We start from the raw sequence: 49,359 nt of genomic DNA on the forward strand, positions 1-49,359 counted from the left end.
GGTCCGAACTCCGGGGCTTCCATCTCGTATGTCTTCATCCTACAAGGCCGTTTAACCGGGAGCAAACCGCGCCTTTCCAGGCACTTGACTTCCAGCCACCCGAACCCGCTAGGATTCAGACCACCCTGTCTCCAGGGCAACCCTACCAACTTACCCGATCGGGAGGGCCTCGTCAAACTTCGGCGTGGCACTTCAAACCAAGGTAGGTCTTCGGGAGTGCAGGAGAGCCTAACACCTCCGGAAGCCGAATGATTCCCAGAGTCTCCGCTCAGATCGAGTGGAGTGCGGCGTCGCCCTGCGAGTAGAACTCTAGCATCGGCGCGACCGTGTCATGAACAACTTAGGTCAGTCCGTCGTTATGCCCGGGGCGCGAACGTCCAAACCTCCAGTTCGGGTCCTGACGGACCGAAGCACAAGAGCCCGCGACCTTGGGGTCGCGGGCTCCTGAAAGGTCCTCTCAGCTCGCCGGCAACGCCGCCAGCTGTGCCTCAAGCCGGGCGATGTCGGCGTCGGCCTGAGCCGCCCTGGCGCGGACCTTGACGACGACGTCCTCCGGCGCCTTGGACATGAACTGCTCGTTGGCCAGCTTGGCGGCCGACTGGGCCGCCTCCTTGCGCGCCGCGGCGAGATCCTTGTCCATGCGCCGCCGTTCGGCGGCCACGTCGATGGCCCCCGCGGTGTCGATCTCGACGACGGCGGAGCCCACAGCGAGCCGTGCCGTGGCCGCGAACGACTCTGAGGGGTCGTCCAGCCGCAGCAGGGCGCGTATGGCGGTCTCGTGGGCGCCAAGCGCCGTGCTGTCGAGCGAGAGCCTGGCCGCGACCCGCTGGCCGGGCTTCAGCCCCTGGTCGGACCTGAAGCGGCGGACCTCGGTGATGAGCTCCTGCAGAGAAAGAATCTCCCCCTCTGCCGCCGGGTCGGCGTACCGGGCGTCGGGGACCGGCCAGGCGGCCACCGTGACGGAGGGCCCCCCGGTCAGCGCCCGCCAGAGCTCCTCGCTGACGAACGGCACAAGGGGGTGCAGCAACCGGAGCAGGGCGTCGAACACGTGCCCCAGCACCAGACGGGTGCGGTCGGCCATCTCGCCGCCCGACGCGATCTGGATCTTGGCGAGCTCGACGTACCAGTCGCAGACCTCGTCCCACGCGAAGTGGTAGAGCTGATCGGAGATCTTGGCGAACTCGAAGTCCTCGTACCCGATGTCCACCGCGCCGACGACCGCCTGAAGGCGGGACAGGATCCACCGGTCGGCGACGGTCAGGTCACCGGGATCGGGCAGCGCGCCCGAGACGGTAGCTCCGTTCATCAGCGCGAAGCGGGTGGCGTTCCAGATCTTGTTGCAGAAGTTGCGGGAGCCCGCGGCCCAGTCTTCGCTGATCGCCACGTCGGACCCCGGGCCGGCCCCCCGGAGGAGGGTGAAGCGGGTCGCGTCGGCGCCGTACCGGGAGATCCAGTCGAGCGGGTCGACGACGTTCCCGAAGGACTTCGACATCTTCTTGCCGAACTGGTCGCGGACCATGCCGTGGAGCGCCACAGTCTGGAACGGCGGCGTGCCGTCCATGGCGTACAGGCCGAACATCATCATGCGCGCGACCCAGAAGAACAGGATGTCGTACCCCGTCACCAGGACCGTCGTGGGGTAGAAGCGCTCCAGCTCGCGCGTGCGCTCGGGCCAGCCGAGGGTGGAGAACGGCCACAGGCCCGAGGAGAACCAGGTGTCGAGCACGTCGGGATCCTGCGCGTACCCGGCGGGAGGCTCCTCGTCGGGACCGACGCACAGCACCTCGCCCTCGGGGCCGTACCAGACCGGGATGCGGTGGCCCCACCACAGCTGGCGGGAGATGCACCAGTCGTGCATGTCGTCGACCCAGTCGAAGTAGCGCTTGGCCAGCTCCGGCGGGTGGATGCGGGTGCGGCCGTCGCGCACGGCGTCTCCCGCGGCCTTCGCCAGCGGCTGGACGTTCACGAACCACTGCAGCGACAGCCTCGGCTCGACCACGGTCTTGCAGCGGGAACAGTGGCCGACGGCGTGCAGGTAGGGACGCCGCTCGGCGACCACGCGACCCTCGGCGCGAAGCGCCGCGACCACGGCGGGCCTCGCCTCGAAGCGGTCGAGCCCCTGGAAGGGACCGTGGGCGGTGATGACGCCCCGCTCGTCCATGATCGGGAGGGACGGCAGCCCGTGGCGCCGGCCGATCTCGAAGTCGTTGGGGTCGTGCGCGGGGGTGACCTTGACCGCGCCGGTGCCGAACGCCGGGTCGACGTGCTCGTCGGCCACGATCGGGATCAGCCGGCCGGTGAGCGGCACCTCCACCAACGTGCCGACGAGGTGGGCGTAGCGTTCGTCGGAGGGGTGCACGGCGACGGCCGTGTCTCCGAGCATCGTCTCGGCCCGGGTGGTGGCGACGACGATGGACGACTCGCCCTCGCCGTAGCGGATCGAGACCAGCTCGCCTTCGTCGTCTGTGTGGTCGACCTCGATGTCGGAGAGCGCGGTGAGACAGCGGGGGCACCAGTTGATGATGCGCTCGGCGCGGTAGATCAGACCGTCGTCGAAGAGCCGCTTGAAGATCGTCTGGACGGCCCGGGAGAGGCCCTCGTCCATGGTGAACCGCTCGCGCGACCAGTCGACGCTGTCGCCGAGCTTCGCCATCTGGCCGAGGATCCGGCCGCCCGAATCCTCCTTCCACTGCCAGACCCGCTCGACGAACGCCTCGCGGCCGAGGTCGTGCCGGGACAGGCCCTCCTTGGCCAGCTCGCGCTCGACGACGTTCTGCGTGGCGATGCCCGCGTGGTCCATGCCGGGGAGCCACAGGGTCTCGAAACCGCGCATACGGGCCCGCCGGCTCAGGGCGTCCTGGATCGAATGGTCGAGGGCGTGGCCGATGTGGAGGACACCGGTGACGTTGGGCGGCGGCAGGACGATGCTGTACGGCTCGCGCTCGCTGCCTACATCCGCAGTGAAGTAGCCCTCCGCCACCCAGCGCTCGTAGCTCTGGGTCTCGACGTCAGCGGGTGCGTACTGGGTTGGCAGCTCAGGCGTTGTCACAGTCACCAATTGTAGGGAGGCCCGCACCTTGCCCGTGTCCTAACCACGGGCCGTCCCTTACCTGATATACGGACCCGAGGTGCCCAAAAGCCATATTGAGCATGACTATAAGTACGGCCTCACTACGCTGAGCGATCTGGGACGGCGTATCCGCAGGGCTCCGTGATAGGGGCCTGGGCACGAAAACGCCCTATATCCCGGCTGAATCCCCCCGGAAAGCCATGATCGCGGGCGGCCGGTCGGCCGCCCGCGATCATATGGCGTCAGTGTCGTCGGAGAGAGCGCCCGATCAGGCGGACTTCTCCCGAGGAGTTCGCTGCTGCTTGGCGTTCAGCTGATCGCGAGGGACCAGGGTGGGGTTGACGTGCTCAAGGACCGACTCCCTGGTGATGACCACGCGTGCCACATCCTGACGGGAGGGCACTTCGTACATCACCGAGAGGAGGACCTCCTCCATGATGGCGCGAAGTCCGCGGGCACCGGTGCCCCGCAGGATCGCCTGGTCGGCGATGGCCTCAAGGGCGTCGTCGGTGAACTCCAGCTCGACGTTGTCGAGCTCGAACAGCCGGCGATACTGCTTGACCAGGGCGTTCCTCGGCTCGGTGAGGATCTGGATGAGCGCCTCGCGGTCGAGGTTGTGAACGCTGGTGATGATCGGGAGCCGGCCGACGAACTCGGGGATCATGCCGAACTTCAGCAGGTCCTCCGGCATGACGTCGGCGAAGATGTCGGACGCGTCGATCTCATCCTTGGAGTGGATGATCGCGTTGAATCCGATGCCCTTCTTGCCGATGCGCGACTCGATGATCTTCTCTAGACCGGCGAAGGCGCCACCACAGATGAACAGCACGTTGGTGGTGTCGATCTGGATGAACTCCTGGTGCGGGTGCTTGCGACCGCCCTGCGGCGGGACCGAGGCGGTCGTGCCTTCGAGGATCTTCAGCAGAGCCTGCTGCACGCCCTCGCCCGACACGTCGCGGGTGATCGAGGGGTTCTCGCTCTTGCGGGCTATCTTGTCGACCTCGTCGATGTAGATGATGCCCGTCTCGGCCTTCTTGACGTCGTAGTCGGCCGCCTGGATCAGCTTGAGCAGGATGTTCTCGACGTCCTCGCCGACGTAGCCCGCCTCCGTGAGCGCCGTGGCGTCCGCGATGGCGAACGGCACGTTCAGCATCTTCGCGAGAGTCTGCGCGAGCAGGGTCTTACCCGAACCGGTCGGGCCGAGCAACAGAATGTTGGACTTTCCCAGCTCAAGGCCGTCGTCTCGGCCGCGCTCGCCGGACTGCACCCGCTTGTAGTGGTTGTACACCGCCACCGAGAGAGCCCGCTTCGCCTTGTCCTGACCGATGACGTAGGCGTCGAGGAACTCGTAGATCTCTCTTGGCTTGGGCAGACTGTCCCACTTGAGCTCGGAGGACTCGGAGAGTTCCTCCTCGATGATCTCGTTGCAGAGATCGATGCACTCATCGCAGATGTAGACGCCTGGTCCGGCGATGAGCTTCTTGACTTGCTTCTGGCTCTTCCCGCAGAACGAGCACTTCAGCAGGTCTCCGCCGTCGCCGATGCGTGCCACCCCAGATACTCCTTTGCGTGGGACCGCCTGCTCCGCGATCCGAATCTTGCGGACTCGGTCCGAAAAGTCATCCCGCTCAGGTTTCGACGTTACCGTCTTCTGGGCCCTCAGTGCGCCCCCTAGCGGTGAGTCGCACCGGAACGTGCCCAATTGGGCACCGTTCCGGTGCGATCCGCGTCCTCAGGAAGCCACGGCTTGGGCGCGTTTCTTCCGTGAGGGGATGATGTCGTCGATCAGGCCATAGTCCTTGGCCTCGTCGGCATTGAGGATCTTGTCGCGCTCGATGTCGCGACGGACCTCCTCCTGCGACTTGCCCGAATGACGGGCGACGATCTCCTCCAGCAGCGAGCGCATCCGCAGGATCTCGCGCGCCTGGATCTCGATGTCGCTTCCCTGGCCGCCGCCCTCGGTGGACGGCTGGTGGATCAGGACACGGGCGTTCGGCAGCGCGAAGCGCTTGCCCGGAGTGCCGCCGGCCAGCAGCACGGCCGCGGCGGAAGCCGCCTGGCCGAGGCAGACCGTCTGGATCTCCGGGCGGACGAACTGCATCGTGTCGTAGATCGCCGTCATGGCGGTGAACGAGCCGCCCGGCGAGTTGATGTAGATGCTGATGTCACGGTCGGGATCGAGTGACTCCAGGGTCAGCAACTGGGCCATCACATCGTTCGCCGACGCGTCGTCGATCTGCACCCCGAGGAAGATGATGCGGTCCTCGAAGAGCTTGTTGTAAGGGTTCATCTCCTTGACGCCGTACGTGGTGCGTTCGACGAACGAAGGGATGATGTAGCGGCCGTTGATGTCTCCCGGCCGGATCAGATCACTCACGAATTGCCCCTTCAGGAGACGGCGCCCTCAGAGGGCACCTGCCGCGCGCTGCGCACGACATTGTCGATGAAGCCGTAGTCCTTGGCCTCCTCGGCCGTGAACCAGCGGTCCCGATCGGAGTCTCTCTCGATCTGGTCGAGCGGCTGGCCCGTGTGGTAGGCGATGCGCTCCGCCAAGGTCTTCTTGACGTAGAGCATCTGCTCGGCCTGGATCGCGATGTCCGCGGCCGTGCCGCCGATGCCGCCGGAAGGCTGGTGCATCATGATGCGAGCGTGCGGCAGCGCGTAACGCTTGCCAGTGGCCCCCGCGCACAGCAGGAACTGCCCCATCGAGGCGGCGAGACCCATGGCGACCGTGCACACATCGTTCGGCACATACTCCATCATGTCGTAAATCGCCATGCCGGCAGTCACCGAACCGCCAGGAGAGTTGATGTAGAGCCAGATGTCACGGTCGGAGTCGTCGGCGGCCAGGAGCAGCAGCTCGGCGCAGATGCGGTTGGCGACCTCGTCGTCCACCTGGGTGCCGAGCACCACGATGCGCTCACGCAGCAGACGGTTGTATAGCTGGTCCTCTAGCCGGAACGAGCCGTTCTCACGGCCACGCGACTCCGGCCCGAAGCTGGTGGGCTGGAAAGAGGTCGGCGGGCTGGTCACAGCGTCACCTTCCGATGCGTCGTAATCGATGGGCTTTGCTTGTGACCTTAACGCGCGGCACCGACCGGTCAGACCTCGTCTTCACACTGTTCGCTGACGGCGCAGGTGCCTAGGGGCTCAGTGGGGCCCCGACGCGCGGCCGCGATCCTCTAGGTCAAGCTCGTGGATGAGATGGCGCTGCGTCCCGGCGCTGATGGTGCCCTTCGAGTAAAGCTCGTCCAGTTTCTCACGCTGGGCGTGGGCGAGTTGTTTGCGCAGCCACCGGGTCTCCGACTGGCCCGGCTCCCCGTCGTCGTCCCCGTCGTCGTCGAGGATCGCCCGTACGCGGTCGAGCCGCAGTTCGAACAGCTGGCGGAAGACGTCGGCCATGTGGTCGTCCACCCGGCCGTCCGAGCTGAGCCGGTCGAGGCGCGCCAGGGCGGCCTCCATCGTGGCCTCGCGGGCCGTGGCCTCCTCGATGACGGACTTCTTCGACTCGCCCAGGCCGAGGCGGCGCAGCAGCGGAGCCAGCGTGGTGGCCTGACCGAGAAGGGTGACGAGGACCACCACCGCGGCCAGGAAGATCATCAACGGCCGGTTCGGCACGGTCAGGGGGATCGACAGCGCGACCGCGAGCGTGATCGCGCCGCGCATTCCCGCCCAGCCCATGACGAGGCGTTCGGCCCTGGCGACGCGGTCGAAGGACAGGTGCCTGCCCGGCAGCCACTTGGCCAGCGGGAACACCACCATGGTCCACATCACGCGGAGCAGCACGATGACGGCGAGGACGATCAGGGCCGTCCCCGCCAGCGAGGCCGCCGAGTAGTCCGACACCCCGGCGATCACCTGGCGGATCTCCAGCCCGAGCAGGACGAACAGGCTGGACTCCAGCAGGAAGACCAGGACGTCCCAGAAGGCGTTGCCGGTGAGCCTGGAGGCGGGCTGGAGCAGGCCCTGGGCGCGCATGCCGAGGTAGAAGCCCGTGGTGATGGTGGCGAGCACCCCGGAGAGTCCGAAATGTTCCGCAGGGAGGTAGGCGAGGAACGGCGTGATCAGGGAGACCACGATCTGCGCGCCACCGTCCTTGATCCAGAGGCGGAGCCGGGCCACGAGCCATCCGACGACCAGGCCGTACAGCACGGCGCCCGCGACCACGCGGATCATCATCAAGGCCCCGCCGGCCAGCGTGACCGGCTCGGCGAGCGCCGTGAGGGCGAGGCCGAACAAGGTCAGGGCCACCGCGTCGTTGACGAGACTCTCCCCCTCAAGGATCGTCACCAGGCGGCGCGGTGCTCCGACGCGCTTCATGATCGAGGTCGCGGCGACCGGGTCCGTGGGCGACACCGCCGCGCCGAGCGCGAGGGCGACAGGCCAGCCCACCTGCGGCACGGCCAGATGCACCGCCACCATGACGGCGAGGGCGGTCACGCAGGTGAGGCCGAAGGCCATCACCGAGATCGGGACCGCGTCCTCCTTGGTCTCGCGAGGCGCGGTCAGGAACGCGGCACGGTAGACCAGCAGCGGCAAGTAGATGTTGAGGATGACGTCGGGCGCCACAGCGGCCTTGGACATCCCCGGCAGCAGGCTCGCGCCCACTCCGAGCAGGACGAGCGGGATCGCCTGCGGGATGCCGAAGTGCCGTGCCAGCCCGCGCCCGACCAGCATGATCACGGCGATGACCACGGCGACGATGAGGTAATCCTCGATCATCCGCTCCCCCGGTTGCCTGCGCCCACAGTCGGGAGTTGCCCGGCAATCGGCAATAATCACCCCAAACTTCGCCTAAGCGTGCATGCATCTATCTTCGGCGTGGAGTGAGAGACGACGACGCCCCCGCCGCGAGAGCGCGGCGGGGGCGTCGTGGAAGCCGGGTCGGCATCGCCTTCCAGGACGGCCCGATCGGAGGACCGAGCCGTCAAGAAGGACTCGTCAAAGCCTCAACCAGGCGTTGACGTCACGCGGGCCGGAGGGTCACTCGGCCTCGGCGGCCTCGGCGGCAGCGGCCTCGTCGGCCTCGTTGAGCTCGGTGTAGATGGCCTTGAGGTCGACCTCGTTGCCCGCCTCGTCGCTCACCTTGGCGGCATCGCCGATGACGGTCTTGGCCTTGTCACGGACGATCTCGACCATCGCCAGCGTGAGCTGGTCGTTGTCGGCGAGGTGCTGGGCGAGGGTGTTCGGGGCGACGCCCATCTGCATGGCGCGGCGCACCACGAAGTTGGTCAGCTCCTGCTCGTTGACCCCGAGTTCCTCCTGCTTGACGATCTTGTCGAGCAGGAAGCCGGTCTTGATCGCCTTGCGGGAGTTCTCGTCGAACTCGGCGAACCGCTCTTCCTCGGTGGTCTGGTAGAGCCGGAAGAACGCCTCGCGGCTGAGGCCGCTCTCGCCGATCTGGTGCTCAAGGTTGTGCTTGCGGGCGTCCAGCTCGGCCTTCAGCGCGCTCTCGGGCAGCGGGATGTCGAGCTGGTCGAGCAGGGTCGCCAGGGCGTTCTCACGAGCCTGCACGACCTGGTCGACGAGCTTGTTGCGGCGCGCCTGCTCGCGGATGCTGTCGCGCAGCTCCTGCAGGGTGTCGAACTCGCTGGCGAGGCCGGCGAACTCGTCGTCGAGCTCAGGAAGGACCTTCTCCTTGACGCTCTTGACGTTGATGGTGACGTCGGCTTCCTCGCCGGCGTTCTCACCGCCCACGAGGGTCGTGGTGAAGGTCTTCTCGTCGCCGGCGCCCATGCCCACCAGGGCGTCGTCGAGGCCTTCCAGCACCGAGCCGGCGCCCACCTCGTAGGAGACGTCCGAGGCCTGCTGCTCCTCGATGTTCTTGCCGTCGATCGTGGCGGAGAGGTCCATCACGACGTAGTCGCCGTTGCCGGCGGGGCGCTCGACCCCGGTCAGCGTGGCGAACCGCTGGCGCAGCGCGTCGATCTGGGCGTCGATGTCCTCATCGGAGACCTCGGCCGAGGGAACGGTCACCTCAAGGCCTTCGTAGGCCGGGATGTCGAAGGCCGGGCGGACGTCCACCTCGGCGGTGAACTCCACCTCCTTGCCATCGTCGATCTTGGTGACCTCGATCTCGGGCTGGCTCACAGGGAAGACGTCGCTCTCGTCCACGGCCTGGCCGTACAGCTTCGGCAGGGCGTCGTTGAGGGTCTCCTCCAGAACCACCGCGCGGCCGAAGCGCTGCTCGATGATGCGGGCGGGAACCTTGCCGGGGCGGAAGCCGGGCACGCGCACCTGCTGCGCGACCTTCTTGTACGCCGCCTGCATGCTCGTCTCGAGCTCCTCGAACGGCACCTCGACGGTGAGCTTGACCCGGGTCGGGCTGAGCTCCTCGACAGCGGTCTTCACGGGGTGGTCTCCTTGATCAAGCTTCTGGTGATCGCGGGCGCGTCATGCCGTACGGCTACCGCGACATGATCGCGCGCCGCGCCCACATGGGCGGCTCAGTGCACAGGCCAACGGGCACAACTATCTGGGCGTGCTCAACTGTGGCGGGTGTCCAGCGCCGCATGCCAGTCTAGGGCAGGCGGGCACCTTCGGCGTCATCGACAGGCGTCAGAATCTATCAGAAATGATCTTCTGAAGGATGTCGACCGTCCCGTCAGGAGTGGTGCTCACGGCGCACAGCCGCTCCATCACCTCGCTGTAACGGTCCACTTCCTCGCGTTTGTCCAGGTAGAGAGCGCTAGCCAATTGCTCGACGTATACCACGTCGGGAAGCTCGCTGTCCTCGAAACGCAGAATGCTGAACGCGCCACCCTCGGCACTGTGCCCGCCGAAACTGAACGGCATCACCTGAATCGTGATGTTGGGCAGGCGCATGAGCTCAAGGAGGTGCTGCAACTGGCCGCGCATCACGTCGGCGCCGCCTATCGGCCTGCGCAGCGCGGCCTCGTCGATCACGGCCCAGAAGACCGGCCCGTCGGCGCGGTCGAGGATGCGCTGGCGCTCCACCCGCAGGTCGACGCGGCGCGCGATCTCGGCGGGGCCGACTCCGGCCGCACCCGCGGTGATGACGGCGCGGGCGTACTCCTTGGTCTGCAGCAGGCCGGGGATGAACTGCACCTCGTAGGTGCGGATGCGCGATGTGGCCTCTTCGAGACCGACGTACGCCTGGAACCAGGAGGGCAGGAGGTCGTTGAAACGGTGCCACCAGCCTGGTTCGTTCGCTCTCTCCAGGAGCTCCATGACGGCCGACCGCGCCTCTCCGTCCGCGACTCCGTAAAAGGTGAGCAGGTCCGCCACATCGCGTTCCTTGAATCCGACCCGGCCCAGCTCCATCCTACTGATCTTGGATTCGGAGCCGCGGATCAGATGACCGGCCTCCTCGCGAGAAATGTTCTTTTGCTCGCGGAGGCGACGCAGCTGGGAGCCCAGGAGGATGCGGAGGGCCGTCGGACCGGATCCAGGCTGGAACAGCGTCATTCGGCCTCCTTCTCTACTCAGGCCAGCCAACACAGTGTCACCACTTCCGGCCCCCATGACAAGGTCTCGCCCCCGCGTCGCTTTCACCGGTCGCATCGGAAGGTCTCAGAGGTCCCACCCGTACGAGTTCATGCGTCTGCACGGAGCAACTGCACGTGCATTTGGGTCTTGCACCAAGCCGCAATACTGACCCATGATGGCCTAGTGCATATTGGGCTAAAGGTGCACTAACTCGTAAAGAGACGACTGGCTGCGGAGACTGACAATGACAGCGGGAGGTATCAGCAGGATGCTGGAGCCCGTATCCGCGGCCCACTGCCTGGACGTAACCCGTGAAGTGGGATTTCAAAGGCTGTTGCGGTCGGGTGATCGCGAGGACGCCACCACCTGCCCGTTACGCCCCCAGGCCGATTCCGTGAAAACGGCCCGAGACGTGACCCGGACCACCCTCAGGGGATGGGGACTTCCGGAACTCGGCGACGACGCGGCACTCGTGGTCTCCGAACTGGTCACCAACGCCGTGCGCTACGCGAGCTACTCCGCGCGGCACTTCGACGAGCACCCGATCACGCTGATGCTCCTGCGCCTTTCGCCCCACGTGCTGCTCGCGGTGTCGGACCCCAGCGACGAGGTCCCCACGCCCAAGGAGCCTGACTTCATCTCCGAGCACGGGCGCGGCCTCTACATCGTCGAGACCTACAGCAAGTGCTGGGGCTGGGACGCGCTGGACGAGGGCGGCAAGGCCGTCTGGGCCCTCTTCCGCGCCGACCGCTGACTGCCCCGACCGCTGACAACTCCCGCGCCCTTCGCCCCCGGCACCGGACAGTGAGTGCCGGACGCCGACTGTGCCGGACGCCGGTGAACGATCTGCGGACAACGAGCGCCGAGGACCGGACACGAACCCGCTGAAACCATGAAACTCCGCCGCCGGCTCCCCCGCGTCGGCGGAGCCGGAAATCGGCGCGTCGGGGTGACCGGATTTGAACCGATGATCTCCTGCACCCAAAATTGGCTCAGCACTCGAAGCATGCACTACATTGACTCTTAAAACCGCAGGTCAAAGGCATGATCGTGTTGGTTGGTGCAGTCTGATGGAGGCTCGTGGAGGTGCCGCCATCTAACCCATTTTCTAACGCGCGCACCACAGGAGGTCCCCCCTTGGCGTACAAGATGGAGCGCCGCCAGAAGAACGGCGCCATCCGCTACACCGGCATGTACAAGGCCGTGAACGGCAAGTACAAGTCGGCCGGAACGTTCGATGATCAGGACAGGGCCCTTGAGGTAGCTCTCGCGGCCGAGACGCACGCCGCCAGCCGTCTGACTGTCACCAGCCCCGCCGAGAAGGCCAAGATCACCATCAGGCAATTTTTCTGGAAGTTCCTCGACGAGCACGGCATCGAGCCCAACTCCAAGATGAACTACGCGGGACTGTTCCGCTGCCACGTAGACCCCTACATCGGCGACCATCGTCTGATCGAGGTGGACAACGAAGTGCTCACCCAACTACTGACGGTGATCCTTGCGGAGGAAGGGGCAGGGCACTCGTCCATCGCTCACACCAAGACGATGCTCTCTTCGATGTTCGGGCTAGCCAAGCGCCAGCGGTACATCACGGGCGACAACCCGGTGGCCGGCATCCGGCTCACGGGGGGCGGGAGGAGCAAGGGCAAAGGGAAGATCATCAAGGTCTACGATCCGCCCACCTACAATAGGGTTCGCCAGAATCTTCCCAGCCTTGAGGCCAAGCGGTTTTCCCTACTCATTTTCAACTCGGGAGTCCGATTCTGTGAGGCCATCAGCTTCGTAGAAGGCGATCTGAACTACGAGACCGGCCGCCTTGAGGTGACCAAGAGCACAGTAGAAGTTACTTCAGAATTTCATCCAGACGGAGAACGCTTCCTAACAAAGAATTACACCAAGAACGGAACGGTCCGAGTTTTCACTATCGACGTTTCCGTTGCCAGGGCGCTCAAGGACCATGTCGACAAACATGGGATCAAGAGGGGAGAGCTACTCTTCCCTTACTGGATGTTCGAGTCAGGTGACCAACGGGGACACATGGACGAGCTCACGCAGGAAGAACTTGACGCACTAGGCACCTTCGAAGCGAAGGTGCGGTCCCCCCGCACCAATGTCGAGTACCTGCGAACCTTCAAACACGGAACGCTTACTGGTTACGCTACCGGCAAATGTGGTTGCGTCGGCTGCAAACAGGCTAGTCGCGTGTATGGACGGGAACGCATGGCCAAAGTTCGAAGCTCTAAGCGCAGGAAGGCCCCCCCTCCTATGCGCCTCCGGGGAAACGCAGAGAACCTCAGCAAGAACACCTGGCGCCGGATCTGGGTAAATGCGGTAGCCGAAGCCGGCGTCGACTACATCCCGCCCTACGACGTACGTCACTGCCACGCATCAAACCTCCTGCGTGGCGGTGAGGATCTCGCCACCGTACAAGCCCGCCTCGGCCACAACGATATCCACACAACCACGAGGTACCTGACCGTGATCGACCAGGAGTCAACGAGCTCCGCCCGGATCATGGGGGGCTTCATGCAAGGTTGGGAAGATCTCTAAGCACCCTCGACACCTCACGAGCCGCCCGAGCGGCTAGACTCGTCGTCCGACGGGCTGTAGCGCAGTTTGGCTAGCGCACCGCCTTTGGGTGGCGGGGGTCGCCGGTTCGAATCCGGCCAGCCCGACGTACGCGCTGGATGGCGCAACGAAGAGCCCTTGGAGCTATGCGCTCCGAGGGCTCTTCGCATGTCCATCAGCGATGAACCCGGACCCCCCAACCACGCCAGCCACACCGACTTCGTCCCGCACCGCCGACACGTTGGCGAGGACAACCGGGGAGAGGGCCAGGATCGTGCCAGCGCTCGAGAGCGCTGACTGCGTTCTGCATCTGAAGACTGGCTACGCCGCACGGGACACGTGGCCACCAAGGCGAGCCCGTCGGCGGTGCTATTCCGTCAGCAGTCCAACTCGCGAGCTGCGTGAGTACATCCGGTTTCCACTCTAATTCTGGGCTACGAAAATATTGCATGTGGCTCAGCTTGGTTCCTCCTATAGGCGTCTGTCGAGTCGTTGAAATCGGTGCGATCATGGGCTTGAGCGTCATGCGTGGCGCGCTCGTCAGAGGAGTCACTCGCGGTGCGAAGCCCGTCGGCAGTAGCTAGTATGAGCCAGCAGGTTCAAGAGACGTCAATTTCTCCATAGAGCCGCCCACTCTGGATCGCGCCTGCCGTTTCGAGGGTGATGGCCGGTCTACGGTTGGCTTTCCTCGAGTTGAAGTAGCCGCTGCCGAGAATATAACTAATGTTGGGCATCTCATCATCGATATCTACTCAGCCTCTCATGCGTCGAAATTGTCCCTGACCGTGTCGAGCGAAGCCCCGGAAACGCCAAGATCATACCGTCGCTTAAAACGTAGGGATTAGGCCTTGCTATAGGCAGAGTGAGATCGGTTCAGACTGTCGATGGCATACGCGCCCTTGAGAGAGATCCTTGCCCTTCTTGATGTTCTCGCAGGGGCTTGCCAACTTCTTGCTGTCTAGGTTCGATTTGACATCGATTACCGTGTAGAAGCATTCGGCAAGGATGAGCCAATTGGCACCTGCATGCAACAGCGGGTGCATGCTTCGGTCCGCGAGAAAGACGTCGCACTACGCTGACCTCATCCCATCCGGAAGGATGATCTCGGCACTGTGGAAGACCGCAATGTGGCGGGGAAGCCGGTCCTGTAGTAGTTGAGTTACGAGTCGCTGGCGCCCAGGAGACCGAAGAGTGGCAACAGAGATGCGTGCTGAGAGTTGGCGTCGAAGGCACCATCGCCAGGCGGTCAAGGGGCTTGGTCTGCGGCGATCCCGTTACCGCGGGACACCTGACCCGGCTCGATGCCTGGATGGCGCGCATGCCACTCGCGCTGCCAACAGTCTCCCTTCGGGAGAGCGGGCGCTTTCGCGTTCTCCGGGCTCACTCGTTGTCCCGGAAGGACGGTCTCACTGCGGATTCGGTGTCCGGGTCGTACTCGTTGACCCACTTCTGTGCCCCCGCGAGGTCGGCCGTCGTACCCGCGGGGACGTAGGTGAAGCCGTCCCACTCCTCCAGTGCCCTCGGCTCGTTGGGGTGAAGGTGGCTGGCGCCGCCGTGCAGCGGCCGGTGGCGGCGGTAGATGTCCAGGGGCGGATGGCGCCGCTTGTTGTACGGCGCGAGCGGGTCGGCCGGATCGACACGCGGGACGGCCCGGGACGGCTGGTTCGGTGGTCCGGGTCGGCTGTGCTTGCCCATTCTGTATACGGATCTCAGGCCGTGATTGTTCTCGGCCTCGCGGCGACGAGATTCTTGACCCGGGCTCGCACCTTGTTCACCGCGGCGGTGGGGTACGGGCGGGCGGCATCCAACAGCGTGTTCAGCTGGGAGGCCACGCGCGTGGAGTCGACGCGGGCCGCGTTGACGAGCGCCCACAGGGCCGCTTCGATGCCCTGCTCGGGCTCGCCCCCATCGAACAGCGCGGCTGCGAGCCCGACCTGGTCCATGACGCGGACTCGGTCGAAGCCGGGTGCCCTCAACTTCAGCGCCGCCCGGAAGTAGCGGCTCGCCAGCCCGCCGGGGCGGCCGAGCCCAAGCAGGTCGCGGGCGGAAACTGCGCGGGCGCCAGCGTGCTCACCGGCGTCGAAGTATGCCACCCACTCCGGGACCTCCCCCAGGCCGTCAGCCAGTTGCTCGTCCGCCTGGCCAAGATGCTCATCGGCCTGGCGCTGATCACCGAGGGCCGCGTACACCCGGCCGGTCTGCGAAGAGACCAGCGCTGTGACCGCAGGCACCTTCGCCTTCGACTCGGCGACACCGAGCAGACCCAGGGCGTCATCCAGTCGACCGAGGTAGATCATCTGGTGCGACATGCGGGTGACGATCTCCATCCTGCGGTCACGGCACACGCGAGTGGCGTCTGGGGCGATCTGTCGGTGACCTTGGGCTATGGCGGCGGCGCTAATACGGCGGGCGGTCTCCCCGTGTGACAGTCAGTGGCCGCAATCCACACCGCTATGTGCGGGTTTCCGGATCTGCTAACCATTGACACCTCGCCCTCCACGCCGTCTTGTTGTGGAGCGTGGCGTTTCCGCCACGGTTCGCGGCACCTACGGTACTGGTCAAAGGAAGCGAGGGCAGCCGATTCTGTGTGCGGGAGCCGATCGGCTTCCGTTTCGTTGCGAGAGGGGAGAGGCTAACGCATGGCGACTCTTGCATCAGATGCTCCGTGGGCAATGCGGCTGGTCACTGACCGGCTTGCTGTCGGGCCGCCGTCGTACGCGAGGGTGACGCTGGACCCGTCCACGCAGACGGCCCGCTATTTCGACCCCGCGGGCCAGCCGGTCGAGATGGGTAAGCACGGCACCAACAAGTCCACGAATACGGCCTCCATGTCGGGCGGTGGTGACGGGAAGGACCCCCAGCCGCAGACGAAGGACGACAACACCACCGACTACGAGCCGGACTAACCGCGATGGCATCCCTCGTTCTGGTCGTCACCTCCTTGGAGGACGTCACCGCCGACATGGTCATCACCGCGCTGAACGAGCGCAAGGTGCCCGTCGCCCGCGTCGACCCAGCCGACATCGGGCCCGACCTGCTGTTCAGCGCCCGTCTCGACGCCAGGGCACCGGCGTGGAGCGGTCGGCTGCGTACGGCCAGCCGCGAGGTGGAGCTGGGGGAGGTGGCGGCGGTGTACTATCGCCGCCCCACCCCGTACTCCGCCCGTTTTACCCAACTCCCCCAGCAGCAGCGCGACTTCGCCAGCGCCGAGGCTCGGCACGGGCTCGGCGGCATCCTGAACAACCTGTACGGTGCGAGGTACGTCAACCATCCCGCCGCAGTCACCCGAGCCGATTTCAAGCCCGCCCAGCTCCAGACCGCAGTGCACCTGGGGCTCACGATCCCGCCGACCCTGGTCACCAATGACGTCGAGAGCGCACGGAAGTTCGCCGCCCAGCACGGCCCTCTGGTCTACAAGACCTTCCGCGGCCTTCCTCGAGGCGAGGACGGGCACACCGGGGCGATCTGGACCCAGCGCGTTGACCCCGACACCTTCGACCATTCCCTCGCGGTGACCGCCCACCTGTTCCAGGCCGAGGTGCCCAAGACCAGCGACGTGCGGGTGACCGTGGTCGGCCGCCGCCTGTTCGCCCAGCAGATCGCCACCCCGAACGGCGCTTTGGACTGGCGCCGAGGCGATTGGGACGAGCTCATACACTCTCCCATCGCCGTGCCGGCATCGATAGAGGCTGCGCTGCACAGCTACTTGACCGGCTTCGACTTGGTCTTCGGCTGCTTCGATTTCGCCCTCACTGGCGACGGTGCCGACCCGCAGCACTGGGTCTGGATCGAGTGCAATCCGAACGGACAGTGGGGCTGGCTACCCGACTCCGACCAGATCGCCGACACATTCGCCCACATCCTCAGCAGGAAGGAGGCGGTGCCATGACCATGCCCGCCGATTGTGAGACTGACGGGGCGCGCCTGCGCCGCGCGATGGCCGACGCCCTCGCCGAGGACGGCGTTCTCGATGACCCGGGCTGGCGGGCAGCAGTGGAGACGGTGCCTCGGCACCGGTTCGTGCCGGGTTTCTATCTGCCCGCCGACTGGCGCGACGACCAGGGACTGACAGTTTGGGAGCCGGCCACCGCCGAACTCGACTACGGCCGGTGGCTGAGCGCCGCTTACTCCGACACCACCCTGATCACGCAGTTCGACGGCGACGAACCCGACTGGAAGAGCCCGGTGAGGCGGCACGGCGGCGCCCCGACCTCCTCTTCCACCCTGCCGTCCCTCGTCGTGCGCATGTGGGCCGACGCCGATATGCAAGAAGGTCACTCAGTGCTCGAGATCGGCACGGGAACGGGCTACTCGACCGCACTGGCCTGCGAACGTCTCGGCTCCTCCGATGTCACCTCCATTGAGGTCGACGGTAGACGGCTCGATCAGGCCGCGGCCGCGCTGTACAGCTGCGGCTACACCCCAACCCTCGCAGTGGCCGACGGGCTTTATGGGTACTGGCCCGAAGCCCGCTTCGATCGGATCGTGGCCGCCTGCTCCTTCCGCACCGTTCCCCCGGCTCTGATTGCCCAGACACGGCCTGGTGGCAAGATCCTGCTTACCTTGAGCGGCTGGCTCTACGGGTATGCCCGCGTCCTGCTGACCGTCGCGCACGACGGCACCGCAGAGGGGCCGCTGATCGGCGGCACCGTCTCTTTCATGTCCGCCCGGACTCACTCCGCCCCTGCCTTCGGCAACCCCGCCCACTGGGCCGCCGACCTACCACAGACCGCGCGCGCCGCTTTGCACAGCCCGGAGCGGATCACCGCTGCCACCGAGGAGGCGTTTCATCTAAGGTTCCTCGCCCAGTGCGCGGTACCCGACGCACAGATGACGGCGGTCGGGGAGGTGGTGCACCTGGCCGACGTCGTCACCGGCTCAGCCGCCACCCTCACCCAACGCGATGACATATGGGAGGTGCGCGAGAACGGACCGATCAAACTGTGGGAGCGGATCGAGGCCGTCCTGGGTGCCTACGACGCGGCGGGTCGCCCAGAACCAGACACCTTCCGCCTGCACGTCTACGGCGGCGGGCAGCACCTCCGGCAGCCGCAGATGCCGACTCTGCCGCTGCCAAGGCCCTGACGACCGAGCCCATAGATTATCCAACTGGTTGGCCGTCTGCAGGACGTCGCACTCGGGCATGAAGGTCGCGAGCCAATGGCCCGTGAATGAACAGGGCTCGTGCCCCAGGGCATCGGAGCGGCATTGGTGAGCCGATGCTCCGCAGAGACGGGCCCCGGTGAGTTTCCAGGGAAGGTCGTCCATCTTCATGGCATTGTTCACGACCAGGGCGGATTGCTGGGCCTTCGCCTCTCCATCGATCGCCCCTTGCGGGGTGCAGCCCTCGCGATAGATGATCTGGGGCTGCTGGTCTTTGCCTCGACCCTGCGGCCGATGAGCACCATGCCGCCCTCGGCCCGGGTCCAGGCCCGTGACGTAGAGGAGGCGCTCGTGAATGTCCAAGCCGTGCAGCGGGGTCTTGTCCTCCTGCAGGCAGCCGTCGCCGAAGCGGTCCTCGGCGACCATGTGATCGTCTCCGCCCGGGTGAAGGCGATGCTCGAGTTCGACGACACGGCGTTGTTCGGACTGGCGAAGGTGGCTGCGGACTTCATCACCCGCATGTCGTTGGTCACGCCAGAGGAATGGACCTACCGCGAGCACGACGACGGCACTCAGGCCAACATCGAGGACCACTCACCGCCGGCCCGCGTGCTCACCTTCCGTTTGCTGGCGGCCTGGTCCGCTGGCGACACCGACACCTTCGCCGCCCTGTTCCACGCCGCAGCCGCCGACCTGCACCGCCGCGGTGAGCACCTGCGCGACCTGTTCGACTACACGATGGAACAGGCCCACCGACTCGGCGCGAACGCTGGCAACCCACACACCGTGGTACGGCAAATGTGCCAGTCCATCGCGACGAAAGGCCCGTCCGTCACCGACAACTGGTAAGCGGCAATCCCGCTGGAAGACGGAAGGAGCCAGTGGGCGCCTGGCGGCACGGGCGCCTCGCGGCTCCCCGACTCCCGCGCGGCGGACACGCCGTCGGCCTCGTCATGCAGCTGCGGAGATGCTGCGGCGTCGGCCTGTTCCGCTGGCGCCGAGCGCGGGAGCAGCTCGGGAATTCGCCTGCATATCGCGAACGGCGAGCGACACAATGGCCTGTTCGCCCATCACGACCACGAACGGCACATTTCATGATCGCAATCGAGTTCTCGCCATCCGACGTGCTGTCCTTTGACGCCGCCCGCCGTACGCTGCGCCTTTCTCCTGGCGTCGCCGGTGCCCGGCTGGAGGTCATACTTGACGCCAGCCGCCGCACCGAGCGCAAGGATCCGCCGCCGGTGGCGATCTCGGCGTCGATGTACGTGAGCGCCGCTCCTTCACGAGATCGGCACTTCCTGACTCGCCTGGTGGCCGAGCACCCGGCCCGCCCGTCCGCGGCCACCGCGCCGATCACCCTGGTGGGCTTCATCGCCGACCAGCAGATCCCCATCGTGGAGACGCTGCGCAACGCAGGCCGTTTGTGGGTGTCGTTGGATCTGCAGGTCCAATACGTCGACGAGGGGACTGTGCTCAGCCGCTCCGGCACGCTCAATTTCGACGTGGGCGGCGGCGAGTGGGGCGAGGAACTCGACAAGGTCGACGCGGGCGCCTATGTGCAGGTCGTGATCCCGATCACCGACAACGCCACCCTGGCGGACGCCGCCCGCCGTATACGCAAGGCCCGCCAGTTGTTCCGCGAGAACCACATCGAGGGAGCCCTCGGCGAACTGCGCAAGGTCGTGGAGGTGGTCCGCAAAGCGGAGCAAACCCAAGCGACCGCGCGGGAGGTCAAGGACAAACGGCCGCAGGAGCGCACCCAGGCCGAGCGCTGGGCCGTATTCGCCGAGGACACCTTCAACCTGTTGGGGGCGGCTGTTCACGACGACCACACCACCGAGCCATGGACCCGCGCCAGTGCCGCGGCGCTGATCGCCACGGTCGCCGGTCTGCTGGGCAGGGTGGCCGAAGCCGACCAGAAGGAGGTCGGCTGAGCGCCTGCCGCCTCGGCCATCGCCGTCACGGCCGTCCCCGACAGCAGGGAGGGACATAAACGACATTTCCCACCGATGACGGCGTTCGCGCGGCACGACGGCTTGCCGGGCAGGGCCACCAGGCACCAGGTCGGCGGCATGTTTGGGCGGAAACGTTGGCGGGAGGATCTTCCGTTCGAACAGATAGGGGTCGGGCAGAGCTACCTTCCCCAGCCCATCGCCACGTTCTGGCTCACGATGACCGAACGTGTGCTCGCGCTGGGAGCGCTTGCCGTTCGAGGCGGCAAGTGGCCGGCGGTCAGAACACTCGCCGAGCACCGCGTGCCCCTCGGCCACGACAGCTACCGCACCTGGACCACACACAGCTTGAGCATGGCCAGCCGGGCGGGCCTCCTGGAAACCCGGCACAGCACCGAGAAGGTCGAGCTGTCGCTGCTGAGCTTCGCCCGCGACGTGGTCCGCCGGCTTGAGTGCCTGCGCCCGGACGTCGAGGCGCAGGACGAGCGCATCCTGACCAGCCTCACCCAGTTCGACTTCCTCACCTGCCTGGTGGGACTCGACATCGGCGGCGACTATTACCCGAACTTCGCCCACTACAACACCCCGCGCACCACCCCGGCCGCCGAACAGTTACTGCGCGAACCCGCAATGCGAGGAGAGATCTTTCACGGGGATGACCTGCGCCTGGCGCAGGCGCTCGACACGGTTGACCGCGCAGCCCGGCGTGAAGGCTTCTCCTACCATGGCTGGGAGGGGTACACCCGTCCGGTGCGGGAGTTCATCGCCGCTCACTTTCGGCTGAGCCAGGACAGCCGGCTCCAGTGATCTGTGGTCGGCTCCCATCCGAGTTGCGCTAACGCCCCGCTGGGCGTTGTCTGGGTCAGTAGGTGACCATGGACTCGTCTATCCCGATCAAACCCCAGGACGCTGTCGGCACGAGGTCATCGTCACCCAACACCTGCACGCGCTCGGGCGCCCAGGCGATGAACTGCTCCCCCTGCGGCGGGCAGACCTCGAACTTCTTCGCTTCCGCACCGACTTCGGCATCGTCTCCCTGCTCTGTGCAAGTCATTGCCGAGTGACGCATGTACGTGGTCAGCGTCGGCACACTCGCTCCGCCAACGTCGAGCGTTCCGGCCGCGACGACCACGACCTGCGGCGGCGCGCCCGTAGGCGCAGTGACCGTCACAGGATGACGCATGGCATGCACGACCTGTCCCTCCCACACGAGGCGGACTCGGCGCAGCCGAACACGATCACGGTCGTCGAATGTGCCGTTGCACGGATCGCACCTCTGCCCGCTCAGCCGCTCGATCGTCACGATGTCACCAACCGTTTCCGCGACAACTTCGAGTTCGCGGAGCTTTTTGGCAGAAGACGTCGGCGGCCCCAACGTGACGAACTCCTGCCCTCGGAGCTCGAACTTCATCGTCGTGGCGCGATGGAGTTGGATCAGCAGAACCGTCGATGAGAGCTTGAGCTCGTTCGTCGAGTCGAAGGCTTCCCCTTCGACGAGGTGGCCGCCGACCATGTGTTCGCCTTCAAGGTCGAAGGAGAATTTGAAGATCGCGCTACCGGCGACCAGAACCTGCCAGTGCGCCGCGTTCTCCTCGAGCTTCCGGTGCACGACAGCGGCGTCATAGGATGCGATCGTCGATCCGTGCTCGTCTTTGAGCACAACGCGCACGCGGTTCGCGGGGTCCTGCCGGAGCAGTTCGGTGACTGTGACCTGGCTCCACTCCTCGCCCAAGCACAGCGAGTCACGCAGGTCAGGCTTCGTGGCGCCGGGGGCCGCCACGAACGCTCGCGCTTCCTCAGAGAGTTCTGTGGTTCCGATCACCACGTCTTCATCCCATGCGGACACCGTCAACGAGATCGTCCCGGCGTCCCTCAGTGATTCGACCAAGCGCAGCGTCTCTACGGTCAGCGCAGCGATGTGCGAGAAGAGCCGCACGGCGGCGGCGTATCGCTCCCGGAGGGGGAAAGCGAGTGCCTCCCTCTTCGGTCCCTGCGCGTCGGCATGAACGAGATCAGCGTAGAGCCACCCGGCCGCGAGCTGGGTGTCGGAGACCATGGTGGTCGCCTCGGTGCCGTCGACCCGGATGGACTGGACGGCGTATGCCCGAGTCTGCGTGCCCTGGATCTCCGCGGCCGACCACGCGCGACGCAGCTGGTCGAATCGTTTCTGCTCCGGCTCGTCGACCGCCGCTTCCTCGGTCAGGAGTCGCTCGAGGGCCTTGAACACGGTCTCGTAGTAGACCGGCTCGGACTTCAGCGTCAACGGTCGTATGCGAGCTGCGAGGGATTCGAACGCCTCCTCGTTGTCCGGCAGGCGTCTCGTGAACGAAAACCTTCCAGTGACGTCGAGGTTGCCCTCGAATGATCCGTCGGCGTGGTAGAGCAGCTCGTTCCAGTTCTGAACCAGCGAATGCGCCTGGACCCTGCGTGCCCGGAGCACGAACCTTCTCAGAGTTTCTTCATCGCTGCTGTCCACCATAAGACCAATTGTCCCGCACGCCACGCCGGTGTCACTCGATGGCGCCGCCGATCGTGGTACTGAGCCGCTGCCGAACAGGCTATCTCACGGTGAACAAAGCCACTCCTGAATCCTGACGATGCGGGTGTGCCGTGGGGAGCTCGAAACCAACTACGGGGCAAGGGCCAGCAGGTGGTCGCCGACCGCCTCCAGGGTGTCCAGCCCCGCGCCCGTCAGTTCGGCGCGGTCATCGTGGACTAACTCACTGCAAAGTGAGTCAGCCCCACAGGCGTACTTGGCCGTTGGCATGGCGGATCAGTGCCTCTGCCCGAACCATATGTCCACCGCTCCCCGACCGCTCCATTCCTTGATCATCTACCCTGACTCGAGCCCAACTCCATTGACCAGTTCATATATCTCAGTATAATATATCCACATGTCGTCTACAAAGGTAGTAGCGACGAGGATGGCACAGCCCTCCAAGTGACGCGATAGCCGGGGTGTCCCCGGGATGGACCGCCCGGCGGCACAGTTAACCCTCATCGAACAAGGGAGCTGCTCGCAGCATGAACGCATCACCCATCGACCGCAAAACCTCTCACGCTCGCGGCCACCAGCGTGGGATCACCTACAAGATCTGGATCTGTGACTGGATCCGCACCCACGAGGGTCCGCGAGGTCGGGTTCACCGAGTGTGCTGGATAGTGGCCGGTCGCAGGAGGGGCCGCTCGTTTGGTGTCTCGGCCCTGGCCAGGGACTTCCAGGACCAGCTCAAGGCCGCAGTGGCGGCCGGCCAGCCCTTCGACGTTAGGAGCGGGCTGCCGCTCGTGATGGCTCCGCAGGGCTGTGGCCGTCACCGAGGCGGCCGACCCCGCCACAGGAAGGACGAGGGCACGCAGCATGACTGACTCGTCCTTCGAGGACATTCGGGACCGGTTGGCCGAATGCAGTGACGGCGAAGCGCTGCTGGCCGACGGTTTCGAGGACGCGTTGATCGGTATGGCCGAGGGCTGGTTCGGCAACTCGCGGCGGATCGTCGCTCTGTACGACCTGGCTCTTTGCCTGCGAGTCCTCTTGGGGTGGGGCATGGACGAAGAGGAGGCCGCCGAGTGGATCGACTACAACGTCACCGGCGCCTACGTCGGGCCCTCCACCCCGGTCTTCGCCATCATCAAACGCCAACCAGTGATCGTCTCCCGGGACGACTGAGATCTCACCGAAGGAAGCCCGGCAGGCGGTGACACCCCGGGTCAGTAATTGGGGCTGCACCAGCGGTTCTCGCCATCTGTTCGACGCCGCGGAGCGTACGCGTCCGTAGGTCCCAGGTCCCTGCCCGGCTCCTAAGGCTGCGCCGCCCTTGCCGTGCCCGCAACCGGCTCTCGCTGCGCTCGCCCCAGCCCGCCCAGAGATCTTTTCCTCCTTCGTCGGAAAACATCTTGGCCGTGCCGGGACAGCCGGATTGCGTTCCCATCTGCGTGCGTCGCGGGCGCCTTGAGCCGGGCAGGGACCATCCCTGTGTCCCCCGGCCGCCGCAGAATCGCGGTGGCCAGGCCAGCCCGGCGTAATAAGCCTGTGGAGGGCACATGACCGAAGTCGCAACCGAACCCGACATTCTGGAAGACGTAGTCATCGATCACGACATCCCGGTTGGCGCGGACCTGGACGCCGATGCTGAGCGAGACGAGATCCTGGCGTACACCGAGCGGCCCATGATCCCGGTGGAGCTGCTGGTCTGCCACCCGGGGAACGTCCGGGACGACAGACAGGCCGGCCAGGCGTTCTGCCGGTCGGTCGCGTCAGCGGGGATCATCACCCCGCTGGAGATCACCGTCGAGCCGGGCGGCGGGTACCGGGTGGTGGACGGCAATATCCGCCTGGACGCCGCGCTGAAGGTCGGCCTGGCGGCGGTGCCGTACTTCTTCTCCGCCGACACCGCCGATGACGAGGGCCTTCAGTACCTGCACATGCTGATCAGCAGCAGGTTCCGCACGAGCCTGACGGTGCATGAGGAGGCGCAGGCGCTGTTCTCGGCGTCGCAGGCCGGCATGACGCGAGCCGAGATCCGCAAAGCCACGGGCCTTTCCGCAGACGAGGTGAAGGCCGGGGTACGGGCCGGCGGTCTCAACTACATGGCCAAGGAGATCGCCGCGGGGATGGATTATGAGTGGACGCTGGAGGAGCTGGCGCTGCTCAAACCGTTCGAGGACGACCCCGAGGCGATGGAGGTGATCCGCCGCAACCGGTACGGCCCGCTGAAGTACACGGTGCAGCGCCTGCTGGACGAGCGGGAAGCCAAGTCCCGTCGCGCCAAGATGATCGCCGAGCTGGAGCAGGCCGGGATCACGATCACCGGCGAACGGCCCGAGGGCGCCGTGCCGTTGTCCCGCCTGTTGAACGGCTCCCAGCAGATGGACGCCGACGCCCATAAGGACTGCCCCGGCCGGGGCGCTTCGCTCGGCCCTTGGATGAGCGCTTCCCCGAACCACTACTGCCTGGACCCGGTCGAGTACGGCCATGTGTTCGCCGAGACCGGCACCACCAATCCTCCCGAACCGGCCGTAGTGGCGCCCGTCGCTCAGGAGGCCAAGCCGAACGCCGACCGCAAGATCGTGATCGAAGGGAACAAGGCGTGGGTCGCCGCCGGCACGGTCCGCCAGCAGTGGCTGCACGAGTTCCTGATGCTCAAGACGCCGCCCAGGAACGTGGCGTCCACGATCGCCCGGTTCATCACCGAGCAGCTCGTCACGATGCCCGAGCCGCTGTGCCGCGCGCTGGGGGGTGCCCGGCACTCCCGGCTGTTCGAGTCCTTCGGCCACCCGACCCCGGAGACGGTCGCCAAGAGCACCCAGCCGGGCCTGTGGATGATCGCGCTCGCCCCCATCGCGACCGCCTACGAGCGGGAGATCACCGGTGACGGTGAGCGGCGCAACACCTGGCGCCAGGACAAGTACTCCCCGTGTACCCGCGAGGACGCCGGGGTCTGGCTGCGGTTCGTCGCCGACATCGGCGCCAAGCACGGCCATGAACCCAGCCCGATCGAGAAGGCCGTTGCCGACGGCGTTGCCTACCGCGGCGACAACCCCGCCGAAGACCTCATCGAGGAAGCAGACGCCGACCAGACCGGTACCGAGACGGCGGTAGCCGGTCAGGACCCCGAGGAGCACGATGACCAGCCGATCGACGCCGTCGAGCAGGCACCGCAGGGGACGCAGGAGTCCGAACCGGGCCCCGTTGCCGAGCCGGACGCCTCCGCCGGCCCGGCGTCGGCATCCGGTCCCGCGGACGCCGCAGCGGGTCCGCAGGAGGTCCACCTGGCCGCCCACGTGGAGGAGGCGATAGCCGACGACCTCGCCGAGGAGTTCGACGCCGCCGACGTCCACGCCGACGCCGCCTGACCACCACCCCTGGCCGGCATAGGGCAGCCGCGCCGCGCGGCTGCCCTATGCCGTTCCCCGTCGTGAAAGGACGACTCGATGAACGATCACCCGCCCGTGGAAGAACTGCTCATCGCGGCGCAGGAATACCTCGCCGTTGCCGTTGGGCCGGCTGGTGACCACGCCTACCTCGACTGGTGTCCGGCCTGCGATGACGACCGGCCGAACACGGTGTCGGCATCAGCGAAGGGCTGGTTGCCCCGATCGACCTTAACCACCGGCGGGATGTGACCTCAGCCGCGTCAGCCCGGCCAACCCGTTCGCTTTCCCCTGCTGTCCGGCCCGCCCCCGGCAGCTTGGCCGGGGGCGGCTCTTTTTCTCCTCCTGGAAGGAAACACGTCATGACCGAGATGAGCTCCGAAACCCGCAAGATCCTGCGCGAGGCCATCGCCCAGGCCCACCTGTCCGACCGGCACGACGTCGACACCGGGCCGCTGGCCCGGCTGGAGGAGATGCCGGAAGACGAGGCCGTCAAGGCGGTCGACGAGGTGTTCCGTCAGATCCACTTCGACTGAACGATCTCGATCACCTGCGAGCCGGACATGTGCGGGCCACGGTTCACCGGCCTGCTTCCGACCCGCATGACCTCCCCCTGCCGCCCCTGGCCGGCTCACCGGCCGGGAGCGGTTGTCTTCTCCCGCGACAGGAGATCGCATGCTGACCACCACCCCCAACCAGCAGACGGCGGCCGCACCACGCGGCACCCACTGCTGTTCCACGTCCCCAAAGGACGACTCCTCCAAGGATCGTCCGCCCGCGGCACCGCCGCTCATCGAGACGCAGGAACGCCTCGCCGAAATCGACTTCGCCTCCGAAGCTCACACGGGCGAGGTGGCAGATGCCTGACTACCTGGTGCGGTGGGAGATCGATCAGTACGCCGAGTCTCCTCGGCACGCGGCGGAGTTGGCCTGGGCCGATCGCAGCGCTCCCGGTTCGGCCGCCAACGTGTTCACCGTGATCGACCAGGCCGGCCGGCACAGCACCGTCGACCTGTCGCAGGTGCCGTTCCCACCCCCTGGGCCGACCTTCCGCTACCGCTCGACCGTTGAGGTGACCCTGGAGGTGGCCGCGGAGAGTGATGCCGAGGCATTCGCCGTGCTGGATGAGGTGTTCGTCGAGGTGGCGGCCGGAGGGGAACCGGTCCGCCGCGGCTTGGTCGCGTTGTCCACGCGCATCGCCACCGATCCTCGTCTGCTGCCCCGTCCGGCAGCCGCCGCTCAGGGCCGCGATGCCCCGGAGGCGGCCTGATGCGCTTCTTCCTCGGTACCCACCACCCCGACTGGCTGGCCCGGGTGCGCGTTCCGCTGTACGTCTCGCAGCACGCGCTCTCGCCGCTTTCCTCCCTTCCCCGCCTGGCCGGCGGCGGGGTGTGGGGCCTGGACTCCGGGGCGTACACGGAACTCACCCGGTATGGGCGCTGGCGCCTGGGCGCCCGCGCCTACGCGCGGATGGTGCGCCGCTACCACGACGAGATCGGCCCTCCCCGCCACATCGCCCAACTCGACTGGCCGTGCGAAGACCAATCGCTGGCCAGCACCGGGCTGTCGGTTGCAGAGCATCAGCGGGCGACGATCATCAACGGGCTGGAGCTACGCAGCCTCGAACCTGATCTGCCGTGGATGCTGGTCCTGCAAGGCAGGCGTCCCCGGGACTACCTCGACCACCTGGAGCAGTGGCTGGCCGCCGGGATCGACCTGCGTGAGGAACCGGTCGTCGGGCTCGGCTCGATCTGCCGCAAGGGCAACACCCTGCCCGTCGCGCTCATGATCTCCCGGCTCGCCCGCTTGGGGCTTCGGCTGCACACCTTCGGCTACAAGACCACCGGTCTGATCTCCTGCGCCGGCGACATCGTCTCCAGCGACAGCCTCGCCTGGTCACGAGCCGCCCGATGGGAAGCCCGCCACCCCCGGCACCCGCACGGCCACTGCGGCAACTGCATCGACTACGCGCTTGCCTGGCGTGCCGAACTGCTGGAGCGCGTGAACCGGGCCCACCCCGGCGTCGTGGAAGACCTCCTCCCGCTCAACCACACGGCGTAAAAGAACGCCCGGCCCAACCACAGGCCCACCCCGCCCCTGATCTGGGGCCTTACAGAACCTCGCAGACTCGCAGAAAGGAAGGCGACGGTGACCAAGACCGGTGACGCCGCCCCGGCGTGCCCAGAGCAGTGCCCGGCGTGCGGGCATGCCCTGCCGGCACCCGACGGTGCCTACATCCACAAAGACTCCCGCGACTACATGTGCGGATTCCAGTGGGACCCCCAGCAGCCGGGACGCTACTACGCCCAAGGCCCCGAAGGCGGAGTCGAGGTGATCCAGGGGCTGCCGTGGGTGGCACGCGACATGTGCAACTACGGGCAGCAGGTCGCCCCGCTGGAACCCCACCCCGACGACGTTCCTGCTCGCGGTGGCCACGATGGCCAGCGGACCTTGCCTTGGTACATCAACGGGAAGCTGGCGTACTTCCCCGGCGAGGCCTCCGCTCAGCGATGGGTTGACGAGCACAACCTCACCTCGCGGACGGGGGCAGCGTGAAGACCACTCCCGCCATGACCACCGCGCAGCGGATCCGTGCCACCCGGCTCACCCTGTCGCAGGGACCGGACGGCCGGCTTGAGTTCACGCTGGCCATCCGCGGCCGCTTCCAATTCTGGGACCTGGCCCGCGCGTTGGCCGCGTGGGCGACGACCCAGCAGGACGTCCGGGATCTCCCCGAGCATCCCGGAGAACAGTGGGCGCTAGCACACGTCCGGGCGGTGACCTGGCGTCACGGCCACCAGCGGATCAGCGCCTGGTCCGATCACGTCCACGAAGACGACCGCAGCGCCGTCGCCGACTGGGCCTACCACGCGGCCTGGCACCTGTGGGGCGAGGCCTTCGACATCCCCTACAGCGAGATCGCCGGCGCCATGACGCAGTTCCCCAACCCCGAATACCTCGACAACTGGGGCTGAGGCCCCGCCACCACCACGTCGAGCGTCTCGCCGGCACAGCGAGACGCTCTTTCATTTCCGGAAGGACCCACACGCTCATGATCGTTATCAGTCACACGCTGGAGACCGGCACCGTCGTCTACGGCACCACCCCCCGCGACGACTCAGGAGAGATCATCCACGACGCCGGTTTCCGCCCGTCCCGGCACCTGGACGACCACCCCGACCACGGGGAGGCGTACTGGTACGTGGCCTCCACCCGCCGCCGCCCGGCCAAGCAGCACTACATCGACCGGTGCGCCGCCGCGCTGGCTGAGGCCGGGCACGAGGTGAAGGTCGAGATCGACAACATCACCCTGCCTACCACGAGCTTCGCCGAACTGGAGGCCGAGCGCTACGACCGCGCCGAGGAACGCACCGAGCGGTTCAGCGGCTACGCCGACCACGCCCTCACCAAGGGCGACGCGATGATCGACCAGGTCAGGCAGGAACGCAGCCGGATCCCCCTCGGACAGCCGCACCTGATCGGCCACCACTCCTACAACCGGACCGTGCGGCAGCAGGAGAAGCGCAACGCCAAGGAGGACCGAGGCCGCGAACACGTGGACCGCGGCGAACGGTGGGCGGGGCGAGCCAAGGCCGCAGCGGCATACCAGTCCGGCCGCGAGGCCCTGGGCACGACGCAGCGGCGCGTCGAGCGACTGGAGGCCGAACTCCGCCGCCACCAGCGCTACCTGCGCGGCGAGACCCAGCACTGGGAGATCACCGTCACCACCGACTGGACCGACGACTACGGGCGATCCCTGGAGGAGCGACTGGCCGACCGCCCGGAAGGCTCCCGCCTGCTCTCCCGTAACGAGGCCGGCAACTCCGCCGAGGTTCTCATCGCCGTCAGCCCGGCCGCCCGCGCGGTCACCGAGTCGCAGATCACCCTGCTGACCGAGGAGATCACCTACTGGAAGGCGCACATCGCCAAGCTCCAGGAGCAGCAGGGCCGGAGGGCCTGGTCCAGCGCCGACTTCTCCCGCGGCGACTTCGTCAAGTCCGGGCGGCGCTGGTACGAGATCGTCCGGGTCAACTCCAAGTCCCTCACCGTGGCCAACGGCGTCAACAGCATCCACCTGGACGTGGTCACCATGGCCAACTCCCGCAACGCACTGGGTGGAGCCGGATGGACCGACCGGCTCCCCTACGACCAGGCCGGCGGTCAGATGACCGCCCCCGAGGCCCGGTTCCGATATCCGGAAGCGTTCTCGACCAGCGCTCCCGGCTCAGAAGCATCCGGAGACGAATGGCAGGCCGGTGGTGCCGCGTGATCCCGGACCCCCTCCCCGGTGGTACCGACCCGTGGCGGGTGGTGCAGTGGTCGGGCGGGATCGGCTCCTGGGCCACCACCCAACGTGTCGCAGCACGGCACGGAACCAAAAAGATGATCCTGGTATTCGCCGACACCCTCATCGAGCATCCCGACCTGTACCGCTTCAGCCGGGACGCGGCCGAGCAACTCGGCCTCCCCGTCGTCCGGGTCTGCGACGGGCGGACGCCCTTCGAGCTGTTCCGGGACGTCCGTTTCCTCGGGAACAACCGCGTCGCGCCCTGCTCTCGCTGGTTGAAGCAGGTTCCGGCCCGCCGCTGGCTGGAAGCCCACATCGACCCGCACCAGGCGATCCTCTACGTCGGCATCGATCACTTCGAAGCACACCGGACTTCGTCGATCACACGGGGCTGGGCTCCGTGGACGGTCGAGTTCCCGATGTGCGAACGGCCGTACCTGACCAAGACCGAGATGCTCGATTGGGCCATCAACCTCGGGTTGCGTCCGCCGGCCCTCTACTACCCGCCCTACAACCTGAGCCACGCGAACTGCAGCGGCTTCTGCGTGAGAGCGGGAATCCGCCAATGGGCCCACATGCTCGCCGTCGATCCCACAGGGTTCGCCGCCGCCGAGGCCACCGAGCAAGACCTTCGCGACCAACTCGGCGATGTGGCGATCCTGCGTGACCGGCGCGCAGGCCGCTCCCGACCGCTTCCGCTGTCCGAGCTCCGGACCCGCGCAGCCGCCTGAACCGCTCCCACACCCCCAGGAGCGCGCTTCTCCTCTGATCCGATGACTTGGAGTAGTACTTGACCGACGATTCTCAATACCAGACCGATACCGTCCCGTGGGCAGAACCCGCTGTCGCGTTGGCCGAAGACGCCGAGAAGGCGACCGGAAACGCCGAGGAGACCAGCGGAGACCGGGTGATCCGCTGGGGAGCGGCGTTCTCCGTCCTGGTGGTCACCGGGATCGCCGCCGTGATCAGCTACGGACACGCCTACCGGCTCGTCACCCGCTACGGCGAAACCGGCACCACCGCCCAAGCCCTTCCCCTGACCGTCGACGGGCTGGTCGCGACCTGCTCCCTGGTGATCCTGCACTACACCCGCAAGAACCGCAGAGCACCCTGGCACGCCTGGGGCCTGCTCTTCATCGGCGTCTGCGCCACCGTCGGAGCCAACGTCGCCAACGGCCTCGGACACGGCATCGTCGGAGCCATCGTGGCCGGCTGGCCCGCCCTGGTCGCGGTCGGCTCCTTCGAACTCCTCATCCGCCTCCTACGCGACGCCCGCCCCACCCCAACCGCCCCCGCCTCGGGAAAGGAACACCCACCAGAACAGGCAGCAGCGTCCGCCGACCCTGCCGACGATCACTCCGAGACGTTCTCCCCGGGCGACAGCCCCGAAGCCGCTCTGCGGCCCCTCCCGGACCCGGACGTCCTCGCCGCGATCGAGCTCTACGCCAACGAGCTCGACGAAGGAGAGATCCCTTCGATCCGCCGGATCAAACGAGAGCTCCGGGTCGGCCACCCCAAAGCATCACGGATCCAAGCAGCTCTCGCCCAGCGCCCCCCGAGAAGCACTCGGGAGCCTGCTCCCGAGCAACTCGCCGCCTAATGGGAGCTACCGGGTCAAGCTGGCGGGCAGACTCGGTGCGGGATAGCCGCTGATGAGTGAGCACTATCACCGCCTGGGCCGTACTGCTGCGGCCAACCAGGCAAGTATGAACTGCGCCGGGATGATGTCGTGAAGTGCCCGGCACGGTTCAGAGGGAGATTTCGGTGGCCTACGGGAACATGGTCGAGTGCTGTGCGCCTTGACCCGGTTGGGTGAACGGCCCTTCGAGGGCCTCTGCCGCGCCCCGGCCAAACGGTCAAGTTGGCCAAGTTGCCCTCTCCGGATCCGAAGACCACCGCCGTTGGCGCGGCGGTCGCTGCGTCCAGGATTTAGTGGAAGAGCCATCCGGCTCCGGCGTCGAAGGCCTTGGTCACCAGCGGGTCAGACCCCAATTGTGGTCGCCTGGCGTACCAGGTTCTGACCTCGGTGAGCATCGCGGCGGGATGTCCCCAGTCGCGGCGGGCGTTCGGCGAGCACCGGCATCGGGGTCGGGGTCGGGGTCGGGGTCGGGATCGCAGTCTGCACCGTGGTGATGGCGGCGGCTATCGCCTCGTTGCTGATGCGTCGGCGGCGTGGAGCCCAGCGGTAGACCTGCCAGTCGTGACATCTCCACCGTCGGCGGGAGGCTGCTGAGATGCGCGCACCGGTGCGGGCGCCAGCCCGGGGGCGTGGGCGGCGAGCACGTGAAGCGCGCCATTCACGGTGCGCTTGGCTGTGATCCCCGAACCGGCGTTCCTTGGTCACCGCATCGTGTCCCATGAGAGTGGTTGAGGATCCTGGCCAGGACGGTTTCGTTTCAGGTGGGGTGGTGTCCTGTCGCGGGTCTTCTGTCATGCGGGTGCTGGTACGTCGAACTCGTTGGCCATGACACCACGGGTGAATGCTCTCCATTCGCCGCGGGTGTAGCGCAGGGGCGTGGTCGACTTCGGATGGCGCAAGGCAACCGCCCCATCGCCGAGAAGAGCGATTTCAACGCGGTCGGTTGGACTGCTTCCCGGGGCGCTTTGCCATGTGACGCCGGTAAGGTCGAGCTCGTACAACGCCGACTTTTCCTGCGGCCACGCGATCGGCTCGTCATCAATGGGCTCGGCGTTGAGCGGATCGGTCTTGATGGTGTTGAGGAACTGCGACCAGGCCGTGATGGGGAACATGATGGCCGGCATGTCGGCGGTCTTCGAGTCGCCCACGCCCACGAAATCGGTGGCCCCACGGCCTACCATGACGCAGTTGGCTCCCCCGTCACTGAAGCTGCTGGTGGTCCAGATCAGGGATTCGGGGACGGGGCAGGTGGTCATTTCGCTCACAGTTCCTTGATCATCTTATTGAGTGTCGCGATTGTATCGCGGGGTGATTGGGCAGCCGAGCGAAGGTGGTCAGCGGCTGTCGCGTATCGACCCACCTCGTCTTCCTCTTCAAGATATTGCGCTGAGGTGAGTGCTTCCAGGCAGACGATGTCGGGGCCGGCCTCGAAACGCATCCATGTGAAAGCGCCTTCGAGTCCGGCGTGCTCGCCTGCCGAATAGGGCAGCAGGACGATCTGGACGTGGGAGCGGCTGCGGTCGGCGGCTATGTCCCTGAGATGTTCCAGTTGCTCTCTCATGACCGCCGTGCCTGGGGTGCCCACGCGCTGGCGGACGGCCATCTCCGACAGCACCACCCACAGCTGCGACGGGTCGTCACGGTCCAGAACCGTGCTTTTGCGGTTCATGCGTAACTGCACGAACCTGTCGATCTCCTCGTCGGTTTGCCACATACGGCTGGCGGCCACCACATGACGTGCGTAAGCCTCGGTTTGCAGCAATCCTGGGATGAGTAGCGGCGACCACTTGAAGATCAAGGTTGCCGCCTCCTCAAGGCTGAGGTAATCGGCGAAGGGGTCGCGCACAACCCCGTGAAACTGCTGCCACCAGTTTCGTTTGGCGGCCTGGCGCGCCAGCTCCATGATCGCTTCATAGCGGGCCGGGTCCTGGAGTTTGTACTGGTCGAGGATGAACGGCACATCTCTGACCGGAAGCTGCTGCCTGCCGTTCTCGATCTTGCTGAGAGACGTCTTGGGACGCTGGAGAAGAACAGCGGCGTCTTCCAGCGTGAGCCCGCACGCGCGCCGTAGCTCCTCCAGTTCCCGACCCAGGCGCCGACGCCGCACGGTAGCTCTGACCTCTGGCATGAAGACCTCCCTGTGAAGAGCCTAGCGGAACCCGCCATGTTGCTGGTATGGCTGATTTCTCTGGAGAAACTTTCTCCATAAGCCTATTGCGCGAGAGCGGGGTTTCGCTCATCATCGTTCTCGGAACACAGATCGTGTCGGGTTGACGTTGAAGCGTGACGCGGTCGGCTGCACGCACTTGCTGCCCACCCCGCGGAGGGGCCATGGACGCCACGACGATGGAAGAGCGCTCGGCTCCTGAGCAGCGGTTTTCCATAGCTCAGCAATTCAACGCCCAGGCGTTGGAGCCCATCCGACGGCTCATGGAGATTCATCTGGCCTTGTGGAAGATGCAGCAGGTATCGGATCGGTGTCTGCTGGTCCTCACCGAGTTGTGCAGCAATGTCCGACATACCGACAGCGAACAATTCGTGCTCACGGTGCGCGGTCTGGACTTCGGCGTTCAACTGGGCGTACGGGATTACTCCACCGTGGTGCCGAGTGTTCCCCAGGAGATGCCGGATCTGGATGCGCCCAGCGGACGAGGCCTGTACTTGGTGGCGCAGTACGCCGACGCATTCGGCGTGCAACGCCTCACAGACGGCAAGGTTATGTGGGCCAGAGTGGGAGCGGACGTTTACTCGAGCGTCGCCTGATGCGCGCGCGGTGGGTCAGAAGGAGCCGGCCCCTTCTATGTCCTCCTGCACGTAGGTCGCGTTGCCTGGAGTCGCCGGCAAGGATTGACGGGTTCCTCCTCACAGGTGGATCTTGCTGCGCTCATCTCGCCTACAGAGCCACCCTCGACTACCGGCTCGAATATCCCTTCTCCGCCCCGGCCCAGGACACCCGTGAACGAGCCGCCGCTGAAGGGGACCAGTACGGCACCATCAACCGCTGGAAGCACTGTGACGCGATCGGATGCATCGCCGTCATGCAGAGCGGCATCTGGTCGACCATCGTGGTCTTTTGTCGGCAGTACCTGGCTACGCGAGGCCGTGCAGGCCAGTTCAGCAGCGGTACCCGCCTTACGCCCGGCAGGAAGTACTCGCAGGCCCCCGCCGACGAACGTTACGAACCGGGGAGGCGCCCATGACCAGCCTTGTCCCCGTTGGCCAGCCGACCCGGCCTCGCTCCCGTGCCGCGCCGCATCCGCATACTTCTACCCGTCTGCAAAGGACCGGCATGCGTATTCTCATTGACGGACTTGACATGGCCGGCAAGACGACGCTGGTCCGTGCCCTGATCGCCGAGTTCGCGTCGCGCGGGATCTCCGCGACGCGGCACCGGGGCATGCTCGCCGAGCACCATCCGCTGGAGCAGGTGCTGCGACAGCTCTCCTCCGCGCGGCAGCCCGATAGTTGGTGGACCACGACTGCTTATCTGGTCGGTGGGTTCGCGCTGGACAGCCTTCTGGTCCGGTTCGATCCACCCCGTCCGTACAATGCCGTGATCATCCAGGACGGCTATGCGGACAGAACCGTGGCCTTCGGCATGGCAGGAGGACCGTACCTCGCGGCGGCGCTGTTTCTCCGGTGGCCCAAGCTGCTGGCTCCCTTCGACCTCGCCATCTACCTCCACGCCTCGCCTGCAGCGCGGGCGAAGCGAATAGCGGGCCGTGACTACGTCGACTGCCGTGATGTGCGCAGCGTGCAGGACTCGGCGTTCGCCGAACGCTTCCATGCCTTCCACGTGCACGGGATGGGCCGCCGCCACCGGCGGCTGTTGGTGGTCGACAGCAGCGACCGCAAACCGGGGGACATGGCTCGCGTGATCGCCGACGAGGCGTTCGCCCTAACTAGGGACGGATCGAGTGTCGGCGGGCGATTAACTGCGCTGCGCAGGGATCTCCCTCCCCACCCGCCCAGGCGAGATCCCGCATGAGAGGGAGGAAAGCTGTGCGTGTCGTGGCTAGACGGCCGATCCTGGAAGCCGAGGCAACTGGTGCACGGCAGGCCGATGCCGCGCATCTGTGGCATCCGTGGAGTCCGGTGGATTTGGCAATCGAGCGGCTGATGCTGGTGGAAGGACACGGTTGCCGTGTCGTGGACGACCGCGGCCGGTCCTACCTTGACCTACGGGCGGGCACCCTCAACGCAGCAGTGGGCTACGGTCACCCCCGTGTAGTCGAGGCCATCAGCAAGCAGGCCTCCTCGCTGATGACATGGGACCTGGCCGAGGTCGGCACGGTGCCAGCCGCCCTGCTGGCCCAGCGCATCGCCTCGATCACCCCCGAGGGACTAAATCGTACGCTGTACTGCAACTCCGGCTCGGAGGCCACGGAAGCAGCGATGAAGATCGCCCGCATGTGGCACGCACTGTCCGGCCGACCCGAACGCACCTGGGTCCTGTCCTTCTTCGACGGCTACCACGGGGCGACCGTCGCTGCCGTCGCTGCCACCGGTGTGGGCTTCCGCCGCCAGGGCAGCGGCCCGTTTCCCGATGGATACGCGCACCTGGCCACGCCACGCTGCGTTTTGTGCGCGGCCGGGCAGACGCACGAGTCCTGCCAGATACCTGGACCCGACCAGTGGCGCGAGCAGATCCAGAGGATCGGGCCGGACCGAGTTGCGGCGGTGCTGGTAGAGCCGGTGTTGAGCGTGGGTGGGGTGATCGTGCCGCCACGCGGGCATCTGCGCGCACTGCGAGAGATCTGCGACCGGTATGGGATTCTTCTCATCGCCGACGAGGTTGCCACTGGTATCGGTCGCACCGGCAGGATGTTCGGCTTCGAGCACGATCTGGACCCCGGCACCGGGCCTGACATCCTCACCACCGCTAAAGGCCTCACGGGCGGGTATGCGCCGCTGTCGGCGGTGACCGTCGGCGAAGACATCTACGCGGTGTTTCGCCGTGATCCGCTGCTGGGCGGGCTGCGCCACGGGCATACCACCGGCGGGCACGCCACCGCGTGCGCAGCCGCTCTGGCCGTTCTGGACGTCCTGGAAGAGCAGAACCTGGTCACGGCCGCAGCCGCCCGCGGCGAGCAGTTGCTCGCCGCCGTGGCACCGTTGCGGGCCAGCGCCTGTGTGCGGGATGTGCGTGGTCTCGGTCTCCTGGTGGGTGTGGAGATGGACTGCTTGGAAAGCGCCGCTGAGGTCACGGGCGCGGCCCAGGAGCGTGGCGTGCTGGTCCGCCACTTCGGGCCCGTGATCACTTTGGCTCCCCCACTGATCGTCACGCCGCAGGAGGTCCAGATCGGCGCCGAGACGGTCATCGAGGCCGTCCACCTCACGGGACGGGATCGCGCATGAGCGAAGGCTGCCGTGACACCGTGATCCTCCCGCTCGCCGGGCAGGGCACCCGGCTGGGTCTGCCCATGCCCAAGGAACTGCTGCCGATCGGCGAGCGGCGGGTCGCCTTGGATGCCACGCTCGATCTTCTCGCTCCGCAGGCCGACCGGCTCCGAGTGGTCGCCGTCCTCGGTGAGCACTGGGAGCGGCGGGAGGCGACCGTGCGTCATCTGATCCAGGTGTGCGGCGCGTGGCGGATACCGCTTGCGCTCACCTTCCAGGACCCGGTGTGGCCGGAGTCCACCGGAGCCGTGCTGAGCGCCGCGGCCTGGTTCGGCCCGGCCACGCTCGTCCTGCTGCCTGACCAGGTGTTGGACAGCCCCGCGCCGGAGGCGATCGGCGACATCATCGGCCTGATCCACAAGGGCAGCCAGGTCGCCTTCCTGGCGGCGCGTGAGGACGACGTGGACCGCCTGGCCGTGGACGGTGCCCTGCGCTTGGACGAGCAGCCGGACGAGCCTCCGTCAGTGGGCGACTTCGCCGACAAGCCAGGTCGCGAGGCGGCCGGCCGCTTCAACGCTGTGTGGTTCGGCTATGCCTTCGCCCGCCGATCGGCTGAGGCATGCGTGCGGGTCATGCACCGCTCGGCTCTGCGCTCGCCGCTTTCGCAGGACGAGCGGGAGGTACTACTGGGGGCGGCGGTCGTCGAGGTGGGTCGGTTCACCGATCTGGGCACCTGGCCGTCGGTGACCGGCTACTGGAACAGAGACCACGGGTGAGCGGCGTCGTGATTCTCTGCGGCCCCTACCCGGTCGACGACGGGCTCGGTGGCATCGGTCTGCGCATGTGGGAACTGGCCCAGCTCCTTGCGGACGCCGGCCACCAGGTTACTCTCGTCGCTCCGCGTACGTCCGACTTCACCCACCCCGGAGTTCGCATCACCACCGGCGACGCCCGGGACCAGGTGAAGGCCTGCGATGTCGTCGTCACCACAGACCTGCCCGACACTCGGCTTGTTTTGACGGCGTACCGGGCCGGGAAGCTGATCGTGGCCGAGAACGCCCCTCCGATCGAGCACCTGCACTACGACAAACTCTCCGGGGCCGCCGGGGAGGAGCTGTACGCCGACACCGTCGCCCGTTGGCGGCTGCAGTTACTGCTTGCCGACCACCTGCTGGTGCGATCGGAGGCCGAGCGCGCCTCCACCTTTGGGGCGCTGGTGGCCGCCGGGCGGATGAGCACCACCCACCACCGCACCGACCCGGCGCTTCGGCATCTGGTCAGTCTGCTGCCGATCGGCTTTAACCGCCACTCCGCCCGCACCGCCGCCGCCGCGACCGCGCAACAGGCGGGGCGCTGCGATGTGCTGTGGAACGGCGGCGTGTGGGACTACTGCCACCCCGCTCCCGTCCTGGCCGCGCTCGCGGCCGCCGCCAAAACCGGGAGCGCGCTGTCGCTACGGCTGCTGTACGAACCCGCGCCGGTCCCACGCGCCGACTTACAGCACCTGGCCAAGGAGCTCGACGTCGTTGGCCATCTGCGCTGGCCTACCGGACCAGTGCCGCACCGCGGCCGCGACGCCTGGGTCAAGGCCGCCCGCGCGCTAGTCGTCACCGGAGGACGCACCGCAGAGAACATGACCTGCCATCGGCTGCGATTGCGCGACGCCGCCCTGTACGGCCTGCCGGTCGTCGTCGACTCCCACGGGGCAAGCGGCGACCTGGTCGCCGCGCTAGGCATCGGCCCGGCCGTGGATCCCGCCGACCCCGACGCGCTGGCCAGAGCCCTGCTCGACGCCGCCCGCGACGGCCCCGCGCGCAGGCGGTATCTCACCGCGCTGGCCGCGGCACGAGACCGTTTCACCCTGGAGCGGCACATCGGCCCACTGCTGCGCCTGCTGGACAGCGGCCGACCAGCTCCCGACCGCCATGCCCTTGCCCACTGCCGTGCCATCGACACGTTGCTGGCCGAGCATCCGGCACTCGACCAGCGACCTCCCGCCGTCCTTTGACCCCCTCACCGGAGGACCTCATGCCCGTTCCCGCCCTCAACGCCTCGGCCCGTGCCCGGCTCCTGCCCGACTTCACCGGCTCGCCCGCCAAACCCATCCAGGTCGGCGACTGGTCGATCCCCGACGCACACGACCGGCGGATGATCGTCGAGTCCTACCGTCGCCGCGGATACACCGTCGTGCAACTCGCCCGCACCGTCCCGACCGGGCAGGACCTCACCGCAATGGCCGGAGCGCTTGGCCTGGGTGAACCGTTCACCCCGCCGCTGTACGCCGCCAGCTCTCACACCACCGGCGGTATCAGCCGCTTGACCGCCGATCCGAACGCCGACCACCCATTCCAGAATCGTGCCGGGCAGAACGTCCACTGCGACGGCACGTTGCAGCAGCTCGGTCAGATCCCTACCACAGTGATGATCTGTGTCCGCCCAGCCGTCAACGGAGGCGCGACCTACCTGTTCAACGCGGTCGCCGCCTACGCCGAGCTCCGTCACCGGGACCCGGCGGCTGCGGCTCAGCTCGACCACGACCGGGCGCTGGAGCGCCGGTCGACGTTGGTGGCCGATCAGGTCACCTTCGGGCCGGCGTTCGCCATCGACTCCTGTGGGTTGCCGATCACCCGCTACAGCCGCACCGCAACCGACACCTACCACCCAGCCGACGATCGGGCGGCCCTGGAACGGGCACTCGCCTTCTTGGAGACCGCGGCCCGGCCGGGAAGCCGGCACCGCATCGACTTCAGCCTCGACGCCGGGCAGGCCCTGGTGCTGGCCAATGACCGTATCGGTCACGGCCGCACCGCCTACCGAGACGACCCGGACGCGCCGCGACTGCTGCTGCGCGGCCTGTTCACCCTCAAGCCGCGGGCATGACCCCGGCCGCCGCCCACAACCACCCCCTATGGAGCAGCGATGACCGAACTCCTGCCGAGCGGAGCCGACCTGTTGGCCACCGGACTGACTGTGCTGCGCGCCCATCAGGAGCGCTCGCTGGCCACGATCAGCCTCATCGCGGCGGAGAACGCCATGGTGCCGTTCGCTCGCCTGCCGCTGATCTGCGACCTCTACAACCGCTACATGTTCGAGCAGGACCCTGACCCGGCGGCGGGCGGCTGGAACTTCCCGTCGGCTAAGAGCGCGGCGTGGCTGGAGACCGGGCTGGCGGTGCCGCTGCTGCGCCGTCTGGCCGGTGCCGAGCACGTCAATGTCCGCCCCCTGTCGGGGCTACACGCGATGGAGATGGTGATCACCGCGCTCGGCGGGCAGAGCGGCGAGACCGTGGCGTGCATCGCCACGGGCCAAGGCGGCCACTACGCCACCGCTGACGTCGCCCGCCGCCTGGGCCACCCGGTCGTTCACCTGCCCGGCTGCGGGCCGCACGAGCTGGACCTCGAACAACTCGCCGAGGTCTGCGAGATGTACCGGCCAAGTCTGATCTATCTGGACCAGTGCCATGCCCTGGACCCGGTCGACACCGCCCGGGTGGTCACCGCGGTCAAACAGGTGAGCCCCGCCACACACGTGCACGTTGACATCTCCCACCCCCTGGGCCTGGTGCTGGGCGGGGCGCTGCCCAACCCGCTCGCCGAGGGCGCCGACAGCATGTCGGCTTCCACCCATAAGACGTTCCCCGGTCCGCAGAAGGGCATCATCGCCACCCGCGACGCGTCCGTCCACGCCAAGATTCAGGCGGTGCAGCCGCAGCTGGTCTCCAACCATCACATCGGGGCTGTGGCCGCCCTGGGTTTGAGTCTTGCGGCGTTCGCCGACCAGGCCGGCGCCTACGCCCACGCCGTGGTCGCCACCGCCCGGTCGTTGGGCAAGGAGCTCGCGCACGCCGGATGGGAGGTGGCCGGTGCCGAGTTCGGCTACACCCGCACCCATCAGCTGTGGGTCACCACCCCGCGCCTTGCCGCGCGGGAGGCCGCCGAACGGTTGTATGCAGCCGGAATCCACGTCAACTGGCTCTCCGACCTGCCGTTGAAACAGCCCGCCCTGCGTCTGGGCCTCGCCGAGGCGGCCTGGACGGGTCTGACCCCGGCCGACATGCCCCGCTTGGCCGCGATCATGACCTCCGCTGTCGAGGGGGAGCGCCCGCCGGTGGACCTGGCTCGGCAGACCGCCGAGCTGCGCTCCACCCTCGCCTACCCCTTCGCCCCGGCGCTTACCCGCGACGCGGTAGGAGACGCCTCCTGGACGGCCGCGTCGTTTGTAGGGCAGATTGCCTGATGGCCGCCCTATTGGAAGCTCCGCGGATTGCCGAGGAAGCACCCTGCGTCACCGTGTACCGGGAACTGCGCGAGGGTGTCCCCTCCGACTCCGCGCAGCTCGGGTTCGGCTACAACCTCTACCCGGCTGCGCCCGTGGTCCACCGATTCCTATGCCGGGCGCTGAAGGCCTGCGCGGACGATGATCGACTACACCAGTACGGCACCGCGGCCGACGGCCACGATCGGGCCCTGGCCGCCGCCCTGGCCGGGGCCTACCTGGGCTGCGCACTGGACGCCGATCAGATCGTGTTCACCAGCGGCGCCACCGAGGGCATCGCGCTGGTCATCCGGTTCCTGGCCGGTCGCGACACCGGACTATGGTTACCTGCCCCCTGCTATTACGCCTTCGAGCAGACCCCGCACCGCTGCGGCGGCACCGTGCTGGGCCGCTACCGCCACGACGGTGTCATGGACGCAACCGGTGCGAGCGCCCGCCACACCGCGCTGGTGGAGATCTTCCCCAACGGAGTCACCGGCACCCTGTATGTGCCGCCCCCGGTCCAGGTCGACTTCCGGGTCATCGATGTGGTGTTCCTGGCCGGTGGCTCAGGGCCGGCCCCTCACATGGTCACCGAACACGTTCGCGCAGCTCTGTCCGCAGGCATCCAGGACGCAGCGGTGCTGATGACACCGTCCAAGGATCTGTGCGTGCCCGGCATCCGCTCCGGCTTGCTGATCAGCGGCCACGAGCCTCTGATCAGTGCCGTCCGCGGCGAGGTCTTCGACCGCACCGCCTCAAGCAATCCCTTGGCCGGGCAACTGGTCCTGCTGTACCTGGCGACGCTGTTGCTGGCCGAAGCCGCCGACAGCGGCCGGCCAGCCGCGTTCTGCGACCGCTACCGGTGGCTGCGTGCCCAATACGCCCGCTACCGGGTTCCCGCCCTTCCCTCCGAGACCGCCTTTCGGGCCATTGTCGATCATCTGGACGCGATGAGCTCCCACTTCACGACCGCCTTCGACCTGTTGGGCCGACACACCGAAGGCCTGCTGGAGACCGGTCGGCAACTGCGGCCCATGGCGGGTTACTCGTTACTGCCCCGCCTGACCGCCGGGCCCGAGCACCCCGACGACATCGTTGGCTGGGTCAACGCCGTGGGGCGGCAGTTCGCTCTCAAGCTCAACCCCACCGTCCTGTTCGGCGGCACCAGCGGCTCCTGGCAGGCCCTGTACCCGGGACAGATCCGCATCCGGGTCAACCTCTCGGTACCGCACCGGGATCTGCTCAACACCCTCGACCTGCTACGAACAGCCCGTGAGAACGTCGTTTCGCCCCGACGGGAGGCCGCTTGATGAGCACTCTCACCGACTTACTGTCGATCTCCGTGGCCCGTGCCCCCGACGCGGTCGCCGTCGCCGAGGACGAACGGCGGATCACCTACACGCAGCTGTGGGCGGCAGCCGGCCGTCAGGCCAACGCGCTGCACACCGCAGGACTGGCCGGGGAAGCTGTTCTGCTGGCACTTTCTCCCGGCATCGCCTGGGTCACCGCGCTGTTGGGCGCGTGGCGGGCCGGGGCGGCGGCGGTACCCGTGGATGTGACCCACCCGCCCGAGCGACTTGCCCGGCTCGCCCGAGGGTGCCACGCCGCAGGCGCGATCACCCGCACCGGACGAGCACCGGCGTGGGCCTCCACGGTGACCGCGATCGCGGGGACGATGCCCGGCCCGGTCGGGCAGGAACCACACAAGGCGCCCCCGGGTGACGATGCGGTGGCATGCCTGTGGCACACCAGCGGCAGTACCGGCACCCCCAAGCCGGTGCCGGTCCCGCATCGCGCCGTGGCCTCCCGCGCGGCCGCGATGCCGCACCTGGCCACGATCATCTCTGGCGACCGCATCGCGCAGCTGACCTCCCCCAGCTTCGACGCGGTCCTGTGGGAGGTACTGTGCGCGCTGACCACGGGCGCGCATCTGCAAATTGCCTCCGCCGCCGACCGGACGCCCGGACCGGCGCTGGCCGCGTTCCTCGCACGGCACCGCATCACCGCCTTCACCTGCACCCCCACGCAACTGGCCGCCACACCTGCGGTCGAATTACCACACCTGCGCCGGATCGTCCTGGGCGGTGAGGCCCTGCACCCAGGCCCGGTGGCCTGGTGGCTGGAGCGGCATGAGGTCGCCAACGCCTACGGGCCGACCGAGGTCTGCGTCCAGGCGTTCTTCGCCGATCGGATTCGCCCCGACGACGACCCGGTCCCCATCGGCCGGCCCCTGCCCGGCGTGCTTGCCTGCGTTCTCGACGAGCACCGCCGACCCGTTGCGGCCGGCCTACCGGGAGAGCTCTATCTCGGCGGCGACGGCTTGGCAACCGGGTACCTGGGCATGCCCGCCGCCACCGAGCAGGCATTCCTAGATCTCCGGCATCCCGGCGACTCCAGTCACAGCGCCCGACACCGCCTCTACCGCACCGGCGACCGCGTCCGCGCCCTGCCCGACGGCCAGCTCACCTTTCTCGGGCGGATCGACGACCAGATCAACCTCGGCGGCGTCCGGCTGGAACCCGGCGAAGTCGAGGCGTGCGCCGTGCGCATGCCCGGTATCCGCGCCGCCGCCCTACTGGCCGAACCCGCCTCAAACGGCAGGCGTCCCCGGCTGGTCCTGCACATCGAGGGCGTCCAGGGCGAGGACACCGAGCACCTCCCCACGGCGCTGCGCCTGCATCTGGCGCGGCAACTGCCGCCCACCGCCGTCCCCGCCCTGATCATCTGCCACACCTCCCTGCCGCGCACCGCCTCCGGCAAGATCGACCGCCGGAACCTGGCCGGGGCGCCCCTACCACCGGCACCGGCCTCCTCCAACGGGGCCGTCCTGCCCGAGGCCGCCGCCGGCTGGTGGCAGCAGTGGACCGGCTCACCCCCAGACCAGGGACGGGACTTCTTCGCCGCGGGCGGCGACTCCCTCACCGCTCTGGCCTTCCTGCAACTCCTCAACGAGCACTACGGCACCGCGATCACCCTCGATGACTTCTACGCCCGACCCACCACTCAGTTCCTCGCCGACCACCTCGCGCCGAAGAGTCCCTCATGACGTCCATGCCCGTGCGTGGACTCCTCGTCGACCTCGACGGTGTCGTGCGCCTGTGGCGCGGCAGCGCCCGCACGGCCGAGGCCGCTTGCGATCTGCCCGTCGGCGCGGTCCGGGAGATCGCCTACGACAGCCGGTTCGACCTCGCCCACGTCGGTGTCCTTACCCAGCAGGAATGGGTGGAGGGCGTACGCGAACGCCTCGTAGAGAAGTACGGACCCGGCGCGGCAGCCGCGGCCGACATCTGGTCCGCCGACCGAGGGGAGGTGGATCCGGCGATGGTCGGGCTGCTGCGTCGCGCCCGCGCCGCAGGCCTGGTCGTGGCCACCCTCACCAACAACACCACTGTGCTCGACAGCGACCTGCGCCTGCACGGTCTGGCCGACCTGTTCGACCACGTCGTGAACTCCGCCGACACCGGGCTGACCAAACCCAGCCCGCCGGCTTACGCCCGCGCCCTGACGCTGATGGACCTGCCTGCCGGCTTAGTCGCCTACACAGACGACAGCCCGGCCAACGTCCACGCTGCCGCACATGTCGGCCTGCACGCCCACCTCTACACCAGTGCCGCCGCGCTCGAGACGTTCTTAGCCGGCCTCGGAGTCCGCCTCCCCGATACCGCCAGCGCACCCCCACCAGGCCGTCCCGCACCGGCCGGTATCGCGCCGCCCACCGGGCACGCCGAGTCCGACGAGCACGCCGCCGTCCCGGTCCGGTATCTGGCCAGCTCCTCCACTCCGCAGGAACTCGCCGACCGTCTCATCGCCGCCGCCGGCATCGCCGCAGCCCCGGTCGGCCCGCACGCCGTCGCCACCGTCTGCGACAACGGCACCCTCACCACCTGGCGGCTCCTGCCGCCGGACGCAGACGCCCGGCACGCGGCCGGTCACTCGGCCGCATGGGGGATCAACCCGCAGGAGGCCGCCGCCGAACACCTCCCCCCGTGGCGGCCCGCCACCCGCGCGGTCGCCGCACCATACGCCCGCCGGCTCCTGCACCACGCGGCGTGGGCCTTGCACCATACCGCCGCCCACCACCGCGTCGGCGACACGCTGGCCGCCGCCTGTGCCATGCAGGAAACACGGCAGGCCCTCACTGAACTCGCCACCCTGCTGGCCCGTCACCAGATGCTGCCCTGGCCCGGCACGACAGCCACCCGCTATCTGCCCGGCTCCGCCGTCGAAGCGCTGACCTCCTCCTGGAGCGCCAACCCCCTTCTGCCCGGCGACCTGCCCCGCTGCCTTCAACCTCTGATCACGCTGCTGCGACATCTCCGGCACACCGCGGCTTTGGTGTTGGACGCCGACGCGGACTGGCCCTGGCACCACACCGCCGCCGCCTTGGCCCCGCTGTTCGGCCAGGCCCCCGAGCTGACCCCTCTGCCACCTGGCGACGCCCTCTACACCACCGACCTGGCCGCGGTGTACGACCGGCACCGCCCGGTCGTCGACGACATGGCCCTCGCCCTGCGGGCGTTGTCCGCCGAGGCCCTGGCCGGACAGGACGTCATCGAACTCGGCGCGGGAACCGGCCGGATCACCAGCCACCTGGCCGGACACGGCCCGGCCACCTACACCGCCACCGAACCCTCTCCGGCGATGGCCGAACGGCTGACAGCCCGGCGGCTGCCCGACGTGCGGGTTGTGATCGGCGACGCCCTCGCCCTGCCCCTACCCGACGCCAGCGCGGACACCGTCATCGAGCACGAAGCGCTGCTGTTCACCCCCGACCCGCTGCTCGCCGCCGACCGGATTCTGCGGCTCCTGCGCCCGGGTGGCTCATTCATCCGGCTGCTGCTCCACCCCGACGGGCCCAACCCGCCGGCGGCGCTGGAGGCGGCCTACCGCACCGCGGCGTTTCGCGGCCGACCCATGCCGCTGATCTACGGCAAGGGCACCGACCAACGCATCACCGCCCACATGTCCGCCCAAGGCCTTGTCACCACGGTCCGGGAACTCGCCCGCTTCACCGCGCGACCCACCCCGGCCGAGGTGCTGTCCTCGCTCACGGACCGTGCCTGGCCCTACCAGCACCGAGCCACCCCCGAACAGCACGCCGCCGGCCTGGCGGCCGCACACCATGCCGCCCGAGCCATCCCAGCCGGCGGTGTGCCCGTCCGCTACACGCTTCGTGCTCTGGTCACCACGACCACGGAGGCATCCCGGTGAACCCTCTGCCCAGCGCCTACCAGTGGATCGACGACCTCACCCAGGCCCATTCACTGCTGGCTGAAGCAACGATCCCGGTTCTTCGGCCGCACAAAGCGCACCGGGCCGACCGCTGGGCACACGTCCTGGCCTGGTACGGCTCCCCGCGCCTACCGGCGAGGCCTGCCCCTGCGGGTGCCCGCGTGGCCGGTCTGGGCGGCGACCCCCACCTCGGGGAACTGGTCGCACACGCCCTCGGCCGATCGCACCGGCACCACACCAGCGCCGACACCCTCATGCAGGATCTGGGTCCACGCGGCGGCACCGTCCTGGTCGTCGCCCTCGCCCGGGAGCTCACCCTGGCCGTCCTGCTTCCCCTCCTGGACTCCTACGCCGCACACGGCACCGCCGTCGGCCTGCTCACCGGCCGAGACAACGCCGCGATCACCTTCGCCCTGGCCAAGATCCTCGCGACCCCCCGCGCCGAGCGGGCACCAGGCCGATCCGCCCTCATCGATGGCACCACCGGCCTGTCCCACACCCTGCCCGGGAGGAACGGCGAACGGATCACGACCGACGAGGTCCTGGCCGACACCTGGCGCACCCTGCTCATCGACGCCCACGGCTCTGCCGCCCACGCCAACCTCGGCGCCGTCGTCCTGTGCGGGCTCACCGGTCAGCACGAGCACACCAGCACCGGTATCCCCGTCCCCGGTGGATGCACCCCCGCGCGCTGCAAGACCGACACCACCGGCAGGCACATCCCGCTCGCGCCGCACGACCTCAAGACCCAGGTACTGGGCCTGTTCGTGTGCAACGCCATCACGCTCGGCCCCGCCGAGCAGTACCCCTCCGACCTCAGCCTCATCCTGGACGCCGTCGAAGGTTACCCATCCGCGGTCTTCGGCCTGCTACGCGGCGATCTGAACACCACCTGCGAGCACCCCGACCTAGCCGCCACGGTCCTGAACGCCGGACATCGGCTCGGCCGGTGCGTCAGCGTCCTGGACCACGACGGCCACCGCCGCGGTATCCGCGGCCCCTCCGCCGCTTTGATCGGCGACCCCGAGTACCGCCCCCACCCCCGGTCCCGGCCCGCACCGGCCGATCCCACCCCGCAGCAGACACCCAGCTCATCGGGCAAGCCCGACACCAGCGACCTACCGGCCTGGCAGGCACGGATCGAGGAGGCGGCGGCCTTCGAAAGCGCCTTGCGCGCCTCACTGCACCACCGGCCCGACCTCGACCTGGATAACTGCCTCACCGAAATCGCCACCCACCGCCTCCACGCCGCCGAATCGATGCTCTGTGCCCTACGCAGTCACACCGACTCCGGTATCCACGTGCGGGAGCTGGAGGAGGCGTCCCTGGCCTGGTCCCACTCGGTCCTGGCGATCCTCAGCCGCACCCGCGGCGGTGCCTTCACCCGCCAGGTGACCGCCGCCCGAGCCCACCACCGCACCGAACATCTCAGCGTCGCCGACCCCTGCCCGCACTGCGCGGCACCCCGCACCCGCGAACACCTGGTCAGTACTTTGGGCTTGGCCCCCCGTATCACGGTCGGCTGCCCACGCTGCGGGGCCGCGCTCAGCCTTCCCGACCACACGCCCCCGCTGACCATCCGCTCCCCCCAGGCGCTGCACCCCGGCCACCGAGCACGCATCGACATCGTCGTGCCCGACTCGGCTGACGGACTACTGGCCGTGCACCTGCGCCCCCGCAGCACCCGCCTTGGTTCCTACGACCACCGGGTGATCCCGGCCGTCCCCGGCGTCCAGACCGTCATCCTCACCATCCCGCGCCATCCGATTCCCGAACTCGACCGGCTTTGGGTCCTCCACGCCCACCACTTCGCCCTGGCCTTCCACCAGCGGCGCATCCCTACCCTGCCCGGCGACTGCGACACTGGTCCCCAACAGCCGTAACCGCAGCTCAGGCCAGTATCGGCCGCGACCACCATGAAAGGCAGACAACCATGATCATCTGGATCAACGGGCCGTTCGGCGTAGGCAAGACCACCACTGCCACGCTTCTCCATCAGGAGCTGGCCGGCAGTATCCTGTTCGATCCCGAAGAAGTCGGGTTCCTGCTGCGCAAAAGCATCCCCGAGGACCACCCCGCCCGACTGAAGGACTTCCAGGACTACCCGATGTGGCGTTCCCTGGTCGCCGACACCGCCATCCATCTGGACCGCTACATCGGGCAACCTCCCGTGATCGCACCGATGACCCTGATCCGACGCGACTACGCCATGCAGATCTTCGACGCCATCCAGGCCGGCGGCGCGCAGGTGCATCACCTGCTCATCCACGCCGACACCGACACCATCGCCACCCGCATCGAATCCAGCATGGAGTTCCCCGGCGACGACGAGCGCAGTGAGAAGGTCCGCGCCTTCCGGCGCCGCAAGCTCCAACCGTATGAGCAGGCGTACGCGACCTGGCTGCACAACGAAGCCGAGGTCATTGACACCACCACCCTCACCCCGCAGCAAGTCCTCGAGCAGGCCCTCAAGCTCCTGCCCCTGTGGTGACCGGCCTAGGCCCTGTTTCGAAGTCGGCTGAGTGACGGCGTGTCGCGCCCGGACAAGCAGAGAGGTCTCCGGTAAAGGGTTCATCGACCAAGAAGAACC

The 49,359-nt window shown here is 67.5% G+C and carries 44 protein-coding genes, 1 tRNA gene and 1 pseudogene; 33 read left to right on the top strand and 13 right to left on the bottom strand.

The window, feature by feature from the left end:
- Nucleotides 1–457: 457 nt before the first annotated feature.
- The 7 genes from ACGFIV_RS32400 to ACGFIV_RS32430 all read right to left on the bottom strand — a co-directional run bounded on the left by ACGFIV_RS32400 (nucleotide 458) and on the right by ACGFIV_RS32430 (nucleotide 10,498).
- Nucleotides 458–3,055 (bottom strand): valine--tRNA ligase, encoded by a 2,598-nt coding sequence (locus tag ACGFIV_RS32400; RefSeq protein ID WP_392838699.1) that lies wholly within the window; start codon nucleotides 3,053–3,055, stop codon nucleotides 458–460.
- 283 nt (nucleotides 3,056–3,338) lie between these two features.
- Nucleotides 3,339–4,622 carry an ATP-dependent Clp protease ATP-binding subunit ClpX gene (gene clpX, locus ACGFIV_RS32405; RefSeq protein WP_392838701.1) on the bottom strand — a complete coding sequence of 428 codons (1,284 nt, stop codon included), beginning with the start codon at nucleotides 4,620–4,622 and terminating at the stop codon, nucleotides 3,339–3,341.
- Between the two features lie 180 nt (nucleotides 4,623–4,802).
- Nucleotides 4,803–5,447, bottom strand: a complete 645-nt coding sequence (locus ACGFIV_RS32410) for an ATP-dependent Clp protease proteolytic subunit (RefSeq protein ID WP_358546757.1) — start codon at nucleotides 5,445–5,447, stop codon at nucleotides 4,803–4,805.
- Between the two features lie 11 nt (nucleotides 5,448–5,458).
- Entirely contained in the window at nucleotides 5,459–6,103 is a 645-nt protein-coding gene (locus ACGFIV_RS32415) for an ATP-dependent Clp protease proteolytic subunit (protein ID WP_358546754.1), read from the bottom strand.
- A gap of 117 nt (nucleotides 6,104–6,220) precedes the next feature.
- Nucleotides 6,221–7,792 (bottom strand): Na+/H+ antiporter, encoded by a 1,572-nt coding sequence (locus ACGFIV_RS32420; RefSeq protein WP_392838704.1) that lies wholly within the window; start codon nucleotides 7,790–7,792, stop codon nucleotides 6,221–6,223.
- A 261-nt stretch (nucleotides 7,793–8,053) separates the two neighbouring features.
- A complete protein-coding gene (gene tig, locus ACGFIV_RS32425) occupies nucleotides 8,054–9,421 on the bottom strand; it encodes a trigger factor (RefSeq protein WP_392838706.1) in 1,368 nt (455 codons plus the stop codon).
- A 207-nt stretch (nucleotides 9,422–9,628) separates the two neighbouring features.
- Nucleotides 9,629–10,498, bottom strand: a complete 870-nt coding sequence (locus tag ACGFIV_RS32430) for a helix-turn-helix transcriptional regulator (protein WP_358546746.1) — start codon at nucleotides 10,496–10,498, stop codon at nucleotides 9,629–9,631.
- A gap of 289 nt (nucleotides 10,499–10,787) precedes the next feature.
- On the opposite strand from ACGFIV_RS32430, the gene ACGFIV_RS32435 reads away from it, so the two are divergent.
- The 3 genes from ACGFIV_RS32435 (at nucleotide 10,788) to ACGFIV_RS32445 (ending at nucleotide 13,194) form a co-directional block, all read left to right on the top strand.
- Nucleotides 10,788–11,273, top strand: coding sequence for an ATP-binding protein (locus ACGFIV_RS32435; protein ID WP_392838778.1), 486 nt, complete (start codon nucleotides 10,788–10,790; stop codon nucleotides 11,271–11,273).
- A gap of 383 nt (nucleotides 11,274–11,656) precedes the next feature.
- Nucleotides 11,657–13,069 carry a tyrosine-type recombinase/integrase gene (locus ACGFIV_RS32440; protein ID WP_392838709.1) on the top strand — a complete coding sequence of 471 codons (1,413 nt, stop codon included), beginning with the start codon at nucleotides 11,657–11,659 and terminating at the stop codon, nucleotides 13,067–13,069.
- Nucleotides 13,070–13,119: 50 nt separating this feature from the next.
- Nucleotides 13,120–13,194, top strand: a tRNA-Pro gene (locus tag ACGFIV_RS32445).
- Nucleotides 13,195–13,938: 744 nt separating this feature from the next.
- On the opposite strand, the pseudogene ACGFIV_RS32450 reads toward ACGFIV_RS32445, so the two are convergent.
- From ACGFIV_RS32450 to ACGFIV_RS32460, 3 genes and pseudogenes are all read right to left on the bottom strand, one after another.
- Nucleotides 13,939–14,145, bottom strand: a pseudogene (locus ACGFIV_RS32450) (hypothetical protein); the annotation flags it as partial.
- 322 nt (nucleotides 14,146–14,467) lie between these two features.
- Entirely contained in the window at nucleotides 14,468–14,782 is a 315-nt protein-coding gene (locus ACGFIV_RS32455; protein ID WP_392838711.1) for a DUF6087 family protein, read from the bottom strand.
- A 14-nt stretch (nucleotides 14,783–14,796) separates the two neighbouring features.
- On the bottom strand, nucleotides 14,797–15,414 hold the full coding sequence (locus ACGFIV_RS32460; RefSeq protein WP_392838713.1) for a hypothetical protein: 618 nt from the start codon (nucleotides 15,412–15,414) through the stop codon (nucleotides 14,797–14,799).
- 345 nt (nucleotides 15,415–15,759) lie between these two features.
- Between ACGFIV_RS32460 and ACGFIV_RS32465 the strand changes: the two genes are divergently transcribed.
- The 6 genes from ACGFIV_RS32465 (at nucleotide 15,760) to ACGFIV_RS32490 (ending at nucleotide 20,949) form a co-directional block, all read left to right on the top strand.
- A complete protein-coding gene (locus ACGFIV_RS32465; protein ID WP_392838715.1) occupies nucleotides 15,760–15,993 on the top strand; it encodes a putative ATP-grasp-modified RiPP in 234 nt (77 codons plus the stop codon).
- A 5-nt stretch (nucleotides 15,994–15,998) separates the two neighbouring features.
- Complete coding sequence (gene tgmB, locus ACGFIV_RS32470) at nucleotides 15,999–16,976, top strand: ATP-grasp ribosomal peptide maturase (RefSeq protein WP_392838717.1); 978 nt, start codon at nucleotides 15,999–16,001, stop codon at nucleotides 16,974–16,976.
- Nucleotides 16,973–18,172: an ATP-grasp peptide maturase system methyltransferase gene (gene tgmC, locus ACGFIV_RS32475; protein WP_392838719.1), complete on the top strand. Its 1,200-nt coding sequence runs from the start codon at nucleotides 16,973–16,975 to the stop codon at nucleotides 18,170–18,172. The genes tgmB and tgmC overlap by 4 nt, the downstream gene beginning before the upstream one ends.
- A 99-nt stretch (nucleotides 18,173–18,271) precedes the next feature.
- Entirely contained in the window at nucleotides 18,272–19,039 is a 768-nt protein-coding gene (locus tag ACGFIV_RS32480; protein WP_392838721.1) for a hypothetical protein, read from the top strand.
- A 245-nt stretch (nucleotides 19,040–19,284) separates the two neighbouring features.
- Nucleotides 19,285–20,124, top strand: coding sequence for a hypothetical protein (locus ACGFIV_RS32485; protein WP_392838723.1), 840 nt, complete (start codon nucleotides 19,285–19,287; stop codon nucleotides 20,122–20,124).
- Between the two features lie 75 nt (nucleotides 20,125–20,199).
- On the top strand, nucleotides 20,200–20,949 hold the full coding sequence (locus ACGFIV_RS32490) for a hypothetical protein (RefSeq protein ID WP_392838725.1): 750 nt from the start codon (nucleotides 20,200–20,202) through the stop codon (nucleotides 20,947–20,949).
- A 55-nt stretch (nucleotides 20,950–21,004) separates the two neighbouring features.
- On the opposite strand, the gene ACGFIV_RS32495 is transcribed toward ACGFIV_RS32490, so the two are convergent.
- Nucleotides 21,005–22,621 (bottom strand): hypothetical protein, encoded by a 1,617-nt coding sequence (locus ACGFIV_RS32495; protein ID WP_392838727.1) that lies wholly within the window; start codon nucleotides 22,619–22,621, stop codon nucleotides 21,005–21,007.
- 879 nt (nucleotides 22,622–23,500) lie between these two features.
- Between ACGFIV_RS32495 and ACGFIV_RS32500 the strand changes: the two genes are divergently transcribed.
- The 12 genes from ACGFIV_RS32500 to ACGFIV_RS32555 all read left to right on the top strand — a co-directional run bounded on the left by ACGFIV_RS32500 (nucleotide 23,501) and on the right by ACGFIV_RS32555 (nucleotide 31,901).
- Entirely contained in the window at nucleotides 23,501–23,809 is a 309-nt protein-coding gene (locus ACGFIV_RS32500; RefSeq protein ID WP_392838729.1) for a hypothetical protein, read from the top strand.
- Between the two features lie 374 nt (nucleotides 23,810–24,183).
- Entirely contained in the window at nucleotides 24,184–25,995 is a 1,812-nt protein-coding gene (locus ACGFIV_RS32505; RefSeq protein WP_392838731.1) for a ParB/RepB/Spo0J family partition protein, read from the top strand.
- Nucleotides 25,996–26,073: 78 nt separating this feature from the next.
- Complete coding sequence (locus tag ACGFIV_RS32510; RefSeq protein WP_392838733.1) at nucleotides 26,074–26,265, top strand: hypothetical protein; 192 nt, start codon at nucleotides 26,074–26,076, stop codon at nucleotides 26,263–26,265.
- Nucleotides 26,266–26,375: 110 nt separating this feature from the next.
- A complete protein-coding gene (locus tag ACGFIV_RS32515; RefSeq protein ID WP_363776979.1) occupies nucleotides 26,376–26,549 on the top strand; it encodes a hypothetical protein in 174 nt (57 codons plus the stop codon).
- A gap of 139 nt (nucleotides 26,550–26,688) precedes the next feature.
- On the top strand, nucleotides 26,689–26,880 hold the full coding sequence (locus ACGFIV_RS32520; protein WP_392838736.1) for a hypothetical protein: 192 nt from the start codon (nucleotides 26,689–26,691) through the stop codon (nucleotides 26,878–26,880).
- Nucleotides 26,873–27,283 (top strand): hypothetical protein, encoded by a 411-nt coding sequence (locus ACGFIV_RS32525; protein ID WP_392838738.1) that lies wholly within the window; start codon nucleotides 26,873–26,875, stop codon nucleotides 27,281–27,283. The genes ACGFIV_RS32520 and ACGFIV_RS32525 overlap by 8 nt, the downstream gene beginning before the upstream one ends.
- Nucleotides 27,283–28,074 carry a hypothetical protein gene (locus ACGFIV_RS32530; RefSeq protein WP_392838740.1) on the top strand — a complete coding sequence of 264 codons (792 nt, stop codon included), beginning with the start codon at nucleotides 27,283–27,285 and terminating at the stop codon, nucleotides 28,072–28,074. Before ACGFIV_RS32525 ends, ACGFIV_RS32530 begins: the two co-directional genes overlap by 1 nt.
- Nucleotides 28,075–28,161: 87 nt before the next feature.
- Nucleotides 28,162–28,569: a hypothetical protein gene (locus tag ACGFIV_RS32535; RefSeq protein WP_392838742.1), complete on the top strand. Its 408-nt coding sequence runs from the start codon at nucleotides 28,162–28,164 to the stop codon at nucleotides 28,567–28,569.
- Complete coding sequence (locus ACGFIV_RS32540) at nucleotides 28,566–28,988, top strand: hypothetical protein (protein WP_392838744.1); 423 nt, start codon at nucleotides 28,566–28,568, stop codon at nucleotides 28,986–28,988. Before ACGFIV_RS32535 ends, ACGFIV_RS32540 begins: the two co-directional genes overlap by 4 nt.
- Before the next feature lie 77 nt (nucleotides 28,989–29,065).
- Nucleotides 29,066–30,283, top strand: a complete 1,218-nt coding sequence (locus ACGFIV_RS32545; protein ID WP_392838746.1) for a DUF3560 domain-containing protein — start codon at nucleotides 29,066–29,068, stop codon at nucleotides 30,281–30,283.
- A 113-nt stretch (nucleotides 30,284–30,396) separates the two neighbouring features.
- Nucleotides 30,397–31,032 carry a hypothetical protein gene (locus ACGFIV_RS32550; RefSeq protein WP_392838748.1) on the top strand — a complete coding sequence of 212 codons (636 nt, stop codon included), beginning with the start codon at nucleotides 30,397–30,399 and terminating at the stop codon, nucleotides 31,030–31,032.
- Between the two features lie 119 nt (nucleotides 31,033–31,151).
- On the top strand, nucleotides 31,152–31,901 hold the full coding sequence (locus ACGFIV_RS32555; protein WP_392838750.1) for a DUF2637 domain-containing protein: 750 nt from the start codon (nucleotides 31,152–31,154) through the stop codon (nucleotides 31,899–31,901).
- Between the two features lie 830 nt (nucleotides 31,902–32,731).
- Here ACGFIV_RS32555 and ACGFIV_RS32560 read toward each other — a convergent pair.
- Nucleotides 32,732–33,196: a DUF397 domain-containing protein gene (locus ACGFIV_RS32560; RefSeq protein ID WP_392838780.1), complete on the bottom strand. Its 465-nt coding sequence runs from the start codon at nucleotides 33,194–33,196 to the stop codon at nucleotides 32,732–32,734.
- 5 nt (nucleotides 33,197–33,201) lie between these two features.
- Nucleotides 33,202–34,068 carry a helix-turn-helix domain-containing protein gene (locus ACGFIV_RS32565; protein ID WP_392838752.1) on the bottom strand — a complete coding sequence of 289 codons (867 nt, stop codon included), beginning with the start codon at nucleotides 34,066–34,068 and terminating at the stop codon, nucleotides 33,202–33,204.
- Nucleotides 34,069–34,271: 203 nt separating this feature from the next.
- Between ACGFIV_RS32565 and ACGFIV_RS32570 the strand changes: the two genes are divergently transcribed.
- From ACGFIV_RS32570 to ACGFIV_RS32625, 12 genes are all read left to right on the top strand, one after another.
- The gene (locus ACGFIV_RS32570; protein WP_392838754.1) at nucleotides 34,272–34,703 is read left to right on the top strand and encodes an ATP-binding protein; all 432 of its coding nucleotides are present in this window, start codon (nucleotides 34,272–34,274) and stop codon (nucleotides 34,701–34,703) included.
- A gap of 526 nt (nucleotides 34,704–35,229) precedes the next feature.
- Entirely contained in the window at nucleotides 35,230–35,928 is a 699-nt protein-coding gene (locus ACGFIV_RS32575; RefSeq protein ID WP_392838756.1) for a hypothetical protein, read from the top strand.
- A 14-nt stretch (nucleotides 35,929–35,942) separates the two neighbouring features.
- On the top strand, nucleotides 35,943–37,298 hold the full coding sequence (locus ACGFIV_RS32580) for an aspartate aminotransferase family protein (RefSeq protein ID WP_392838758.1): 1,356 nt from the start codon (nucleotides 35,943–35,945) through the stop codon (nucleotides 37,296–37,298).
- Entirely contained in the window at nucleotides 37,295–38,056 is a 762-nt protein-coding gene (locus tag ACGFIV_RS32585; protein ID WP_392838760.1) for a hypothetical protein, read from the top strand. The genes ACGFIV_RS32580 and ACGFIV_RS32585 overlap by 4 nt, the downstream gene beginning before the upstream one ends.
- On the top strand, nucleotides 38,053–39,288 hold the full coding sequence (locus ACGFIV_RS32590) for a hypothetical protein (protein WP_392838762.1): 1,236 nt from the start codon (nucleotides 38,053–38,055) through the stop codon (nucleotides 39,286–39,288). The genes ACGFIV_RS32585 and ACGFIV_RS32590 overlap by 4 nt, the downstream gene beginning before the upstream one ends.
- 20 nt (nucleotides 39,289–39,308) lie before the next feature.
- Entirely contained in the window at nucleotides 39,309–40,160 is an 852-nt protein-coding gene (locus ACGFIV_RS32595; protein ID WP_392838764.1) for a TauD/TfdA family dioxygenase, read from the top strand.
- A 39-nt stretch (nucleotides 40,161–40,199) separates the two neighbouring features.
- A complete protein-coding gene (locus tag ACGFIV_RS32600) occupies nucleotides 40,200–41,516 on the top strand; it encodes a hypothetical protein (RefSeq protein ID WP_392838766.1) in 1,317 nt (438 codons plus the stop codon).
- Nucleotides 41,517–41,569: 53 nt separating this feature from the next.
- Nucleotides 41,570–42,847, top strand: a complete 1,278-nt coding sequence (locus ACGFIV_RS32605; RefSeq protein WP_392838768.1) for an aminotransferase class I/II-fold pyridoxal phosphate-dependent enzyme — start codon at nucleotides 41,570–41,572, stop codon at nucleotides 42,845–42,847.
- On the top strand, nucleotides 42,847–44,583 hold the full coding sequence (locus ACGFIV_RS32610) for a non-ribosomal peptide synthetase (RefSeq protein ID WP_392838770.1): 1,737 nt from the start codon (nucleotides 42,847–42,849) through the stop codon (nucleotides 44,581–44,583). The genes ACGFIV_RS32605 and ACGFIV_RS32610 overlap by 1 nt, the downstream gene beginning before the upstream one ends.
- Nucleotides 44,580–46,748, top strand: a complete 2,169-nt coding sequence (locus ACGFIV_RS32615) for an HAD-IA family hydrolase (RefSeq protein WP_392838772.1) — start codon at nucleotides 44,580–44,582, stop codon at nucleotides 46,746–46,748. Before ACGFIV_RS32610 ends, ACGFIV_RS32615 begins: the two co-directional genes overlap by 4 nt.
- Nucleotides 46,745–48,652, top strand: coding sequence for a hypothetical protein (locus ACGFIV_RS32620; RefSeq protein WP_392838774.1), 1,908 nt, complete (start codon nucleotides 46,745–46,747; stop codon nucleotides 48,650–48,652). Before ACGFIV_RS32615 ends, ACGFIV_RS32620 begins: the two co-directional genes overlap by 4 nt.
- A 50-nt stretch (nucleotides 48,653–48,702) precedes the next feature.
- On the top strand, nucleotides 48,703–49,260 hold the full coding sequence (locus ACGFIV_RS32625) for an AAA family ATPase (RefSeq protein WP_392838776.1): 558 nt from the start codon (nucleotides 48,703–48,705) through the stop codon (nucleotides 49,258–49,260).
- Nucleotides 49,261–49,359: the final 99 nt, after the last annotated feature.

This window comes from Sphaerisporangium sp. NPDC049003 (genome assembly GCF_043197795.1).
GTDB lineage: Bacteria > Actinomycetota > Actinomycetes > Streptosporangiales > Streptosporangiaceae > Sphaerisporangium.

What these genes read in the sequence shown, in the direction of transcription:
- ACGFIV_RS32420 (WP_392838704.1), bottom strand. Translation starts at nt 7,792, where the DNA reads ATGATCGAGGATTACCTCATCGTCGCCGTGGTCATCGCCGTGATCATG.
- ACGFIV_RS32430 (WP_358546746.1), bottom strand. Translation starts at nt 10,498, where the DNA reads ATGACGCTGTTCCAGCCTGGATCCGGTCCGACGGCCCTCCGCATCCTC.
- ACGFIV_RS32435 (WP_392838778.1), top strand. Translation starts at nt 10,788, where the DNA reads ATGCTGGAGCCCGTATCCGCGGCCCACTGCCTGGACGTAACCCGTGAA.
- ACGFIV_RS32455 (WP_392838711.1), bottom strand. Translation starts at nt 14,782, where the DNA reads ATGGGCAAGCACAGCCGACCCGGACCACCGAACCAGCCGTCCCGGGCC.
- ACGFIV_RS32460 (WP_392838713.1), bottom strand. Translation starts at nt 15,414, where the DNA reads ATGGAGATCGTCACCCGCATGTCGCACCAGATGATCTACCTCGGTCGA.
- ACGFIV_RS32465 (WP_392838715.1), top strand. Translation starts at nt 15,760, where the DNA reads ATGCGGCTGGTCACTGACCGGCTTGCTGTCGGGCCGCCGTCGTACGCG.
- tgmB (WP_392838717.1), top strand. Translation starts at nt 15,999, where the DNA reads ATGGCATCCCTCGTTCTGGTCGTCACCTCCTTGGAGGACGTCACCGCC.
- tgmC (WP_392838719.1), top strand. Translation starts at nt 16,973, where the DNA reads ATGACCATGCCCGCCGATTGTGAGACTGACGGGGCGCGCCTGCGCCGC.
- ACGFIV_RS32485 (WP_392838723.1), top strand. Translation starts at nt 19,285, where the DNA reads ATGATCGCAATCGAGTTCTCGCCATCCGACGTGCTGTCCTTTGACGCC.
- ACGFIV_RS32490 (WP_392838725.1), top strand. Translation starts at nt 20,200, where the DNA reads ATGACGGCGTTCGCGCGGCACGACGGCTTGCCGGGCAGGGCCACCAGG.
- ACGFIV_RS32495 (WP_392838727.1), bottom strand. Translation starts at nt 22,621, where the DNA reads ATGGTGGACAGCAGCGATGAAGAAACTCTGAGAAGGTTCGTGCTCCGG.
- ACGFIV_RS32500 (WP_392838729.1), top strand. Translation starts at nt 23,501, where the DNA reads ATGACTGACTCGTCCTTCGAGGACATTCGGGACCGGTTGGCCGAATGC.
- ACGFIV_RS32505 (WP_392838731.1), top strand. Translation starts at nt 24,184, where the DNA reads ATGACCGAAGTCGCAACCGAACCCGACATTCTGGAAGACGTAGTCATC.
- ACGFIV_RS32510 (WP_392838733.1), top strand. Translation starts at nt 26,074, where the DNA reads ATGAACGATCACCCGCCCGTGGAAGAACTGCTCATCGCGGCGCAGGAA.
- ACGFIV_RS32515 (WP_363776979.1), top strand. Translation starts at nt 26,376, where the DNA reads ATGACCGAGATGAGCTCCGAAACCCGCAAGATCCTGCGCGAGGCCATC.
- ACGFIV_RS32520 (WP_392838736.1), top strand. Translation starts at nt 26,689, where the DNA reads ATGCTGACCACCACCCCCAACCAGCAGACGGCGGCCGCACCACGCGGC.
- ACGFIV_RS32525 (WP_392838738.1), top strand. Translation starts at nt 26,873, where the DNA reads ATGCCTGACTACCTGGTGCGGTGGGAGATCGATCAGTACGCCGAGTCT.
- ACGFIV_RS32530 (WP_392838740.1), top strand. Translation starts at nt 27,283, where the DNA reads ATGCGCTTCTTCCTCGGTACCCACCACCCCGACTGGCTGGCCCGGGTG.
- ACGFIV_RS32545 (WP_392838746.1), top strand. Translation starts at nt 29,066, where the DNA reads ATGATCGTTATCAGTCACACGCTGGAGACCGGCACCGTCGTCTACGGC.
- ACGFIV_RS32550 (WP_392838748.1), top strand. Translation starts at nt 30,397, where the DNA reads ATGATCCTGGTATTCGCCGACACCCTCATCGAGCATCCCGACCTGTAC.
- ACGFIV_RS32560 (WP_392838780.1), bottom strand. Translation starts at nt 33,196, where the DNA reads ATGACCACCTGCCCCGTCCCCGAATCCCTGATCTGGACCACCAGCAGC.
- ACGFIV_RS32565 (WP_392838752.1), bottom strand. Translation starts at nt 34,068, where the DNA reads ATGCCAGAGGTCAGAGCTACCGTGCGGCGTCGGCGCCTGGGTCGGGAA.
- ACGFIV_RS32570 (WP_392838754.1), top strand. Translation starts at nt 34,272, where the DNA reads ATGGACGCCACGACGATGGAAGAGCGCTCGGCTCCTGAGCAGCGGTTT.
- ACGFIV_RS32575 (WP_392838756.1), top strand. Translation starts at nt 35,230, where the DNA reads ATGCGTATTCTCATTGACGGACTTGACATGGCCGGCAAGACGACGCTG.
- ACGFIV_RS32585 (WP_392838760.1), top strand. Translation starts at nt 37,295, where the DNA reads ATGAGCGAAGGCTGCCGTGACACCGTGATCCTCCCGCTCGCCGGGCAG.
- ACGFIV_RS32595 (WP_392838764.1), top strand. Translation starts at nt 39,309, where the DNA reads ATGCCCGTTCCCGCCCTCAACGCCTCGGCCCGTGCCCGGCTCCTGCCC.
- ACGFIV_RS32600 (WP_392838766.1), top strand. Translation starts at nt 40,200, where the DNA reads ATGACCGAACTCCTGCCGAGCGGAGCCGACCTGTTGGCCACCGGACTG.
- ACGFIV_RS32610 (WP_392838770.1), top strand. Translation starts at nt 42,847, where the DNA reads ATGAGCACTCTCACCGACTTACTGTCGATCTCCGTGGCCCGTGCCCCC.
- ACGFIV_RS32615 (WP_392838772.1), top strand. Translation starts at nt 44,580, where the DNA reads ATGACGTCCATGCCCGTGCGTGGACTCCTCGTCGACCTCGACGGTGTC.
- ACGFIV_RS32625 (WP_392838776.1), top strand. Translation starts at nt 48,703, where the DNA reads ATGATCATCTGGATCAACGGGCCGTTCGGCGTAGGCAAGACCACCACT.